Annotated in this window: 59 protein-coding genes (2 of these 59 cut by a window edge); 18 read left to right on the top strand and 41 right to left on the bottom strand. The window is 66.6% G+C overall.

Annotated elements, in window-relative coordinates; all coding sequences use genetic code 11:
* A protein-coding gene (locus ACT6UX_RS19140; RefSeq protein WP_444776747.1) for a GMC family oxidoreductase crosses the window boundary here: on the top strand, positions 1–591 show its 3' portion. The gene continues 1,005 nt to the left of window position 1, outside the view; 591 of the gene's 1,596 nt are visible here — the last part of the coding sequence; its start codon lies beyond the left edge, outside the window; its stop codon occupies positions 589–591.
* Between the two features lie 6 nt (positions 592–597).
* Here ACT6UX_RS19140 and ACT6UX_RS19135 read toward each other — a convergent pair whose 3' ends face one another.
* From ACT6UX_RS19135 to ACT6UX_RS19120, 4 genes are read right to left on the bottom strand one after another with little or no spacing between them, the layout of a single operon-like run.
* Entirely contained in the window at positions 598–999 is a 402-nt protein-coding gene (locus ACT6UX_RS19135; RefSeq protein WP_444776746.1) for a PaaI family thioesterase, read from the bottom strand.
* Entirely contained in the window at positions 996–2,501 is a 1,506-nt protein-coding gene (locus ACT6UX_RS19130; RefSeq protein WP_444776745.1) for an indolepyruvate oxidoreductase subunit beta family protein, read from the bottom strand. The genes ACT6UX_RS19135 and ACT6UX_RS19130 overlap by 4 nt, the downstream gene beginning before the upstream one ends.
* On the bottom strand, positions 2,494–4,650 hold the full coding sequence (locus tag ACT6UX_RS19125) for a thiamine pyrophosphate-dependent enzyme (RefSeq protein WP_444776744.1): 2,157 nt from the start codon (positions 4,648–4,650) through the stop codon (positions 2,494–2,496). Before ACT6UX_RS19125 ends, ACT6UX_RS19130 begins: the two co-directional genes overlap by 8 nt.
* A 16-nt stretch (positions 4,651–4,666) precedes the next feature.
* Positions 4,667–5,266, bottom strand: coding sequence for a tRNA-uridine aminocarboxypropyltransferase (locus ACT6UX_RS19120; protein WP_444776743.1), 600 nt, complete (start codon positions 5,264–5,266; stop codon positions 4,667–4,669).
* Positions 5,267–5,330: 64 nt separating this feature from the next.
* Here ACT6UX_RS19120 and ACT6UX_RS19115 point away from each other — a divergent pair, with 64 nt between their 5' ends.
* Genes ACT6UX_RS19115 through ACT6UX_RS19105 form a run of 3 tightly spaced genes read left to right on the top strand, consistent with a single transcriptional unit; the run spans position 5,331 to position 7,383 of the window.
* Entirely contained in the window at positions 5,331–6,092 is a 762-nt protein-coding gene (locus ACT6UX_RS19115; protein WP_444776742.1) for a hypothetical protein, read from the top strand.
* An 18-nt stretch (positions 6,093–6,110) separates the two neighbouring features.
* A complete protein-coding gene (locus ACT6UX_RS19110; protein ID WP_444776741.1) occupies positions 6,111–6,332 on the top strand; it encodes a biotin/lipoyl-binding carrier protein in 222 nt (73 codons plus the stop codon).
* Positions 6,325–7,383 (top strand): YeiH family protein, encoded by a 1,059-nt coding sequence (locus ACT6UX_RS19105; RefSeq protein WP_444776740.1) that lies wholly within the window; start codon positions 6,325–6,327, stop codon positions 7,381–7,383. Before ACT6UX_RS19110 ends, ACT6UX_RS19105 begins: the two co-directional genes overlap by 8 nt.
* Here the strand turns inward: ACT6UX_RS19105 and ACT6UX_RS19100 are convergent.
* Positions 7,380–8,363: a Bug family tripartite tricarboxylate transporter substrate binding protein gene (locus tag ACT6UX_RS19100; RefSeq protein WP_444776739.1), complete on the bottom strand. Its 984-nt coding sequence runs from the start codon at positions 8,361–8,363 to the stop codon at positions 7,380–7,382. The genes ACT6UX_RS19105 and ACT6UX_RS19100 overlap by 4 nt on opposite strands.
* 61 nt (positions 8,364–8,424) lie before the next feature.
* Here ACT6UX_RS19100 and ACT6UX_RS19095 point away from each other — a divergent pair, with 61 nt between their 5' ends.
* Positions 8,425–8,919 carry a GNAT family N-acetyltransferase gene (locus ACT6UX_RS19095; protein WP_444776738.1) on the top strand — a complete coding sequence of 165 codons (495 nt, stop codon included), beginning with the start codon at positions 8,425–8,427 and terminating at the stop codon, positions 8,917–8,919.
* Complete coding sequence (locus tag ACT6UX_RS19090; protein ID WP_444776737.1) at positions 8,916–9,368, top strand: MaoC family dehydratase; 453 nt, start codon at positions 8,916–8,918, stop codon at positions 9,366–9,368. The genes ACT6UX_RS19095 and ACT6UX_RS19090 overlap by 4 nt, the downstream gene beginning before the upstream one ends.
* Here the strand turns inward: ACT6UX_RS19090 and ACT6UX_RS19085 are convergent.
* From ACT6UX_RS19085 to ACT6UX_RS19075, 3 genes are read right to left on the bottom strand one after another with little or no spacing between them, the layout of a single operon-like run.
* Positions 9,365–9,994, bottom strand: a complete 630-nt coding sequence (locus ACT6UX_RS19085) for an NUDIX hydrolase (protein ID WP_444776736.1) — start codon at positions 9,992–9,994, stop codon at positions 9,365–9,367. The genes ACT6UX_RS19090 and ACT6UX_RS19085 overlap by 4 nt on opposite strands.
* Positions 9,991–10,611 carry a class I SAM-dependent methyltransferase gene (locus ACT6UX_RS19080; RefSeq protein ID WP_444776735.1) on the bottom strand — a complete coding sequence of 207 codons (621 nt, stop codon included), beginning with the start codon at positions 10,609–10,611 and terminating at the stop codon, positions 9,991–9,993. The genes ACT6UX_RS19085 and ACT6UX_RS19080 overlap by 4 nt, the downstream gene beginning before the upstream one ends.
* A gap of 53 nt (positions 10,612–10,664) precedes the next feature.
* The gene (locus tag ACT6UX_RS19075) at positions 10,665–13,442 is read right to left on the bottom strand and encodes a glycosyltransferase (RefSeq protein WP_444776734.1); all 2,778 of its coding nucleotides are present in this window, start codon (positions 13,440–13,442) and stop codon (positions 10,665–10,667) included.
* A 278-nt stretch (positions 13,443–13,720) separates the two neighbouring features.
* On the opposite strand from ACT6UX_RS19075, the gene ACT6UX_RS19070 reads away from it, so the two are divergent.
* Genes ACT6UX_RS19070 through ACT6UX_RS19060 form a run of 3 tightly spaced genes read left to right on the top strand, consistent with a single transcriptional unit; the run spans position 13,721 to position 16,056 of the window.
* On the top strand, positions 13,721–14,755 hold the full coding sequence (locus ACT6UX_RS19070; protein ID WP_444776733.1) for an alpha/beta fold hydrolase: 1,035 nt from the start codon (positions 13,721–13,723) through the stop codon (positions 14,753–14,755).
* Positions 14,755–15,492, top strand: a complete 738-nt coding sequence (locus ACT6UX_RS19065; protein WP_444776732.1) for a sulfite exporter TauE/SafE family protein — start codon at positions 14,755–14,757, stop codon at positions 15,490–15,492. The genes ACT6UX_RS19070 and ACT6UX_RS19065 overlap by 1 nt, the downstream gene beginning before the upstream one ends.
* Before the next feature lie 9 nt (positions 15,493–15,501).
* Entirely contained in the window at positions 15,502–16,056 is a 555-nt protein-coding gene (locus ACT6UX_RS19060) for a tyrosine phosphatase family protein (protein WP_444776731.1), read from the top strand.
* A gap of 48 nt (positions 16,057–16,104) precedes the next feature.
* On the opposite strand, the gene ACT6UX_RS19055 is transcribed toward ACT6UX_RS19060, so the two are convergent.
* Complete coding sequence (locus tag ACT6UX_RS19055) at positions 16,105–16,905, bottom strand: SDR family NAD(P)-dependent oxidoreductase (protein WP_425066510.1); 801 nt, start codon at positions 16,903–16,905, stop codon at positions 16,105–16,107.
* 82 nt (positions 16,906–16,987) lie between these two features.
* On the opposite strand from ACT6UX_RS19055, the gene ACT6UX_RS19050 reads away from it, so the two are divergent.
* From ACT6UX_RS19050 to ACT6UX_RS19040, 3 genes are read left to right on the top strand one after another with little or no spacing between them, the layout of a single operon-like run.
* Positions 16,988–17,752: an SDR family NAD(P)-dependent oxidoreductase gene (locus ACT6UX_RS19050; protein WP_444776730.1), complete on the top strand. Its 765-nt coding sequence runs from the start codon at positions 16,988–16,990 to the stop codon at positions 17,750–17,752.
* Between the two features lie 17 nt (positions 17,753–17,769).
* Entirely contained in the window at positions 17,770–18,258 is a 489-nt protein-coding gene (locus ACT6UX_RS19045) for a hypothetical protein (protein ID WP_444776729.1), read from the top strand.
* Between the two features lie 28 nt (positions 18,259–18,286).
* A complete protein-coding gene (locus tag ACT6UX_RS19040) occupies positions 18,287–19,636 on the top strand; it encodes an MmgE/PrpD family protein (protein ID WP_444776728.1) in 1,350 nt (449 codons plus the stop codon).
* Here ACT6UX_RS19040 and ACT6UX_RS19035 read toward each other — a convergent pair.
* Complete coding sequence (locus ACT6UX_RS19035; protein WP_444776727.1) at positions 19,623–20,594, bottom strand: Bug family tripartite tricarboxylate transporter substrate binding protein; 972 nt, start codon at positions 20,592–20,594, stop codon at positions 19,623–19,625. The genes ACT6UX_RS19040 and ACT6UX_RS19035 overlap by 14 nt on opposite strands.
* 99 nt (positions 20,595–20,693) lie before the next feature.
* The gene (locus ACT6UX_RS19030; protein WP_444776726.1) at positions 20,694–20,993 is read right to left on the bottom strand and encodes a hypothetical protein; all 300 of its coding nucleotides are present in this window, start codon (positions 20,991–20,993) and stop codon (positions 20,694–20,696) included.
* An 89-nt stretch (positions 20,994–21,082) separates the two neighbouring features.
* Between ACT6UX_RS19030 and ACT6UX_RS19025 the strand changes: the two genes are divergently transcribed.
* Positions 21,083–22,777 (top strand): hypothetical protein, encoded by a 1,695-nt coding sequence (locus ACT6UX_RS19025; protein ID WP_444776725.1) that lies wholly within the window; start codon positions 21,083–21,085, stop codon positions 22,775–22,777.
* Positions 22,778–22,781: 4 nt separating this feature from the next.
* On the opposite strand, the gene ACT6UX_RS19020 is transcribed toward ACT6UX_RS19025, so the two are convergent.
* The 11 genes from ACT6UX_RS19020 to ACT6UX_RS18970 form a co-directional block, all read right to left on the bottom strand.
* Positions 22,782–23,876, bottom strand: coding sequence for a malate/lactate/ureidoglycolate dehydrogenase (locus ACT6UX_RS19020; RefSeq protein WP_444776724.1), 1,095 nt, complete (start codon positions 23,874–23,876; stop codon positions 22,782–22,784).
* 1 nt (position 23,877) lies between these two features.
* Positions 23,878–24,642 carry an SDR family oxidoreductase gene (locus ACT6UX_RS19015; protein WP_444776723.1) on the bottom strand — a complete coding sequence of 255 codons (765 nt, stop codon included), beginning with the start codon at positions 24,640–24,642 and terminating at the stop codon, positions 23,878–23,880.
* 114 nt (positions 24,643–24,756) lie between these two features.
* Entirely contained in the window at positions 24,757–25,362 is a 606-nt protein-coding gene (locus tag ACT6UX_RS19010; RefSeq protein WP_444776722.1) for a hypothetical protein, read from the bottom strand.
* Positions 25,363–25,452: 90 nt separating this feature from the next.
* On the bottom strand, positions 25,453–26,424 hold the full coding sequence (locus tag ACT6UX_RS19005; protein ID WP_444776721.1) for a Bug family tripartite tricarboxylate transporter substrate binding protein: 972 nt from the start codon (positions 26,422–26,424) through the stop codon (positions 25,453–25,455).
* A gap of 65 nt (positions 26,425–26,489) precedes the next feature.
* Positions 26,490–27,164, bottom strand: a complete 675-nt coding sequence (locus ACT6UX_RS19000; RefSeq protein WP_444776720.1) for a GntR family transcriptional regulator — start codon at positions 27,162–27,164, stop codon at positions 26,490–26,492.
* Complete coding sequence (locus ACT6UX_RS18995) at positions 27,161–28,156, bottom strand: tripartite tricarboxylate transporter substrate binding protein (protein WP_444776719.1); 996 nt, start codon at positions 28,154–28,156, stop codon at positions 27,161–27,163. Before ACT6UX_RS18995 ends, ACT6UX_RS19000 begins: the two co-directional genes overlap by 4 nt.
* Before the next feature lie 21 nt (positions 28,157–28,177).
* A complete protein-coding gene (locus tag ACT6UX_RS18990; protein ID WP_444776718.1) occupies positions 28,178–29,230 on the bottom strand; it encodes a cyclase family protein in 1,053 nt (350 codons plus the stop codon).
* Complete coding sequence (gstA, locus tag ACT6UX_RS18985; RefSeq protein WP_444776717.1) at positions 29,227–29,865, bottom strand: glutathione transferase GstA; 639 nt, start codon at positions 29,863–29,865, stop codon at positions 29,227–29,229. Before gstA (ACT6UX_RS18985) ends, ACT6UX_RS18990 begins: the two co-directional genes overlap by 4 nt.
* Positions 29,866–29,905: 40 nt before the next feature.
* A complete protein-coding gene (gstA, locus tag ACT6UX_RS18980) occupies positions 29,906–30,544 on the bottom strand; it encodes a glutathione transferase GstA (protein ID WP_444776716.1) in 639 nt (212 codons plus the stop codon).
* A gap of 17 nt (positions 30,545–30,561) precedes the next feature.
* On the bottom strand, positions 30,562–31,176 hold the full coding sequence (gene gstA, locus ACT6UX_RS18975; RefSeq protein ID WP_444776715.1) for a glutathione transferase GstA: 615 nt from the start codon (positions 31,174–31,176) through the stop codon (positions 30,562–30,564).
* A 38-nt stretch (positions 31,177–31,214) separates the two neighbouring features.
* A complete protein-coding gene (locus ACT6UX_RS18970) occupies positions 31,215–32,186 on the bottom strand; it encodes a Bug family tripartite tricarboxylate transporter substrate binding protein (RefSeq protein ID WP_444776714.1) in 972 nt (323 codons plus the stop codon).
* 176 nt (positions 32,187–32,362) lie between these two features.
* On the opposite strand from ACT6UX_RS18970, the gene ACT6UX_RS18965 reads away from it, so the two are divergent.
* Genes ACT6UX_RS18965 through ACT6UX_RS18955 form a run of 3 tightly spaced genes read left to right on the top strand, consistent with a single transcriptional unit; the run spans position 32,363 to position 34,907 of the window.
* The gene (locus tag ACT6UX_RS18965) at positions 32,363–33,394 is read left to right on the top strand and encodes a hypothetical protein (RefSeq protein ID WP_444776713.1); all 1,032 of its coding nucleotides are present in this window, start codon (positions 32,363–32,365) and stop codon (positions 33,392–33,394) included.
* A gap of 47 nt (positions 33,395–33,441) precedes the next feature.
* Positions 33,442–34,032, top strand: coding sequence for an amino acid synthesis family protein (locus tag ACT6UX_RS18960; protein ID WP_444776712.1), 591 nt, complete (start codon positions 33,442–33,444; stop codon positions 34,030–34,032).
* Positions 34,033–34,049: 17 nt separating this feature from the next.
* Positions 34,050–34,907, top strand: coding sequence for an alpha/beta fold hydrolase (locus ACT6UX_RS18955; protein ID WP_444776711.1), 858 nt, complete (start codon positions 34,050–34,052; stop codon positions 34,905–34,907).
* A gap of 24 nt (positions 34,908–34,931) precedes the next feature.
* Here ACT6UX_RS18955 and ACT6UX_RS18950 read toward each other — a convergent pair whose 3' ends face one another.
* From ACT6UX_RS18950 to ACT6UX_RS18935, 4 genes are all read right to left on the bottom strand, one after another.
* Positions 34,932–36,032: an ABC transporter ATP-binding protein gene (locus ACT6UX_RS18950; RefSeq protein WP_444776710.1), complete on the bottom strand. Its 1,101-nt coding sequence runs from the start codon at positions 36,030–36,032 to the stop codon at positions 34,932–34,934.
* 7 nt (positions 36,033–36,039) lie between these two features.
* Complete coding sequence (locus tag ACT6UX_RS18945) at positions 36,040–36,948, bottom strand: carbohydrate ABC transporter permease (RefSeq protein WP_444776709.1); 909 nt, start codon at positions 36,946–36,948, stop codon at positions 36,040–36,042.
* The gene (locus tag ACT6UX_RS18940) at positions 36,948–37,877 is read right to left on the bottom strand and encodes a carbohydrate ABC transporter permease (RefSeq protein WP_444776708.1); all 930 of its coding nucleotides are present in this window, start codon (positions 37,875–37,877) and stop codon (positions 36,948–36,950) included. Before ACT6UX_RS18940 ends, ACT6UX_RS18945 begins: the two co-directional genes overlap by 1 nt.
* 206 nt (positions 37,878–38,083) lie before the next feature.
* A complete protein-coding gene (locus tag ACT6UX_RS18935) occupies positions 38,084–39,424 on the bottom strand; it encodes an ABC transporter substrate-binding protein (RefSeq protein ID WP_444776707.1) in 1,341 nt (446 codons plus the stop codon).
* 304 nt (positions 39,425–39,728) lie between these two features.
* On the opposite strand from ACT6UX_RS18935, the gene ACT6UX_RS18930 reads away from it, so the two are divergent.
* Positions 39,729–40,907, top strand: coding sequence for an aminotransferase (locus ACT6UX_RS18930; protein ID WP_444776706.1), 1,179 nt, complete (start codon positions 39,729–39,731; stop codon positions 40,905–40,907).
* A gap of 15 nt (positions 40,908–40,922) precedes the next feature.
* Here the strand turns inward: ACT6UX_RS18930 and ACT6UX_RS18925 are convergent, their stop codons facing one another.
* Entirely contained in the window at positions 40,923–41,276 is a 354-nt protein-coding gene (locus ACT6UX_RS18925) for a DUF2200 domain-containing protein (protein WP_444776705.1), read from the bottom strand.
* A 56-nt stretch (positions 41,277–41,332) separates the two neighbouring features.
* Here ACT6UX_RS18925 and ACT6UX_RS18920 point away from each other — a divergent pair, with 56 nt between their 5' ends.
* Positions 41,333–42,205 (top strand): alpha/beta fold hydrolase, encoded by an 873-nt coding sequence (locus ACT6UX_RS18920; protein ID WP_444776704.1) that lies wholly within the window; start codon positions 41,333–41,335, stop codon positions 42,203–42,205.
* Here ACT6UX_RS18920 and thiD read toward each other — a convergent pair.
* From thiD to ruvA, 14 genes are all read right to left on the bottom strand, one after another.
* Positions 42,198–42,989 (bottom strand): bifunctional hydroxymethylpyrimidine kinase/phosphomethylpyrimidine kinase, encoded by a 792-nt coding sequence (thiD, locus tag ACT6UX_RS18915; RefSeq protein ID WP_444776703.1) that lies wholly within the window; start codon positions 42,987–42,989, stop codon positions 42,198–42,200. The two genes, ACT6UX_RS18920 and thiD, sit on opposite strands and share 8 nt — an antisense overlap.
* A complete protein-coding gene (gene glmM / locus ACT6UX_RS18910) occupies positions 42,986–44,335 on the bottom strand; it encodes a phosphoglucosamine mutase (protein WP_444776702.1) in 1,350 nt (449 codons plus the stop codon). The genes thiD and glmM overlap by 4 nt, the downstream gene beginning before the upstream one ends.
* A 10-nt stretch (positions 44,336–44,345) precedes the next feature.
* Positions 44,346–45,119 (bottom strand): dihydropteroate synthase, encoded by a 774-nt coding sequence (folP, locus tag ACT6UX_RS18905; RefSeq protein ID WP_444776701.1) that lies wholly within the window; start codon positions 45,117–45,119, stop codon positions 44,346–44,348.
* Between the two features lie 41 nt (positions 45,120–45,160).
* Positions 45,161–47,098, bottom strand: coding sequence for an ATP-dependent zinc metalloprotease FtsH (ftsH, locus tag ACT6UX_RS18900; protein WP_444776700.1), 1,938 nt, complete (start codon positions 47,096–47,098; stop codon positions 45,161–45,163).
* A gap of 11 nt (positions 47,099–47,109) precedes the next feature.
* The gene (gene tilS, locus ACT6UX_RS18895; RefSeq protein ID WP_444776699.1) at positions 47,110–48,198 is read right to left on the bottom strand and encodes a tRNA lysidine(34) synthetase TilS; all 1,089 of its coding nucleotides are present in this window, start codon (positions 48,196–48,198) and stop codon (positions 47,110–47,112) included.
* Positions 48,195–48,905, bottom strand: a complete 711-nt coding sequence (gene ybgF / locus ACT6UX_RS18890) for a tol-pal system protein YbgF (protein WP_444776698.1) — start codon at positions 48,903–48,905, stop codon at positions 48,195–48,197. The genes tilS and ybgF overlap by 4 nt, the downstream gene beginning before the upstream one ends.
* Positions 48,906–49,025: 120 nt before the next feature.
* Positions 49,026–49,490, bottom strand: coding sequence for a peptidoglycan-associated lipoprotein Pal (gene pal / locus ACT6UX_RS18885; protein ID WP_444776697.1), 465 nt, complete (start codon positions 49,488–49,490; stop codon positions 49,026–49,028).
* Between the two features lie 76 nt (positions 49,491–49,566).
* Positions 49,567–50,889: a Tol-Pal system beta propeller repeat protein TolB gene (gene tolB / locus ACT6UX_RS18880; protein WP_444776696.1), complete on the bottom strand. Its 1,323-nt coding sequence runs from the start codon at positions 50,887–50,889 to the stop codon at positions 49,567–49,569.
* Between the two features lie 42 nt (positions 50,890–50,931).
* The gene (locus ACT6UX_RS18875; RefSeq protein ID WP_444776695.1) at positions 50,932–51,885 is read right to left on the bottom strand and encodes a hypothetical protein; all 954 of its coding nucleotides are present in this window, start codon (positions 51,883–51,885) and stop codon (positions 50,932–50,934) included.
* Between the two features lie 22 nt (positions 51,886–51,907).
* Positions 51,908–52,447, bottom strand: coding sequence for a protein TolR (gene tolR / locus ACT6UX_RS18870; protein WP_444776694.1), 540 nt, complete (start codon positions 52,445–52,447; stop codon positions 51,908–51,910).
* Positions 52,447–53,121 carry a protein TolQ gene (gene tolQ, locus ACT6UX_RS18865; protein WP_444776693.1) on the bottom strand — a complete coding sequence of 225 codons (675 nt, stop codon included), beginning with the start codon at positions 53,119–53,121 and terminating at the stop codon, positions 52,447–52,449. The genes tolR and tolQ overlap by 1 nt, the downstream gene beginning before the upstream one ends.
* 77 nt (positions 53,122–53,198) lie before the next feature.
* On the bottom strand, positions 53,199–53,678 hold the full coding sequence (ybgC, locus tag ACT6UX_RS18860; RefSeq protein ID WP_444776692.1) for a tol-pal system-associated acyl-CoA thioesterase: 480 nt from the start codon (positions 53,676–53,678) through the stop codon (positions 53,199–53,201).
* Complete coding sequence (gene ruvB, locus ACT6UX_RS18855; protein WP_444776691.1) at positions 53,675–54,733, bottom strand: Holliday junction branch migration DNA helicase RuvB; 1,059 nt, start codon at positions 54,731–54,733, stop codon at positions 53,675–53,677. The genes ybgC and ruvB overlap by 4 nt, the downstream gene beginning before the upstream one ends.
* Positions 54,730–54,758, bottom strand: partial view of a Holliday junction branch migration protein RuvA gene (gene ruvA, locus ACT6UX_RS18850; RefSeq protein ID WP_444776690.1) — the 3' end only. Its footprint extends 586 nt past the window's final position; only the last 29 of its 615 coding nucleotides appear in the window; its start codon lies off the right edge, out of view; its stop codon occupies positions 54,730–54,732. Before ruvA ends, ruvB begins: the two co-directional genes overlap by 4 nt.

Here is a 54,758-nt window from a genome sequence, read left to right as displayed (position 1 = left end):
TCGGCGCCGCTGCTGGGCTTCCTGAAGACGCGGCCGGAGCTCGAGACGCCCGACGTGCAGATGCATCTCGTGCCCTATTCGATCAAGGACCCGAAGACCCGCAAGCTGCAGGACTTCCCGTCAATGACGATCGCCTGCTACCAGCTCCGTCCCGAGAGCCTCGGCTCGATCCACATCCGCTCGGCCGATCCCAAGGCCCATCCGGCGATCCGCTTCAACTTCCTCGCCGACAGGATCGATCAGGATGCGATGACTGCGGGCTTCCGCATGATGCGCAAGATCGTCGATGCGAAGCCCATGGATCCCTACCGCGACGAGGAGTTCTCGCCCGGCCCGTCGGTGAAGTCCGACGAGGAAATCCTGACCTGGATCCGCAACAACTCGCAGACCGCCTATCATCCGATCGGTACCTGCCGCATGGGCCCCGAAGGCCCGAACACGGTGGTCGACGACAAGCTGCGGGTGCACGGCATCCAGGGCCTGCGCGTCGCCGACGCCTCGATCTTCCCGACCATGCCCTCGGGCAACACCAACGCCCCGTCGATCATGGTCGGCGAGAAGATGGCGGATATCCTGAAGGGCGCGGCCTGAGCCGACTTAAACCACGACCGGCTTGCCGCTGATGAGGGCGGTGCCGGTCATCGCGGCGACCAGCTTGCCGTCGCCGCGCACGACGTCGATGCGGTAGTTCGAGGCCTTGCTGGAGCGCGAGATCTCGACCGCCGTGGCGGTCAGCACGTCGCCCAGCCGCACCGCCACGCTGTAGACGATGTGCGCATCGATGCTGCCCGAGACGACGCCCTGCGAGTTGCACGCATAGCCAAACGCGGCGTCGGCCAGCGTGAAGGTCAGGCCGCCATGGCCGACGCCGTTGAAATTGAGATGGCGCTCCTCGAGCGCGACCCGGGTCACGGCGCGGCCGAGCGAGGCCTCGACGAATTCGATGCCGAGGGTGCGGGTGAAGGCATCCCGCCGCGCCAGTGCCGAGACGTCGATCATTCCGCGGCCTGCCGCATCCGTGGCGTCGCAGCCGCGATGGCGGCCAGCGTCTTCGCCAGCGATTCGCCCTCGGGATCGGCCAGTGCTGCGACGCGGGCATTGGCAACCGCGTCGGCCGCCGCGCGCGGGGAAAGCCGTCCAGCCAGGGCTGGCGCGATCACCTCGTCGGCGATGCGGCGGTAGTTGCCGAGACCGCGTTTATAGGTGTCGCCATAGCCCTTGATGAGACGCGCCGATTCGGCGATCTCACGCGCGAGATCGACGCCCAACGGCGAGGCGGTGCGGATCTGTCCCAGCCAGCGCTCGATCTCTGCCTGCTCCTCGACATAGCGAGACGTGCGTGGCCGCCACCAGCGCAGCCCCGCGACGAGCCGCAGCCGTGCAAATCCGAGGATGGTCGTCGTGCGCACGTGCATCGAAAAGTAGGTCTTGCCGAGGCGGCCGGTGCGCTGTCCCCAATCCATGACACGGCGCGCCAGCGACGGCGGCAGGAGGGCCGCGATCTCCTCGATCCCCGGCTTGAAATGCTCGGTTATCTGCAGCGGCTCGTGATCCTTCGCCCGAACCTCGACGCGCACGCGGGTCAGTCGCTCGGCCGAGGTCTTGGCCTGAGCAACCCGGATCACGTCCTCGAAAGACATGCGCACAGCGAGATGACGCGCGACCTCGCGCAACAGATCGGCGGCGCCCAGCGCGTGCATCGGGTCGAGCCGGTCAAGGTAGAGCGTCGCGTAGTGTCGGTCCTGATAGGCGGTGAGGCGGCGGATCCCCTCCTCCACCACATCGAGACTGGACGCCGGATAGGTGCGTCGCGCCCGCTCGATCAGATCCTCGACGCCCTGCGCCACCGTCTGACGCTTGCGATGCTCGCGCACCGCCTGCTCCAGCTCGCCGCGCGCATGGCCGCGCCCGAAGGCGAAGGCCGCGAGGTTGGTGTCGACAGATTTGCCGGCATGGCGGATCGCCGCCTCGAAAGCGCTGTCGGGAATCGGCAGCTTGCCCGAACCAGCCAGCGCGCCCAGCAGCACCGCGTTGATCACGCCGCCGGATTCCTCGGCGGCCTGGTCCATGTCGAACAGGATCTGCTCGCGGCTGCGCTCTTTCACCGCGCGCAGCAGCCGCCCGACGTCAAAGCTGCCGTCGCCCATGGCCATGCGCTCGCCGATCGCCAGCACGCGATGCGTCGAGGCGATCAGGGTCGTGCGGTCGGGCGTCACGAAGCCGTTGAAGATCATGCGGCCGGCTTCCAGCAGCTCGGTCGCAAGTGCGACGTCGACCTCGCCGATCGCCGGATTGAGCGCCAGCACGGACGACGGTGCGGCACCTGGCGGCATCAACTCGACATAGTAGGTCGTGGCGCCGGTGCGCTGCGCGACGCCCGGGATCTGCGTCGCCTGAACGCCAAGCCCGCGGCTCTGCGCCGCTGACACGATCCAGTCGCACAGCACGCCGCCGCCGTCGCCGCCCAGCGCGCCAATCAGGATCGTGACGGGCTTAGGCACTTGCCATGGCTCCGATCACCTTCGAGCGAACCTTCCACTTCAGGCGATCCCACCAGGTCGCGTTCTGGACGATGTCCGCCCTGTAGAAGGACGGGCAGAGCACGGCGGCGTCCGCCACTTCGCCGCACAGGCCACAGCCGACGCAGCCATTGTTGACGCTCGCCACCGGATCGCTGCGCAGCGGGTCCGGACTGGGCTTCACCACCAGCGACGGGCAGCCCGAGAGCCGGATGCAGGAATGGTCGCCGGTGCAGACCTCGTCGTCGACACCGTAGCGCGTGCGCACCACGCGCTCGCCGCGCTTGAGCTGGGCGGCGATCTGCGGGCGGATGCGACGCTGACGGGCAAGCTGGCACTCGCCATCGGCAACGATGACCTTCAGCCCCTTGTCGTCCGTGCTCATCGCCTCGCGCAGGGTCTTGAGCATCGTGCCGACATTGTAGGTACGGATGGTGCGCAGCCAGCCGACTCCCATCGCCTTCAGGGTGGCGGCGATGTCCGACGTCGTCTCGCCGTCGCGGCGGTTGCCCGATGTGTTGGGAATGAACTGCGCCCCGGTCGCCGAGGTGTAGCCGTTCTGCATGATGACCAGCACGCGGTCGCCGCGATTGAACATCGACGAGGCGACGCCGCTCAGCAGTCCGTTGTGCCAGAAGCCGCCGTCGCCCATCACCGAGATCGTGCGCTTCTGCATCACCGGGGCGACCGCGCCGGCGGCGGCCAGCGACATGCCAAAACCCAGGATCGAATTGCCGAGATTGAACGGCGCCAAGGTCGCGAACGAGTGGCAGCCGATGTCGCTCGATATGTGGACTTTGCCGACCTCGCGCTCCAGCAGCTTGATCGCCGAAAAGACCGGCCTTTCGGGACAGCCGGTGCAGAATCCGGGCGGACGCAGCGGCAACGGCCCGCCCAGCAGGCGTTGCGCCTCGGCGCGCCCCGCACGTGCCGCCTCGAAGCGCTCGCGCGGTTTGCTCAAGTCGATGTCGTTGGCCGACTGAGCGAAGAATTTCAGCAGGCCCTCGGTCACCACCTCCGCCGTGTACTCGCCGGCCATCGGCAGCACGTCCTTGCCGTAGACCTTCGTGTCGATGTCGCGTTTGCGCAGCAGGACATGGATCGCCTGCTCGATGTAATCCGGCGCCCCCTCCTCGACCACCAGCACGGCGCGCTTGCCCCGGCAGAAATCGGCGATCTGGTCGGATGCGAGCGGATGCGTGACGTTCAACACCAGGGTCGGAATCTTGCCCTCGACCTCGAGCCGGTCGAGGCCACGCACCAGCACGTTGGTGATACCGCCCTGCACGATGATGCCTAGGTCGGAGCGCTCGCCCGGGAGGTGTTCGTTCAGCCCGTGCTCGACGATGAAGCGCTCGGCCGCGGGCTGACGGACCTCGACCTTGATCTTTTCGTGCGCATAGGTCGATGGCGGATGGGAGATGCGGTCATAGTTGTGCGCCGCGGGCTCGGCGAGCCGATGGTTGCGCGAGATGGCAGGCGGCACGTTGTCCCTGGCCACGAACTCACCGGTGACGTGGCAGGCGCGGATGCGCAATTCCATCATCACCGGCGTGTTGGTCGCCTCGGAAAGTTCGAACGCCTTCTCGGTGCAGCGCACGATGGTCGGCAGCGACGGCCGCGGGTCCATCAGCCAGAGCGAGGATTTCAACGCATAAGCCTGGGTGCGTTCCTGGATGACGGAGGCGCCCTCGCCGTAATCCTCGCCGACCACGATCAGCGCGCCGCCGATGACGCCGGGCGAGGCAAGGTTGGAGAGCGCATCGGCTGCCACGTTGGTGCCGACGATCGACTTCCAGGTGACGCAGCCGCGCATCGGGTAGTTGATCGAGGCACCGAGCAGCGCCGCGGCGGACGATTCGTTCGTGCAGGTCTCGAGATGGACGCCGAGCTCGTCCAGCAGGTCCTGCGATTCGACCAGCACGTCGACCAGATGCGAGACCGGCGCGCCCTGATAGCCGCCGACATAGGCGACGCCGGATTGCAGGATCGCCTTGGTGACCGCGAGAATGCCTTCGCCGCGGAAGATTTCGCCGTCGCCCAAGCGCAGCGCACGGACTTCCTCGGTGAAGGAACGCTCGGGATTGGTCCGCTGGGAAACGGGAAGTCGGGCTGCCGGCTGGTCGAGCATGGCGGAAGTATAGGGGCTAACGCCGGACGCGACGATCCCGTTTGGAATCCCGCACGCCCTCGCGCCGCGCCTTTGCCAGCAGGGCGCGAAACGGCACGAGGAGTTTCTCCCGTACTGCAGCATCACCTTCGAGGACCTGCAGCGCGAGCGCCACGGCCTCCAGCGTCGACACGGCATCGGGCCGCGCCTCGCGGCGCAGGTCGCCGTAGAGCGACGGCGCATCGGGCACCACGACGAAGCGGCGCAACTTTGTCAGCCAGGCGTTGCGCCACCACAGCGCCTTGGCCTGCGCCCAGTTGCCGTCGAGCGCGATCAGCCCCTTGAGACTGGCGCGCGCGGCTTTCTGGTCAGGCAGCGGCTGGCCCTTGCCATCGATCGCGACCAGCGGTGTCGTTTGGCCTGTGGTCTGCGTCGAGCCGAGATAGAGCACACCCCAGTCGCGCGGCTCGGCCGGCTCGCCCAGCGCATGGGCGAGATTTCGCCACGACAGGCCGACGACGACTTTGGCGTTGGCAAGCGCCCCGGCCAGCAGGCCGGCCGTGCCCAGCACGCGGTCCTGCTCCTGCGGGTGCTGCAGCACCAGGATCGAAACCTTGTTGTCCACCGTCTCCGACATGGCCGAGGTATAGCCTCCCGGCTAGGGTCGCGCGATGCCCGTTACCACTCTCGTATTCGATAGCGTGACCAAGCTGCCGCCGGAAGCCGATGGCGCGGTCGTGATCGGTGCCAGCCATGCTGCCGTGTATGCCGCCTACATGTCCGCAAGGTTCGGCTGCCGTGCCGCGATCCACCATGATGCGGGCATCGGCAAGGACGAAGCCGGCGTCAGCGGCCTCGCCTATGCCGACGGGCTGGGCATGGCGATGGCCGCCGTGGCCACGGACAGCGCCCGCATTGGCGACGGCTTGGACCTGCAGGCCCGTGGGATCATCAGCCGCGCGAACGGGCTCGCCGCGGCGTGCGGGGTGGCGCCGGGTATGTCGGCCCGCGAGGCGGCCGAACTGCTGAAGCAGGCGCCGTGGCCGCACACGATGCCGCCCGCCAAGGGAGAAAGCCGCCATGAGGTCGAAGGCGCGGTCTGCGCCGACTCGGCGACGCTGTTGCTGCCGGAGGATCGCGGTCGCATCGTCGCGACGGGCAGTCACGGCGCACTCAACTCCTACAGGGCGACGGCGCCCTTCCGGCCGTTGCTCCTGATGTTCAACGATGCGGGCTTCGGGGCCGACCGCGGCGGGGTGCTGGCGCTGCCCGAACTGGACAAGGAGGGCATCGCCGCCATCGCAGTCGCTGCGCACTCGGCCCGCATCGGCGACGGCCGCTCCACATTGCAGGACGGAACGATTTCGGACGCCAACACGGCCGCATACCGGCTCGGCGCGCGGGTGGGAGGCTCTGCGCTTGCACTCGCGCGCACGCTGGCCGAAAAGTCAGGACAAAGCTGAACGGGAGACGCTTGGGGCATGGCCGTCGTCAATGTGAAGTCGGAAATCGCCGGCAATGTCTGGAAGATCCAGGTCAAGGCGGGGGATCGGATCGAGGCCGAGGGCGAGATTATGATCCTCGAATCGATGAAGATGGAAATTCCCGTCCTGTCGCCCAAGGCGGGCGTCATCAAGGAACTCAAGGTCAGCGAAGGCGAGGCAATCGGCGAAGGCCAGCTCGTGGCCGTCCTCGATGCGTAACAGCGCCGTCGCCACCGACCTCGCCAAGCTCTGGGCTCCCGACAATCTCCGCCGCTCTGCACCGGGCATCGCCCTGTGCGCGGCCATCGCGGCCGTCGCTTACTATGCCGACACCAGGAGCCTGCTGCGCTTCGGCGCCGTGTGGGTCCCGCCGCTGATCCTCACCTTGATCATCGGTATGGCATTGCAGCCGCTGTCGGCCAGGCCCGCACTGAAGCCCGGCCTCGAATTCGCCGGCCGCACCCTGCTCCGCATCGGCGTCGCCCTGCTGGGCGCACGCCTGACCCTCGGCAATCTCGTCGAGGGTGGCGCGCTACCGATCGTCGTGGCCGTCGCGGCGGTCGGCTGCACCATCGTGTTCGGCGCCTGGGCGGCGCGCCTGTTCGGCCTCGGCCAGAATTTCGGTCTGCTCACCGGTTGCGCCACCGGAGTCTGCGGCGCGGCCGCGGCGATGGCGGCGTCGGCCGTGCTGCCCAAGCACGAGAACTCGGACCGAGACCTCGCTTTCACCGTGATGGGCGTCAACTTCCTCAGCACGGTGGTGATGGTGATCTACCCGACGCTGCGCGAGGTGCTGGGCTTCTCGCTGTTCGAGATGGGTGTGTTCCTGGGCGGCGCGATCCACGACGTGGCACAAGTCGCGGGCGCCGGCCAGACCATGGGCCCGCAGGTGCTGAGCGACGCGATCATCACCAAGCTGTTGCGGGTGGCGGCCCTGCTGCCGGCCATCGCCGGTATCGCCTGGTGGGTCGCCAAGAGCGGCGGCCCACAGACCTCGGCCCGCCCCACCCCGCCGGTCTTCCTGTTCGGCTTCCTGGCGCTCGCCGCGCTGAACTCGCTGGGCGTCATTCCCGCCGCCGTGCGCGACGCGGTCGGGCAAGTCTCCGCCTTCCTGATCATCACCGCAATTGCGGCGCTGGGCATGAAGACGTCGCTGCTGGCGCTCGTTCGCATCGGCATGGCTCCGGTGATGCTGCTGATCACCGAGACGATCTTCGTCGGCCTGCTGGTCGTCGGCCTGATCTACGGCCTGAGTGCCGCGGGACTTTAAGTCCCGGGCTTGGTGCCGGTCGCCTTCACGACCGCGCCCCAGGTGTCGATTTCATTCTTGATGAACTCGGCGAACTGGATGGGCGTGCCTGGCGCCGGCAGGGCCGCGCGCTGCTCGATCTGCTTGATCACCGCGTCGTCGTTCAGGAGCGTCTGCATGTCCCGGCTGACCTTCGCCACGATCTCGAGCGGCGTCCGCGCCGGCGCAGCGAGGCCCGACCAGCCGGCGGCATTGAAGCCCGGGATGGTGGCCGCAATCAGCGGGATCTTGTCGAGCGGCGGCGGCGCGGGGCGCGACGTCGTCACGGCGATCGCCTTGATGCGTCCGTCCTTGATGGCATTGAGCGCCGACGCAGTGCTGTCCATCATCAGCTTCACATGCCCGCCGAGCAGGTCGGCCATCGCCGGTCCGCTGCCCTTGTAGGGAATATGCACGATGTCGACCCCGGCCTTGAGCTTGAACAGCTCCATGGCGAGATGCTGCGAGGTACCGGGGCCTGCCGAAGCGTAGGACAGCTGCCCTGGCTCCTTCTTGGCGAGCTCGATCAGCTCGGGCAGTGTGTTCACCGGCAGGCTGGGATGCGCCACGATCACCAGCGGCACGAGGAAGATGTTCGAGATCGGCAGGAAGTCGGTCAGCGGCTTGTAGGGCAGGTCCGGATAGAGGCTGGGATTGACGCCGAAAGTCCCGCTCGACACGACCATCAGCGTATAGCCGTCGGGCGCCGCCATCTTGCCGTACTCGGTGGCCGGGATGCCACTGCCTCCCGCCTTGTTCTCGACGATGACCTGCTGCTTCCACTTTTCCGACAGCTTTTCCGCCATCAGGCGCGCGAATATGTCCGCGGCCTGCCCCGGCGGAAACGGCACGACGAAGCGCACGGGCTTATTGGGCCATGCGGATTGCGCGATGGCCGGAGCGGCAAGCGCTGCGCCCGCCGCTCCTGCGAACGCCATGACATGGCGACGCGTCGGATTCATCTCTGGAGCCTCCCACTTCGTTTCGAGTGACAGGGTAGCACAGGCCCCCGAAAATGACCGCATGACAGGCAGGATTCACATCGCTCCGCCCCGCGATACGGAAGATTTCGACGCCATCGCCGAACTGGTCCGCGAATATTCGCGGTCGCTGGCGTTCTCCCTCGACTATCAGGGTTTCGAAGCAGAACTTGCAGACCTGCGGGCAAAGTATGGCCCGCCTGGCGGCGCCCTCCTTCTGGCTCGGGTCGACGGTGACCCGGCCGGAACTGTGGCGCTGCGCCAGCTGGAGCCGGGCATCGGCGAGATGAAGCGGCTGTATGTCAGACCAGGCTTCCGCCGGGAGCGCACCGAAGCCGGAAACTCGATCGGTCGCGAGCTCGCGGTTCTCATCGTCGAGGCAGCACGCGCCTGCGGTCACCGACGTCTCAGGCTGGACACAATCGGCCCTCAAATGGAGCCGGCGATCAGGCTCTATCGGACGATGGGCTTCACCGAGATCGCGCCCTATTACGCCAGTCCGGTGCCCGGCACCGTTTACATGGAGCTGGTCCTTTGACCGATCGCTTCTTCGAGGATTTCAAGGTCGGCGACCGCTTCATGAGCGGCGGCATGACGATCACCGAGGCTGCCATCATCGACTTCGCCCGACAGTGGGATCCGCAGCCCTTTCATACCGACCCCGAGTTCGCATCGAAGTGGACGTTTGGCGGCCTGATCGCATCCGGTCTCCACACGATGGCGGCAACGCTGCGCCTATGGCTCGATCTCGGCGTCTTCCGTGCCTGCAGCCTGGGCTCTCCCGGCATCGGCGAGGTTCAGTTTCCCCGGCCCGTCCGTCCAGGCGACACGTTGCGGGTCGTATCAGACATCGTCCAGCTCCGGCCTTCGGCCTCGAGACCGGATCGCGGGATTGCCAAGCTGCGCCAGGTCACGATCAACCAGCGCGGCGAGCAGGTCATGGAACAGGAGACAACGGTCTTCCTGAAGCGCCGCCCGGGCCCCTAACGCCAGGCGAAGACCGGCTGCTCGTAGTGGTCGACCCGCGTATCGCGGCCCGCCAGCGCCACTTCCCGGAACTGGAACAGCAGCGCCGCCGTCGGAGCATTTACCGTCGCCACGGGCAGAGGCAGGCGGATGATCGGGCGGTCTGACTCCTCGATCGCCACGATCTCGGGCGAGCCCTCGCGGAACAACTCCCCGCAGCCAATCCGGTAGGCGCCCGCCACTTCCGAAGGATTGGGCGTCAGCGTAACGCCGGACGCCCATACCACCACCGGCGCGATCAGGTAGCCCGACCGGGTCGGATAATCGTCGAGCGTCCCCAGTATGTCGTCGGTGGAGGCCAGCACGCCCAGCTCCTCGTGCAGCTCGCGCAAGGCGGTCTGCTCGATCGTCTCGCCGGGATCGACCCGGCCGCCCGGCAGGGCCCACTGGCCGCCGTGGGCCCGAAGCTTCGGCGTACGCCTCGTCAGCAGGAACGCCGCCTCGCCGGGTTCGTCGGCTTCAGCGATGACGATGGCGACGGCCGCGCGCTTCAGGCCGCCGGCATCGACGCGACGTCGCAGGTCGAAGCGCTCCAGATGCTCCGTGACCTTCGCGCGCAAGGCCTGATCGAAGGGAATCGGGCTCACGGGCCGGAGGGTCTCCGGAACGTCCAGACCACGGCGGGCGGCATGTTGCGCCATATGCGCGATCCGCGCGTGCCGACGAGCCGCAGCGCCTGCGACAGGCTACGCGGCACCGGCTGTGCCGGGCCGTAGGTAAACTGCACCAGGGCGCCGCCGCGCGGCAGGGCGTCGAACACGCCCTCCACGATACCGCGCACCACGTCTGCAGGGAGCGACAGAAGCGGCAGGCTCGACACGACGGCAGATACCGAACCGATCCCCTGTTCAGACAGGATCTTCGGCAGCCGGGCGGCATCGCCCTCGACGATCCGGGGCCCGTTGAAATGGCGACGCAGGAAGGATGCGAGTTCGGGATCGCGCTCGACCAGGGCAAGCCGTTCGGCAGGGATACCCGCCGCCAGCAGCGCCTTGGTGACCTCGCCGGTGCCTGCGCCCAACTCGATCACGTGGCCGTCGCGGCCCTTCATCTCGGCGAAAGTCGTCCGCGCCATGGCTTCGGCCAGCAGCCGACCGCTCGGCACGACCGCACCCACTGCAAACGGCCGGCGTAGCCAGCGTTTCAGGAACAGGGCAGTGCCGGCGCGAGAGCCGAGGTTGTCACGAGTCTCGATCGGGGGCATGGCGGAACGCTAACAGACGCCTTTCCAAGTCGACAGGGAAAAGCAGCCGCTCCCTATTGCGCGGGTTGGAGGGTCGGGTCCGCCACAGGAGCCGGTGCCGGTGCCTCGAACACGGGCTCGGCGTGCCGCATCTGCTCCACCGCGTTGACCATGGAGACGTATACGGCAGCCACGTAGGGCAGCGACTGCACGATCATGAACAGAGACCACAGGCGGGCCTCCGGGTCGACGACGCCGTTGCCGAACCACAGAACCGCCGCCGCGATCCACAGGAGCGCGGCCAGGATCGCCTCGCCGCGCGCCATGCCCAGCGCCATGCCGAGAGTCGCGCGCTCGTCCATCTTGGGCGTGCGCATGAACGGCAGGCGGCTGGTCGCCAGGCCATAGATCACCGCCCGTCCCACCGTGTAGGTGAGCGCCAGGCCCGCCAGCGAGGCGCCGACGCTCTGGCGGAAGGTGCAGCGCACGCGGTCGAAGTACAGACCGAACGAATAGAGAAGCTTGAAGACGAAGATGCCGATGGTCGGTGCGATGAACTCGGCTGGCGGCAGGCCGACCGGCTTCATGCCGAACAGCGGCGGCAGGACGACCGCCAGAACCCAGGCCAGCCCCGCCCAGGTGAAGATGAGGTTCAGCGCATCGGCGAACCAGGGCAGCCAACCGGCGACGAAATGGTACTTCTGCCAGAAGGTCAGCTTTGTATCGCCGAAGAACATCTTGCCGGCATGCGCCTTCATGATCTGCATGGCGCCATAGGCCCAGCGGAAGCGCTGCTTCTTGTAGCCGGAGAAATGATCGGGGGTCAGGCCGTGGCCGAAGCGCTCGCGGCTATACATGGCGCCGTAGCCCTTCTCCATCAGGCGCAGGCCGAGCTCGGTGTCCTCGGTGATGCACCAGGTCGCCCAGCCGCCCATCTCCTCCATGCAGGAGCGGCGGACCAGGGTCATCGTGCCATGCTGGATGATGGCGTCGTACTCGTTGCGCAGGCACATGCCGATATCGAAGAAGCCCGCATATTCCCAGTTCAGCATTTCCTTGAACCGGTCGCCGCGCCAGTCGCGGTGGTCCTGCGGTGCCTGCACATAGCTAATCTTGGTATCGTCAAAATATGGCACCAGCGCCTTCAACCAGTCCGGCCGCACCATATAGTCACTGTCAATGACACCGATCACCTTGGCGTCGGGCGCTGTCTGGCTGAGCACGTAATTGAGTGCGCCGGCCTTGAAGCCCTTCATGACGTCGAAATGGAAGAACTTGAAGCGCTCCCCGAGCTGGGCGCAGTAGTCCTGCACCGGGCGCCAAACCGCCGGATCCTTGGTATTGTTGTCGATCACGATGACTTCGAAGTCCGGATAGTCGAGCCCGGCCAGCGAATCGAGCGTCTGCATCACCATCGAGGGCGGCTCGTTGCAGATCGCGAGATGCAGCGAGACTTTCGGCCACTCGCGCTCCGCCGGCTGGCGCGCGATCATCTCGGCGGCCGGCAGCGCCTCGCGCGTCCAGCGGCCGCGCCAGATCGTCTCGGCCATCTCCAGCGCCTGCACGAGCGCCATGCCCAAGCTGGACACCAGGAAGAAGGCGAGCACGCCCCACCCGACCATCTCCGAGGCGACCATGTAGGTACCGGCGGCGACTGAGGCGCCGTAGGCCACGGCGCTGGCCGACAGCGCCACGAGGGCGCAGAAGCCCACCTGCCCTGCCATGCCGAGACGCGGCCACCGCCACAGGAAGAGCAGCATCAGCGGCAGCGACGCCGCCAGCGACCAGGCGGCACAGGACAGCCACTGCGGGAAGGTCTCGATCGAGCCGGTCCAGGCGAATTTCGCCTCTCGGTCAGCGTTCCAGAGTCCCCAATAGCCACCCGCCTTGCCTTCCAGGTCGTAGGACTTCCACGGCTGGTCGACGGCCTCGACGACGAACGTGTCGATGTTCTGCGAGCGTAGCCACGCCACCATGTCGCGCACGTTCCTGGCCTGCTCGGCCGGCGTCGCATACTTCACGACACCTGAGCCCGGGCTGCGGCGCGCGGCGCCGTTCGACGGCCAGCCGACCTCGGTGACGATGATGTTCTTGTTCGGGTAGAGCTTGCGCAGCAGCCCGATCTTTTCCTTCACATACTCGAGCGGCGTCGAACTCGACTGCTCGTCCCAGTAGGGCAGGATGTGGACGGCAAGATAGTCGACCTCGCGTGCGAGCTCGGGATAGCGCTCCCAGATGTGCCACGGCTCGGCAGTGCTGACGGGCACCTTGACGTTGCGCTTGACGTTGCGGATCTCGCGGATGAGCTGGGCGGGGCTGGTGGCGTTGGGATCGCGCAGATCCTTCTCGCCGTCGAAGCGCAGGATGTTCTCATTGCCGACCAGGACGCGCTCGATGCTGGGGTTCTGGTTGGCCATGCGGATCAGCGCGCCGGTTTCCTCCGCATTGACCTCGCTCGCCTCGCGCCCGAACTGCAGCTTGGCTTCGTTCGGACTGTAGATCCAGGCGCCAGGCACCAGCTTCAGGCCGTACTTGGCGGCCAGGGCCGGCATCGAGTCGCCGCCATCGGTGGTGCGATAGGTGCGGACGTAATTGACCTTGCCACCGAGCATCGCGAAATCGCGCTCGATCTGTTCCTTGCGCGGCTTGATCTGCGGCGACGGCGTGTCGTTTACCGCGGTGCGCAGGAAGCTCCAAAGTCCGGTCGCCTTCCCGGCCAGCGGATCCTGGTCCTTCGCCCAAGGGGCGTAGGTGACGCCATGAAGGGGCCCTTCCACGTCGGCCGCCGTCACACGACTGTCCAGCAGACGCCATCCAACCAGCGTGGCCGCGACGACGATGAGTAGAACCAAGCCCCGACGCATCATATAGGGACGATCGCTCCGGCAAATCCGCCGATGGTCGAGGCTCGCTTCGGGATCGCGGTCGCATGTCGCCTGCGGACGACTACCGTCAACGCAAGGACCGTGCCCGGATCGACTCTCGCAGCGAGCCGACTACCACGCAGTGCGGCGGACCTCTTCGAGGTTTCCTTGCGCCCGATTTCCTCGGCTGCGACCCTTCGCAGTCGGTAAGGCGACGTTGCAATCTATAGCCTGCGCCTCCGGGTACGGTAAAGAGACCCAAGGCGATGAAGGCCAAAATGCCCAATTGTCGCTGGCCTTGTCGCCCATCCTTCGTCAAAACGCCACAAACCATGACCGATCAGGCCTCTGCTGCTGCACCCGCTGCGGCCCCCCCTTCGCTTCGCGCAACCTATCGCGCGGCCGATCGTTACGGCTTTCTTGAGCGGGCAGGCGCAAACCTTCGTTATGCGTGGTGGAATGCCGTCGGCGCCCCGCGCGGCACGGCGGTCATCTTGCCCGGGCGCGGCGAGTTCATCGAGAAGTACGCCACCGAGGTGGTGGGCGAACTGCTGGAGCGAGGCTTTGCCGTGGCGGCTCTCGACTGGCGCGGCCAAGGGCTTTCGGACAGGCCGCTGCCGGATCGCGGCAAGGGACATGTCGACACCTTCACGACCTACATGGCCGACCTCCGGTTGTTTCTGGAAACGGTCGTTTCGCCAGATGCGCCCCGCCCCGTGCTGGCCCTCTGCCATTCGATGGGCAGCCACATCATGATGCGCGAGATGGCCGAGAACGGGACCGGCCCTTTCTCGGCCGCCCTGTTGGTGGCACCGATGACGGCTCTCCGTCGCGAGGCGATGCTCCGCTCGGTCCTGATGATCATGCCCGAAGTGCCTGCCGTCGAGGAACGCTACCTGTTCGGAACCGGTCCTTTCGTCCTTCTGGCCCGGGAATTCGCGTCGAACTTCGTCACCCATGACGAGCGCCGGTACCGTTTCACCGAGGACTGGTTCACCGCCGATCCGCGTCTCGCACTGGGCGGTCCAACGCTCGGCTGGTCCCGGCAGGCCGTCCGTTCGATGGCCGCCGTCCAGGCACCCGGCTATCTCGAACGCATCGATATCCCGCTCCTCGTCATCAGCGCCGGCGAGGATCGGCTGATCGACTCCCGGTCCCATGCCCCGCTGGTGGCGCGCCTGAAGCAGGGCGAGCACTTCACGATCGGCCATGCCCGCCACGAGATCATGATGGAAACCGACGAGATCCGCGCCCTGTTCTGGGAGGCGTTCGACCGGCTGGTGAAAGGCGTGCTGACCTGATGACCGAAGTCCAGATTCTGGTGATCTTCGTCGCCTTCATCGTCGCCGGCATCGCCAAGGGCGCCGTCGGCATCGGCCTGCCACCGATTGCCGTGGGCCTGATGACCCTGGCCGTGCCGCTCGAGGACGCGCTGGCGATCATGACCATTCCGACGCTGGTCACCAACATCTGGCAGGCGGCCTACGGCTCCGGCCTGCTGCGCCTGTTCCGCCGTTTCTGGACCCTCGCCCTCGCCGCCACCATCACGCTGATCCTCGTGGCCGCCACCTTGGACAAGCTCGGCTCGGCGCAGGCCTCCGCCTGGCTCGGCGTGATGCTGGCCGCCTATTCGACCATCGTGCTCCTGGCCTGGCGGCCGCGCGTATCGCGCCAGGCGGAACGCTGGATGAACCCGCTGATGGGCATCGCCAGCGGCGCCGTCGCCGGCTTCACCGGCATCGCGGCGGTGCCGTTCCTGCCCTACATGCAGTCGCTGGACATCGACAAGGACGACCTCGTCCAGGCGCTGGGCATCCTCTTCATCTTCCTGATCGGTTCGCTCACCTTCGCGCTGTTCCGCCAGGGTGCCTTCGACGCCACGAACGTCATCGGCGGGATTGCCGCCATCGTGCCGACCTCACTCGGCGTCTGGCTCGGCCAGAAGTCGCGCAATGCCCTGTCGCCTGAGATGTTCCGCCGGGTCTTCCTGGTCGGTCTGCTGGCCCTCGGGCTGCACATGGCGCGGGGCTTGTTGTAGGGTCGGGCCATGTCACTCCCCCCCTTCAAGGTCACGATCTGCGGCATTCCCGAGTTGCCGCAGCACTGCGCCGTCGGCGTCAGCCACGTCCTGTCGATCATCGACACGCACGAGCCGCGCCCGCCCGCGCTCGACACCTATTCGAGCATCGAACACGAGCTGATCCGCTTCGACGACGTCGTGGCGGAATATCCCGGCTTCGAGGCCTGCACGCAGGCCCATATCGAGAAGGTGCTGGCCTTCGGCGAGCGCGTCCATGCGCGGCCCGATGGCCATGTGCTTGTCCATTGCCACGCCGGCATCTCGCGCTCGACGGCGGCGGCCGCCATCCTGATGACGCAGTTCGCGCCGGGAACCGAGGAAGAAGCCTTCCTGAAGTTGCTGGACCTGCGCAAGCACGGCTGGCCCAACACCCGCATGATCGAGTTCGCCGACACGCTGCTGAAGCGCGACGGCGCCATGCTGCGCGGCCTGGTCGCCTATCGAAAGGCTCTCCTCGAGGTGAAGCCGCACCTCAAGGAAGTGGTCCGCAACATCGGCCGCGGCCACGAGATCCCGGTCTGACCATTCGGGCGTGGCTTACAGCCACGCCCGGATTCTGTCTTTGAGGTGCTACCGCGCCTTCATCGGCAGGCTGGCGAGATGCGTGCCGGCGTCGACGATCAGGAACTCGCCGGTGATGTTGCTGGCGCTGGTCAGGAAGAACATCACCGCTTCCGCCATCTGCTCGGGCGTGCCGGCCTGACGCAGCGGCGTGTTCTGCTCCTGGCCCATCTTCATCTTGTTGTAGTTCTCCTCGCCCATGCCGCCCAGCAGCCAGCGCGTCTGGATGAAGCCCGGGCACACCGTGTTGACCCGCACCGCCGGCGACAGCCAGCGCGCCAGCGTCAGGGTCAGGGTGTTGAGCGCGCCCTTGGAACAGGCATAGGGGATCGAGCTGCCGACGCCCATCACGCCCGCGATCGAGGAGATGTTCACGATCGAACCGCGGTCCTGCTGGGTCTCCCACTGCTTCTTCATCATCGGGTAGACGGCGCGGCTCATCATGTAGGGGCCGGTGACGTTCACCCGCAGGATGCGATCGAAATCCTCCGGCGTGACGCCGTCTAGGTCGCCCTGGTTCTGGAACTTGGTCGTGCCGGCATTGTTGACGAGGCCGTCGATGCGACCCCACTGCTTCATCGTCTCGTCGGCAAGCTTCCGGCAGTCGGCGTCCTGGCCCATGTCGGCCTGCACGAGGATCGCCTCGACGCCCTTGGCCTTCACCGCCTCGTAGGTCTCGTCCGCCTCTTTCTTGCTCTTGGTGTAGTTGATCGCGACGTTCCAGCCGCGCTCCGCCAGGTCGAGCGCGCAGGAGGCGCCCAGTCCGGTCGCCGAGCCCGTCACGATCGCCACCTTGTTCGATTTCGCCATGTCACTTCTCCCGATATCTCGCGGCACCTTTCATAGGCTAGGATCGGGGCCCAAGGCAAAGAAACGCACCTCAGGCGGAATCATGGCGGATCTGTTTTCGATGAAGAATCGCGTGGCGCTGGTGACTGGCGCGTCGCGCGGGTTGGGACGCGACATGGCGCTGGCCCTGGCGGAGGCCGGCGCCACCGTGCTCTGCGCCGGCCGCACGGTGAAGGAACTCGACGCGACGGTCCGCGCCATCGACCGCAAGGGCGGCCGAGCCCACGTCGTCACGATGGACGTGACCGACGAGGCCGATGTCGTGGCCAAGGTCGCGGCCATCGTGGCCAAGCATCGCCGCATCGACGTGCTGGTGAACAATGCCGGGATCGTGCACCGCCAGGACATCGTCGACACGGCGACGACCGATTTCCGCAAGGTGATCGAGACCGACCTGGTGTCGCAGTTCATCGTGGCCCGCGAGGTCGGCCGTCACATGCTGGCGCGCAAGTATGGTCGCATCGTCAACATCTCCTCGGTCATGGCGGTCCTCGGCCGCGCCTCGGTCGCGGGCTACGTGTCGGCTAAGCATGGGCTGGTCGGCCTCACCAAGAACCTGGCGGCCGAGTTCGGGCCGCACGTCACCGCCAACGCAATCGCACCCGGCTACATCCGGACCGAGCTCAACGTACCCCTGCAGCAGAACAAGGAGTTCAGCGACATGCTGGAGCGCCGCACCGCGGCCGCGCGCTGGGGCAAGCCCGAGGATCTGCGCGGCGCCCTGCTGCTGCTGGCGTCCGATGCGGGCAGCTATATCACCGGCCACACGCTGGTGGTCGATGGCGGCCTGACCACGATCCTCGCCTGACCGGGACGCGCCCGATCATGACCGGCATTCCCCGCTGGGCGATGCTCCTGCTGGCCGCGGCGTTTGCACTCTACGCTATTGCGGCCTCGCAGGGCTGGCTGCGCGATCCGTCGCTGGCGAAGGCCGACTATGTCGGCACCATCGACGTCTCGGCCGACGATGCGAAGCTCTACCGCGCCGTCCCCTTCGAATGGCGGGTGAACAGCGCCGCCGGCAGCTTCAAGGGCAACGACACGGCCCACATCCGCATCGACCCGTCGGGCGAGCGCACGGTGCTCTGCGGCTGGGTCCCGCTCGACAAGGGCGGCGCCTCGATCCGCGCCACGCGCTGGCTGAGCGAGGCCCGCCTCGCCGTGGGCGACATCAAGGTCACCGCCCTGTTCATCGCGCCGGTCGATAAGAAGCCGGGAGACGGGCTCAACGCCGGCTGCCTGCGGCTCGACGAAGGCATCAAGCCCACTGCCGATGCGCCGCTCAGGCTCGAAGGCTCCGCGGTCCGCGAATAGACACGTTCCCTCATTCGAAAGAGTAACCATGCTCCCCAGACAAGGCGTTACCCCGGAACTCGCTCGTTTCATCGTCGACACCAAGTGGGACGATCTGCCCGAGCAGGCCCGCCACGAGGCCAAGCGCGCCTTGCTGAATTTCTTTGCCGTGGCGATCGCGGGTTGCCGCACCCAGCCGATCGAGCTGGCGTTGCGGACCCTGGGCGAATTCTCGGGCGGCCGGCAGGCCACCATCGTCGGACGGTCCGAGCGCATCGATCCGCTGACCGCCGCCTTCCTGAACGCGGCGGGAGCCAACGTCTTCGACTATTGCGACACCCATCTGCCGACCGTCGTTCATCCGACCTCGCCGCTGGCGCCGGCGCTGCTGGCCCTTTCCGAAGTCCGCCGGGTCACCGGGCCGGACCTCCTCCTGGCCTTCGCCCTGGGCTTCGAGATCGAGTGCCGGGTCGGCGGCGCGATCTCGCCGGGCCACTACCCCAAGGGCTGGCACATCACCTCGACCTGCGGCGTGTTCGGCTCGGCAGCGGGCGCGGCGAAGCTGCTGGGGCTCGATGTCGAACGTACCGTGTGGGCGCTGGGCAGCGCCGCGACCCAGTCCGGCGGCCTGTGCGAATGCCTGGGATGGCCGGCCAAGAGCGTGAGCGTCGGCAACGCCGCCCGCAACGGACTGTTCTCGGCCCTGCTGGCGGAGAAGGGCTTCGCCGGCCCGCCCGAGCCGATCGCCGGCGCGCAGGGCTTCCTTGCGGCCATGGGCGAGCCGCCAAACTGGACAGCCCTGCTCGAGGGTCTGGGCATGGACTGGCAGGTCAACCACAACTCCATCAAGCCCTACGCCGCGGGCTTCGTGATCCACCCCCTGCTCGACCTCGCACTCGACTGGCGCCGCGCCCATCCGGACATGACGGTCGAGCGGATCGCCGTGCGCGGCAATCCCCTCCTCCTGCAGCGCACCAACCGGGCCGACATCGCAACCGGCCGCGAGGCCCAGGTCAGCCTGCAGCATTGCGTGGCGGCAGCCCTCGTTCTCGGCAAGGCCGGCCTCGATCAGCTGACCGACGCCTGTGTCGCCGATCCTGCCATCAAGGCGCTACGGGCCCGCTTCGAGTGCACGAGCGAGGAGCGCCTCTCGACGATCTCCGCCGAGATGGACATCTGGACCACCGATGGAGCGAAGCACGCGCTTTCCACCCAGGCGGCGCGCGGCAGTTCCTCGAACCCGCTGAAGGATGCCGAGATCGAGGCCAAGCTGCGCGACGAGGCGAGGCGCTGGGAGCCCGACCACGACATCCAGCCGCTGATCGATGCCGTCTGGGCGCTCGACCGCAGCGAGGATGTTTCCTCGCTGCTGGTTCTGGCGGTGCCTACTCGACGGTGACGTTGGCGGCCGCCGCGACCGCCTTCCAGGTCGCGATGTCCTTCTGGATGAAGGCCGCGAACGCTTCCGGCGAATTGCCGACGACCTGCATGGCCTGCTTCTCCAGCAGTTCCTTGGTGGCGGGATCAGCCAGCGCCTTCACGATCTCGGCGTTCAGCTTCTTGACCACGGCGGGTGGCGTCTTGGCCGGCGCCAGGATGCCGTGCCAAGCCAGCGCCTCGAAGCCGGGATAACCGCTTTCGGCGACGGTGGGCACCTGTGGCGCCACCGACGACCTCTCGAGGCTGGTGACGGCGAGAGCGCGCAGCTTGCCGGACTTGATATGGGGCAGGACGCTGATCGGATCGCCGAACACGACGTTCAACTGGCCGCTGACGAGGTCGCCGACCGCCAGCGCGGTGCCGCGATAGGGCACGTGCGTCATCTTGAGGCCGGCCTTGCTGCTGAACAGCTCGGCGACGAGATGGTTGGCCGCGCCGACGCCGGTCGAGCCGTAGTTCAGCGCACCGGGCTTGCTCTTCGCCAAGGCCACGAACTCCTGCAGCGTCTTGGCCGGCGATTCGGAATTCACGACCAGAATGTAGGGATAGGCCGTTGTCATGGTGATCGGCGCGAAGTCCTTCACCGGATCGTAGGGCAGCGTCTTGTAGACGGCGGGATTGATCGAGATCGGGCCGGACTGGCCGAGCAGCAGCGTGTAGCCGTCGGGTTCGGCCTTGGCCACGAGATCGGTGCCGACGATCGAGCCGGCTCCACCCTTGTTCTCGATCACGATCGGCTGGCCGATATTCTCGCTGACTTTCTTGGCGACGATGCGCGCCACGGAATCGGCGCCGCCACCGGGCGCATAGGGCACCACGAGTTTCAGGGACTTGGACGGAAATTCCTGCGCCCAGGCCGGGGTCGCGACCAGCGCCAGCGCCAGCGCGCCGGTGGCGCGCCTCGTCATCTTCTTCATCTTTCCTCCTGGGACTTCATTGGCGGTATCGTTGAGAATACCGCGGACAACGGCTACTGGAACAACGGCATGGGGCACTCCCGAGTCTCTCGCACGGCGTCAGGCCGCTTCCCCTCTCAACTGGGCCAGTCCGCGCTTCATCAGGGCTTTGGTGTAGCGTTCCCGGCCGACATCCGGCGCAACGGCCTTCTTGTCCGGCGGCGACGCGAAGATGCCGGTCAATTCCTTGAGTTCCGCCTCGGCGAGCTTGAAGTTGCCGCGCTTCATGTAACCAAGGGCGCGGAACAGGCACTCCTCCTCCTTCCAGTTGGGCTCGCGGTTCCAGTCGTCGAGCTGATGCAGCGCCGCCGCAAAGCGCGCCAGGATCGTCGCCTTGAATTGGGAAGTTACTCGATACATGCCATTCGCCCGCTCTTGTTGCCTGACCGGATGGTGCGCGCGCCGCGCTCCCGCTGCAAGCGTCGTGGCCCAAGCCACTGGCCAGCCCGATGACCTTGCTCGCCCTCTCCGATCCGTTGCGGCCTGACCATTCGCGGGGCGGCACGCTCGTCGACCTCGCGTTGCTCGTCGTTGGCAGCGGTGCCGTACTGATTGCCCTGATCCTCTGGTTCGACAATGCGCAGGGCGGCCTGACCGGAAACGGCGTCTTCAAGAGCCTCGAGCTGAAGCCGTGGGTGGTGGATCCGGCGAGCGCGCCGCTCTACCCCTCGAACTATCTCTTCTATCCCGCCTATGGCGCGCTCTGCCGGTTGCTTGACCTGCTGGGCATCTTCGCCGGCGATCCGCGGCGGCAGCTCACGATCCTCAATGCCGTGAGCGCGAGCCTGTGTACCGGCGTGGCCTATCTGCTCGCCCGGACCATGACGGGCGACCGGATGATCGGCCTGCTGACGGGTGCGTTCCATCTCGCGACCAGCCACGTGATGTTCCTCGCCATCGTCAACGAGGACATCATGCCGAGCTATACGGTGATGTTCGCCGCCATGGCGCTGGGCGCGATCTGGTTCGCGCGGCCGTCTATGGCGAGGGTCGCGACGGTCGCGGTGCTGTTCTCGATCGGCTGGTTGTTCGAGTGGCGGCTGATGTTCCCGACCCTGCCGGCCATGCTGGCCGCGCTCTGGTTCTGCGAGCCGCGCCTCGGGCGCCGCCTCGCCTGGATCGCGTTGTTCCTCGCCTGCATGCTCGCCACCGCGTCGGTCGTGGCGGTGGCCTGGCACGGTCACGCGGGGGCCGTCGGTCCCTTCGACCTCGTCTGGACCGGCAAGGCAGTGCGTTCGGTGTGGGCGGGCTTCACCTGGGCAAAGGTCGGCTATCTGTGGGACGGCATCGTGGCCTACCTGCTGGGAACCGGCGTCACGACGTTCGAGGGGCTGCCCGGCTGGGACATCTGGCGCGTCGCCACGACCTTCTGGCTCTTGGCCATCGCCGCCGTTGCGTCCTCGGTTCTGCAACGCGCTGAGGACCACCCGGCGCGCGCCGTGATGGCGGTATTCGGCATTACCTTTCTCGCCGGCGAAATCTTCAACCTCTATTCCCAGCCGCAGGATCCGCAGATGCAGATCAACGTCATGGCCTGGGTAACCCCGGCCTGGGCGCTGGTGCTGCTGGCCGCGCGCCAGCGCTGGGCCAAGCGCGGCCTCGCCGCAATGGCCGCCGTCACGGTGGCGCTATTCGCCTACAATGTCTGGAGCATTGCGCCGCTGCGCGGTCTCGACAGCAAATGGCGCGGCGTGATCGAGCGCCTGGACCAGCAGGGCGATCCGGCGCGCACCGTCTTCCTGCTGCACGATTTCGACTGGACGATGGTCTATGCCTCGCTGCACTGGGGCACGGCCGAGCCCGGTGTCGCGGGCCTTGGACCTGCCCCGCAGGCAACGCCGAGGTTCAAGTGGATCGGCTTCACCGGCGACGTCCTGCGCCATCCCGACTGGAGCACCGAGCGGCACGTCGAGTCCCTGCGGCGGCAGATCGAGCGCGCGCTGGAACTCGGCTACGAGGTGATGGTCGTGCGCCTGTGGGACATTCCCGAGGCCCAGTTGTTGACCGAAACCGGCATGGTCGCCGACGCCGCCCGGCTCGGTGCGCTGCAACGCATGCTGCGCACCGACTTCATCGCCGCGCCGGTCTCTGTGGACCCAGTCGCGGGGTCGGTCTACCGGCTGCAGCGAACAGCCGGCCCCTGACGAGTTACATCGTCGCCTGCTGGATGCGGCGCTCGTCGAGGCCGACCGAACGGGCAGTCTCCACGATGGCGGCCCAGGTATCGTCCGGCAGGGGCACGCCGTCGGCGAGTCGCTGGGCGCGGGTGCGCGATTCCTGCTCGCCCGGCACCAGGATCTCGACGCCGGGAATCGCCGGCTTCGAGCCCTTCACGAACGAGACGTACTTCGCGATGTCCGTCGGGAAGAAGCCCTCGGCATCGAATACCTTGGGATCGACGTAGAAGGAGAGCATGCCGTTGGCGAAGCGGCCACGCTTGGGATCGGTCGCGCCCGTGCCCGAGAGTGAGCCGCCCAGGATCTCGCACATGAACGCGAGGCCCGAGCCCTTGTGGTCGCCGAAGGCGCGGATGGCGCCGGTACCCTTGCTGTGGTCGCGCGGGCCCGTCGGCGTGTAGTCGCCGTAAAGCAGATGCGGATCGGCGCTCGGCTTGCCGTCCGGGCCGATCAGCGCCCCGTCCGGCAACTTCTTGCCGCCCTGGCTCGTCACCAGGACTTTGCCCTCGGCCACGATCGAGGTGGCGAAGTCGAGGACCAGCGGATCCTCGCCGGGCCGCGGGACACCGACGCAATAGGGCGCCGTCGAGAAACGCCGCTCGACACCGCCATAGGGCGCCACCAGCACGCTGCCCGAGGCATTGACGAAATGCACAGAGACGAGGCCCGCCTCGGCCGCCATCTCCGCCCAGTCGCCGACCCGACCGACATGGCCGGCGTTGCGCAGGGTCACCGCCGACAGACCGTTCTTCAGGCACTTGTCGATGCCGATCCGCACGGCCTGGGGCGTCACGGTCTGGCCGAAGCCGTACTTGCCGTCGACCACGGCGATCACCGGCGTGTCGACCAGCACGTCGACGGTCACGTCGGCAATGACGGTGCCGCTTTTCTTCTGCGAGGCGTAGCGCGGCACGCGCACGACGCCGTGGCTGTCGTGGCCCGACAGGTTGGCGCTCACGAGGTAGCGGCCGATGCGACCGCCCTCCTCCTTTGAGCATCCCGCGGCGGCAAAGATGTCCGCGACGAAGGATTCGAGCTCCTTCGCCTTGATCGTCACGCTGCTCATCTCAGGACTTGCCGCGCTGCAGGCTGGCGACATAGCCGCGGTTCCAGGTCGGGTTGATCATCACCTCGTTGATGACGATGTGCGGCGGCAGACAGGCGATGTAGCGGATCAGGTCGCCGACATCTTCCGACTGCGCCATGCGCTTGCGCTCGGCCGGGGTGATCGGCACGGGGCGCTTGTCGAGGATCGGCGTCGCGACTTCACCCGGGCAGACCACGCAGGAGCGGATGCCGTTGACGCATTCCTCCATGTTGATCGTGTGGCTCATCGCCACCACGCCGTGCTTTGCCGCCGAATAGGCCGGGCCCGACAGCAGGCTCGGCACCTTGCCTGCGACCGAGGAAGTGTGAATCAGCACGCCGCCCTTGTTCTTGCGCATAAGCGGCAGGACCGCCGAGGTGCAATAGAAGGCGCTCGACAGGTTGCCGTGCACGACCTCGTCGACGCCCTTGGGCGTCAGCTGCTTCCAGCTCCGTTTCTGGATATTGAGGCCGGCATTGTTGACCAGGATGTCGATGCGGCGGTGCTTCTTGGCGATCGCCGCAACGGTCTTTTCGACCGCGGAGGCCTTCATGAGATCTGCGGGCTTCACCTCGGCCTTGCCGCCCGCCTTGGCGATCATCTCGGCCGTCTCTTCGAGCGCCTCGCGGCGGCGCCCGGTCAGCACCACGGTCGCACCGTCCTTGGCCAGCGCCACCGCCGCCGCCTGCCCGATGCCCGACCCCGCACCCGTCACCCATGCGACCTTGCCCGTCAGAATACCCATCCCGCTCTCTCCTCGTTCTTTCCTCGGGTCCATTGTTACCAGTCTCGTGCGGCCCCGGCCGCCCGGTCGCAAGCCTACGCCTTCACGGCGATCTCGTCGCGCGGAGATGCGCTTTCAGCTCTCCGCACAGTTCGGCTTGAGTTCGGACTGCACCCAGTCGAGCCGGCGTCTTCCGACTGGATCTCCCAGCGCGGCTCCCGCCTGCCAGAGCTTGTACGCGCGGCAGAGGTCACGCCCGTCCCGACCATTCCGAAAGCGGATCAGGTAAAGATCGCCGAGCGATATATTAGCGGCGGGTACCTGCCCGGCGGCGGCCATCTCCAGGAACTGAATTGCCTCAGCCTCCGACCCTACTTGCTCATTGCGCATCAAGTGGGCTGCCGCCGAGCAGGCCCTGGCATACGCCTGATCGCGGCATAGAGCGGTGAGGCCTCCCACGACGACGGCCTTGTCCCCATCCCAGCGGGCAAGGTGCAATTCGAGGTATTTGCCTTCGGGTGTCTGTACCGAAAGCGCCTTCAGTTCGGCCCGAAGCGCTTTAACGCACTTCACGTTGAGTGTGTACGACGTCTCACTCCAGTAAGCAGGATCGTTCTGCAGGAGGTATTGGAGGCTGCACGGCACGGCTTCTTGTGCTGCGGAAGGAGCGACGCCAAAACCATGCGCGCCCCAGAAGATCGCCCATGCCAATCCAATCAGGCCCAAAACACGCGGCATCATCGATCCAGCTTAAGAAAAGGCTGGTCGAAAAAGAAGAGGGGCCTGCCCTGTGGCAAGCCCCTTCTCGCGATTCCCGCCGGCGACGCGGCGCTATTCGATCTTCACGCCGGCGTCCTTGACGACCTGTGTCCACTCGACGACCTCGGACTGGATGAACTTGCCGAAGCCTTCGGGCGTGGAGGTCACGACGGTGACGCCCCGATCGTTAAACGACTGGATGATGGCGGGCATCGCCAACACCTTGTTGATCGCCTTGCTGAGGCGCTCGACGACCGGCGCCGGCATGCCGCGCGGCCCCACCATGCCGACCCAGCCGACGACCGACAGGTCAACGCCACTCTCCGCCAGGGTCGGAACACCGGGCGCCGCGTCGGAGCGCTGCGGGGACAGGAGGCCGAGCGCCTTGAGCTTGCCGCTCTGCACCAGCGGCATCGCCACGGTGGTGGTGTCGAAAGAGAGCTTCACCTCGCCGGCAACAAGGTCGGTGGCCGCAGCGGCGCTACCCTTGTAGGGCACATGCAGGAGGTCGGTGCCCGACCTCTTCATGAAGAACTCGCCGAGGAGATGGTTGGTCGAGCCCATGCCGAACGAAGAAAAGGAGAGCTTGCCGGGATTGGCGCGCGCCTGCGCGATCAGCTCCTGGACGCTGTTGGCGGCGACCGACGGATGCGCCACGAGCACGAAGGTGACGGTGCCGATCTCGGCGATGGGCGTGAAGTCCTTCAGCGTATCGTAGGGCGGCACGATCTTCACGGCCGGCAGGACGACCATCTCGGACCCCGTCCCCAGCAGCAGCGTGTAACCGTCGGGCGCGGCCCGTACGACTGAAGCGGCACCGATGGCGCCGCCGGCGCCGACGCGATTGTCGACGACGACCGGCTGTCCCAGCTCGATCGAGAGTTCCTTGGCGATGATGCGGGCCGCCGTATCGGTGGCGCCGCCCGGCGCGAAGGCTGCAACGAGCGTGATCGCTTTCGACGGATAGGCCGGTTGCGCCTCGGCACGCCCCGGTATGTAGGCCGCCAAAAGAAGCACGGCAGACAGGATTCTGATCGACAGCATGGAGCCTTCCCCCTTGTGAACCGGCAAGTCGCCGGCGAACTGAAGCCTGCCGATCGTGCCGTTCCCTATTGCCGCTGACGCATGATGCGCAGGGCGGCGCGGGAGGCCTGGCGGACATGGTGCTGCGAGGCCTTGCTGGCGGCGGATTCATCGCGCGCGCAGAGGGCCTCGTATATCCGGGTCAGTTCGTCGAGCGTCTCTGGCAGGCGGTCGGGCTCGGACAAGGACGTCCGGCGCAGCAGCACGATGCGGTTGTGCAGGAGCTTGAGCATCGAGCTCAGGACCTTATTGCCACTGCCTTCCAGGATGGTGTCGTAGAAGTCGCTGCTGAGTTCCAGCGTGCGCACCACGTCGCCGGCCTGGGCGGCGCGCTTCAGGTCGACGAAAACCTCCTGCAGCTTGCGGACATGGGCGCTGGAGGCCCGCAGCGCGAAGCCCATGCAAGCCTGCGCCTCCAGTATCCCGCGGACTTCGTAGATTTCTTCGGCATCCTCGTAGGAGAGCACCGACACGACCGGACCACGGTTGGGCACCAGGGTTACCAGCCCTTCCGCCTCGATCTGCCGCAGCGCTTCACGCAGCAGCGTACGGCTGACGCCCAGCGTCTCCATGAGCTGGCGCTCCTTCAGACGTTCGCCTGCGTCGTACCTGCCCGACAGGATCGCCTTGCGGAGATCTTCTTCCGCCTGCTTGCGCAGGGGCGTTGCGCTCTCGGCGCCGTTCACGGCGTTGTCGCTCATCGCGAGAGCTCCCCGGCCGGCGTGGTGGCGACGATGCGGGTGTAGATCTCCGTCGTGCGCGCCAGTTCGCGCGCGAGCGCGTCCGGGGTGGAGCCAACCCAGTCGTAGCCCTGGGCGACGAGACGGCTGCGGAAGGACTGGTTCTCGCCCAATGTCTTAGCCACACCGGCCAACCGATCGAGGAGCGGCGCCGGCGTGCCCTTGGGCCCGAAGAGACCGAACCAGCCGTTGAATTCGAGCTGGGGCACGCCCTGCTCCTTGAACGTCGGTACATCGGGCAAAAGCTGCGTCCGCCTCTCGCCGCTCACCGCGAGCAGCCGGATCCTGCCGAGCTTCGTCATCGCGTCGAGCGCGCTGGTCGTGAGGAACACCGAATCGACGTGTCCGGCCAGCAGGTCGGTGATGGCCTGGGCCGACCCCTTGTAAGGAACGTGCTCCAGCTTCGCCCCGGTCGCGCCCGCCAGCACCAGCCCATAAAGGTGGGCAGAGGAGCCTGCACCGAACGTGCCGTAGGTGACCGGCTTCTGCCGTGCCGCCGCGATCGCCTCCTGCAGCGTCTTCCAGGGCGAGGTCGCCAACACCGCCCACGCCGTCGCGGTCTCGGCCAGCAGCGTGGCCGGCGCAAAGTCGGCCACCGGGTCGACGTCGCCGCGATGGATCAGCGGGCCGAGCGCATGGGTGCTCGACGTGCCCAGCAGGAAGGTGGCGCCGTCCGGCTTCTGCCGCGCGACATGGCGGTTGGCTATGACGCCGTTGGCGCCGGGCTTATTGTCGACGACGAACGTCGTGCCCGGCAGGAGCGGTGCCGCGGCGTTGGCGAATTCGCGCGCGAGCTGGTCGGCGCCGCCGCCCGGGGCGAAGGGCACGACCAGCGACACGAGCGGCGGAAAGGCAGCGCCCTGTGCCCGAGGCGCTGTGGGACGCCCGAGGCCGGCCGCCGCGGCGGCGGTCGCAGCCGCCAGGGCCGACATGTTGAACAACCTGCGCTTCATCGTGAACCTCCGGAGTTCGCCTCAGACAGTGGCGATGGGCGTCACGGGAGAGCCCACCGCGCCCGGGAGATTGAGGGGCGGCGCCGTCAGCAGGAAGCGATTCCTTCCGTTCTTCCGCAGCCAGGCGGCGAGGTCGCGCAGGAACCACAGCTCGCCGAGGTGGATGCCGTTCCTGAACAGACAGTGTTCGTGCAGCGGCAGCAGCGCGTGGGAGGTCTGCGGCGCGTCCTTCGCCATCAGCTCGACGGCGAAATTGTCGGAAATCAGCGCCGCGATGCCGGTATCGGTGATCCAGGAGAGGAGCCGCCTGTCGCGGCCGTCGAGACCGGCACAGGAACGCTGCAGGACCGCCGCGTCGGGCTTGCCGGCCATGCCGAGGATCAGCTCGTCGAGACCGGCGTAGAAGCACACCATGTCGCCCTTCTCGATCTCGACGCCGTCCTTCTCGAGGATGCGCTGCAGATCGTCATAGCCGACCGCGTGGTTCTCCCGGCCGTAATGGTGTGCGAGGTCGACCAGCACGGCCCGCCCCTGTACGCCATGGCGCGCCATGTTCTCGATGCCGAGCACATCGGCGCGCGGGTTCTCGTAGGTCGCCCAGGCCTCGCTGCGCTCGCAGCGCTCCGCCACCGTCAGGCCATGCCGTGGACGATAGCCGTTGTAGAAGGTGATCTCCGGCTTTCCGCTGCCGTCGGAGTCGAACAGGCTGCCCATGTGGGCGAGCCCGTCCCACTGCGTCGAATACTGCGTGTGCAACAGCACAACGTCGTCGGACACGACGTCGGTGAGCAGCGGATTGTCGCGCTGCAGGGCAAAGCAGAAACACTGCTCGCCCGCGCTCTTGCCGGCCCGTAGCGTGGCGAAGCGGCGCGGCGGATGGCGGCTCGGATGCAGAGCATTGCCGCCCGGCAGGTCGAGCGGCAGCGACAGGCTGAAGGTCTGCCCCGTCCGCGCCTCGGCCAGGCCTTTCAGCACTTGCTCGCGGCCGACCAGGTTCATCGCGCCGAGCTGGTCGTCGGAACCGAACTCACCCCAGTTCGACCCGTCCGGCCGGCGGCTCCAGCGCGCGGTCATACCTTGCCCTCGTAACCCTGGCGTTTCGCTTCCACGCGTTCCGCCGCCTTGGCCGCCTGCACGCTGGCACGCTGGCCGATTCGTTCCAGGTAGGCCGAGAGGTTGGGCCACGGCGCGAGATCGATGTCGTGATAGTGCGTCCACATGGCGATCGCGTAGCAATGGGCATCGGCGATGGTGAAGACCGGTCCCGTCAGGTAGTCGCGATCCGCCAGATGCTCATCGAGCAGCTTCATGCGCGACACCACGAGCTGGCGGGCCAGCGGACGGTAGTCGTCCGGCGTCGTCTTCTTGAAGAGCGGCATGAATCCGCCCTTGTGCAGGTCGGACGCGATGAAGCTCATCCACTCCATGATGCGATAGCGCCGCAGGCTACCCGGCGCGGCGCAGAGGTCGCTCTCCGGTCGCTGGTCGGCAAGGTACTGCATGATGATGGCGCCCTCGGTGAGATACTCGCCATTGGGCAGTTCGAGCGCCGGCACCTGGCCCTTCGGGTTGACCTTGTAGTAGTCGGACCCGTCGGGCAGCAGCTTGCGCGGCACGTCAACCCAGATCAGCTCGAGCGGCACGCCCAGTTCGCGGGCAACGATGTCGACCGCCAGGGAGCAGCCGCGGACTTCATGGAAGAACTTCATGGGATCTCTCTGTCGCGAAGGCGGAGGGGAATTCGCCGGATCAGGCTGCACGCGCCTTGGCCTCCAGCGCTTCCTGGACGAGCTGCGCCTCGACGGCAGCGCGCACCGAGGGACGGGCGGCAATGCGCGCCATGTAGGCTTCGAGCCTCGGCCAGGGCGAGACGTTGATCGCATGCCGCTTCGTCCAGATGACGATCGCGTAGCAATGGGCGTCGGCGATGGTGAACCGGTCGCCGACGAGATAGTCGTGATCGGCCAGATGGCGGTTCAGCCATTCCAGACGACCGGCAATGTGCTGCAGGGCGATCGGCCGGTAGTCAGGCGGCGTCGTCTTCTTGAAGAGCGGCATGAACCCGCCCTTGTGCAGGTCCGATCCGATGAAGCTCATCCACTCCAGCACGCGGTACTTCTCTGCGCCGCGCGCGGTCGAGGCGAGGTCGCTGTCCGGCCGCTGGTCGACCAGATACTGCATGATCGCCAGCCCCTCGCTGAGGAACTGGCCGTCCGGCAGCTGCAGCGACGGCACCTGTCCTTTCGGATTGATCGCGTACAGGTCGGTCCCGTCGGGCAGCAGCTTGCGCTGCATGTCGACCCAGACGATCTCGAGCGGGATGCCGATCTCGCGCGCGACGATGTCGACCGCGAGCGAACATCCATGGGATTCGTGGAAGAACTTCATGATCGTCCCTCTCACCCTCAGGCCGCCTTGGCCTGGCGCTCTGCCTCCTCGGCAGCCTTGACGGACGGGCGTGCGGCGACGCGGGCGACGTATGCCGCGAGGTTCGGCCACGGCGCGAGGTCGATGTCGTGCAGCTTCGACCACATCAGGATCGTGTAGCAGTAGGCATCCGCGACGCTGAAAGTGGCGCCGGTCAGGAACGGCTGGCTGGCCAGCACGTCGTCGAGCCACTTGAAGCGGGTGGCGAGGTTCTGCCGCGCGATCTCGCGATATTCCTGCGGCGTAGTCGGGCGGAAAAGCGGCGTGAAGCCCTTGTGCAGCTCGGTGCCCACGAAATTCAACCATTCGAGGACGCGGTAGCGCGCCATCGCACCCGGCGCCGGCAGCAGCGCGTTGCCGGGCTTGCCGTCGGCGAGGTACTGCACGATGACCGGCCCCTCGGTCAGGAACGCACCGTCGTCGAGCTGCAGCGTCGGCACTTGCCCCTTCGGGTTGACCTTGTAGTAGTCGGAACCGTCGCGCAGCTTCTTGGCGCGGACATCGACCCATTCGAGGGCGAGCGGGATGTCGAGCTCGCGCGCCACGATGTCGACGGCCAGAGAGCAGGCGTGTGGTGTGAGGTACAGTTTCATTCTCTGTCTCGCTGTGAGGGCCTGGTTCGGGATGGCGTTCAGTTCACGGTGATCTTGCGTTCGGACACGATGCGGCCGTAGCGCTCGCGGCCACGCGCGATCAGCACCGCCAGCTCCTCGGTCGAGCCGCTGCCGACATCGAAGCTCATGGCCTCGAAGGATTTGCGCAGCTCGGGCGAGGCCAGCGCCTTCTTCATCGCCGCATTGAGCGTGGCCACGATCTCGGGTGACGTCTTCGGCGGCGCCATCAGGCCGAAGAAGCCGGTGATGGACAGGTCGGGCAGACCCGCCTCCTTCGCCGTCGGCACGTCGGGCAGCGCCGGATCGCGCGTCTCGCTGGTCACCATCAGCGGCACGAGCTGCCCCGATTTGATCTGCGCGAGCAGCGGCGCCAGCACCTCGTCCATCAGCTGGGCGTCGCCGTTGATCACCGCGTCGCGCGCCGAGATCGACCCCTTGTAGGGAACGTGGACGAATTTCGTGCCCGTCGCCGCCATCAGGATCTCGCCCAGCAGGTGGTTGCTGGAGCCGATGCCCGCCGAGGCGAAGTTCAGGACGTCGGGCTTGGCGCGAGCCTGGTCGAGCAGTTCGGCCAGGGTTCGCGCGCCGGTCGCCCGCGACGTGACGAACACGAAGGGCTGCAGTGCGCCCAGACTCACCGGCACCAAAGTCGTCAGGTAGGTCTGGTCGGGGTACAGCACCGGCGCGACCGCCAGGGTGCTGCCGCTGCCCCACAGCAGCGTGTAACCGTCGGGCTCCGAGGTGGCGACGCGGCGCGTGCCGATGCGCCCACCCGCCCCCGGCTGGTTCAACACGACCACCGGCTGGCGAAGGATATCCGACAGGGCCTTGGCGACGACGCGCGCCGACACATCGGTCGATCCGCCCGCCTCGAACGGCACGACGATGGTCACAGCACGCTCGGGATAAGTCCCGGCCATTGCCGGTCCCGAGAGAAGAAGCGCCATCGCGGCGCAGGTACGCACGACCCTCCGAAGCAACCCTGTCATAGCCACCCCCTTCGCTGTCGAAGGCAAAGGTACGACGATTTTGTTTCAATACACAAGTCTAGTACTACAATTTTGTTGAAAGAGCCTGTTTGGGCAGGCAAAGATGCTCTGGATGGCCCGCAGAATGGGGCGAATCCCGGATCAACCCGGGATCGGACGACGATGGAGGAGCGGAAATGAAGGGTACGATTCTCGTTGGAACGGCGAGTCAGGGCTTCCTGCGCAGCGTCGACGATGGCGCGACCTGGCACCGTCTGGGCCTCAAGGAGGCCATCGAGTTCGACGGCGTCGTGCGCAGCGTCGTGGTCGATCCCCACGATCCCAAGGTGGTCCTGGCCGGCACCGATTCAGGCCTGTGCATCAGCACCGATGGCGGCGCGCACTTCTCGCTCGTCGACTCGCCGATGAACGGTCAGGCCGTATGGTCGATCGCGATCGATCCCGCCAACCCGTCCTACATTTATGCCGGAACGGGCGCGCCCTCGCGCGCGGCCATTTTCCGCTCGACCGATGCCGGTAAGAGCTGGCAGCGCCTCTCGCCCGAGATTCCGGAGTTCTGCCAGGGTGTGAACCGGCCGCGAATCCTCACGATCTACATCGACCCGTCCGATACCGCACAGGTCTGGTTCGGCGTCGAGGAAGGCGGCCTGTGGCGCAGTGGCGATCACGGCGCCACGTGGCAGCGTCTCGATCCCGAGTGCGGCATCACCAATTCCGACATCCACTGCATCTCGATGCTTCCAGCGAGCGGCCAGCAGCCGCACCGGATCTTCGTCGCGACCGTCAACTCGGTCTTCACCAGCACCGACGGCGGCAAGGCTTGGACCGGCGCGGCCTCGAAGGATCGTTTCGAAGGACTTTACTACACGCGAGCCGTCCAGCCGCTGGCCGGAGACGACGCGTTGATGCTGGCGGTCGGCGACGGCACGCCCGGCACGAAGAGCCGCCTGTACCGCTCGACCGACCGTGGCGACAGCTGGGTCCCCGCCCTGCTCCATGCCGAGCCGAACTCGACCTTCTGGGCTTTCGGCCTGCATTCCGCGGACCCGGCCCTGGTGTTCGCCGGCACCAAGTACGGCGACCTCTTCCGCTCGCTCGACGGCGGCCGAAGCTGGTTCAAGGAATGGCGTGCCTTCCCGGAAATCACGGCGGTCGCCTGGACGCCCTTCGAGGCACCCGTCCGCGCCCATCCCCGCTCGATCACCTGACCGCCACGCGCCGGCGACGCCCCCTTCCACCTGAAGACAAACGGAACATGCGCACCAATAATCTCGGCGAATTCCATATCCGCAAATGGTACCTGCAAATTGAGGATACCCTGGCCAACGAGACCGGGGCGCTGGCCGACGGCGATCCGGTCCGCAAGATCGTCATCGGGGCCGCCCTGCACAATCCGCACGCCGGCCGGTTCGTCGGTGATCTCGGCGACTCGGTGCGGGCCTCCGAGGCGCTCGGCCGGGAGTTCGGGAGGCGCATCCGCGAGACGCTGGGCAACGAGCAGGTCGCGAGCTACGGCAAGGCCTGCCTGGTGGGCTCGGCCGGCGAATACGAGCACGGCAATGCCTTGCTGACGACGGTCTTCGCCGATCCCGTGCGCGATGCGATCGGCGGAGCAAAGTCCTGGATTCCGTCGACCGGAAAGCGTGGCGCGCCCGGTGCGTCGATCGACATTCCTCTCGCCCACAAGGACGAGCTTTATGTACGCTCGCACTACGACACGATCAGCGCCATGTTCGCGGACGCCCCGAACGCGGACGAGATCGTCATCGCCTTCGCGTGCGCCACGCGCGGGCGACTGCATGCACGCCTCGGCGGTCTCGCCGCCGACGCGCCACGTGCCGCCTGACCGACGAGGAGGATCGCATGGCCAAGACTGAACAGGAATCGCGGGGATACAGGGTCCGCACCCGCGACGGCCTGTCCCTGCGCGTACTGGAATGGGGGGCTCCCGACGCGGCGCCCATCGTCATGCTGCATGGGATTCGGGGCTACGCCCGGACCTTCGCCGGGTTGGCGCAGGCGCTCCAGCCCGGCTTCCGCACCATCGCCTGGGACCAGCGCGGCCGCGGCGCCAGCGACTGGGATCCGGCGGGCAACTATTACAACGATACCTATGTCCGCGACATCGAGGATGTGGTCGAGCATCTCGGCCTCGGCCGCTTCGACCTACTTGGCCATTCGATGGGGGGCATCGCCGCCTATGTCTATGCCGCGTCTCATCCCGACAAGATCCGGCGGCTGATCATCGAGGATGCCGGCCCGGGCGCCTCGGAGGACAGCTCGGGCTCCGCTCGCATTCGCCAGGAACTGCTTTCGGCCCCCCGTTCCTTCGAAAGCTGGGATGCTGCCGTCACCTTCATGCGCAACCTGCGCCCGAGCGTCACCGAAGAGGCGCGCCTCGACCGGTTGCGCAACATGCTGAAGCAGCATCCCGACGGAACGTGGGGCTGGCAGTACGACCATGATGGAATCGCCCGCGCCCGGCTCGATCCGGACCCGTCGCGCCGGGTCGACCTGTGGCCGCATGTCGAGGCGCTGCGCGCTCCCACGCTGGCGCTGCGCGGCGGCCGCTCGGATTATTTCAAGCGCGAGACCGCCGAGGCGATGACCGCACGCAATCCGCTGGTGCGCTGGAACGAAGTGGCCGATGCCGGCCACTATATCCACGACGACCAGCCCGAGGTCGTAAAGGCCCTCGTCTCCGGCTTCCTCGCCGAATAGGCCCCTGACGAGGTGCTCTGACGCTCAGAGCACCTTGCCGGTGCTGTCGTCGATCAGGTGCATGTTGCTGAGGTCCGCCCGGAGCTTCATGGACTGTGCCGCCGCCGCGCCCGCATTCGGATTGACGCGGCCGCAGATTTCCCGGCCGTTGACGGTAAAGTAGACCAGCGTCTCCATACCCATCGGCTCGACGACGTCGATCAGCATGTCGAAATCGTGCTGGTTGGGCTCGGTGTGGGGCCTCGTCTCCATGATGTGCTCGGGCCGCAGCCCCAGCATCAGGTTCGGCTGGCCGACGTGGGGCGTATAGCGCGCCGTGCGGTCGGCCGGCACCGGGAAAGACAGTGTGTCGTTCAGGCGAACACGTAGCGCGCCTGCCGCCTGCTCGAGCTGGCAGGTGATGAAGTTCATGGCGGGCGAGCCGATGAAGCCCGCGACGAACTTGGTCGCCGGCGAGTGGTAGAGATCGTTCGGCGAGCCGACCTGCTCGATCAGGCCGCCGTTCATCACCACCACGCGGTCCGCCAGGGTCATCGCCTCGACCTGGTCATGGGTCACGTAGACCGTCGTGGTGCGGACCTTCTGGTGGACCTTCTTGATCTCGGTGCGCATCTGCACGCGCAGCTTGGCGTCGAGATTGGACAGCGGCTCGTCGAACAGGAACACCTTGGGATCGCGTACGATCGCGCGGCCCATGGCGACACGCTGACGCTGGCCGCCGGAGAGCTGCTTGGGCTTGCGATCCAGCAGCTCGGTGATGTCGAGGATCTGCGCGGCCTGCTTCACCCGCTGGTCGATCACATCCTTCGGAGTCTTCTTGAGCTTCAGGCCGAACGACATGTTCTCGTAGACGTTCATGTGCGGATAGAGGGCGTAGTTCTGGAACACCATGGCGATGTCACGATCCTTCGGCGGGACGTCGTTGACGACGTGGCCGCCGATCGCGATGTCGCCGCCGCTGATCTCCTCGAGCCCCGCGATCATGCGGAGCGTGGTGCTCTTGCCGCAGCCCGACGGGCCGACCAGGACGATGAACTCCTTGTCGCTGATGTCGAGGTCGATGCCCCGGACGGCGAGGACTTCGTCGTACTTCTTGACGACTTTACGCAACGTTACCTGAGCCATGTGTCGACTATCCCTTTGTCGCGCCCGCGGTCAGACCCGCAATGTAGTAATCCATGAGGAAGGCGTAGATGATGAGCGGTGGCGCCGCGCCGAGCAGCGCGCCCGTCATGATCTGCCCCCAGTTGAAGACGTCGCCCTTGATCAGCGTCGTGATGATGCCTACTGGCAGCACCAGCTCGCTGGTCGAGGTGGTGAAGGCCAGCGGGTAGAGAAACTGCGCCCAGGCGACGGTGAAGGTGAAGATCGTCGCCGCGATGATCCCGGGCAACGCCACCGGGATGAATATCTTCGTCAGGGTCTGCATCCAGGTGGCGCCGTCGATCAGCGCTGCCTCGTCCAGCTCCTTCGGAATCGAGGCGAAATAACCGATCATGATCCAGGTCGCGAACGGCACCGTCAGCGTCGGATAGAGGATGATCATCGTCCACCAGTGATTCATCAGCTGGATGCCCAACACCTCATTGACCCAGGCAAACATCTTGAACAGCGGGATGAACAGCAGGGTTTCCGGGATGAGGTAGGTCAGGAAGACGCCGGTCGCCAGGGTGGCCGATCCCCAGAATTTCATGCGGGCGAGCGCAAAGGCGGCGACCACGCTGATCAACATGGTCATGATGACGACGCAAATCGACACGATCGCCGAGTTCCGGAAGAACACCAGGAAGTGGTTCTGCGAAAGCAGGTCGATGTAATTCTGCAGCGTCGGATTGCTGATCCACCAGGGGTTGGTCGCCGCCGAGATCTCTGCGCTGGTCTTCAGCGAGGTGATTAGCATGTAGATCGGCGGCATCAGGAAGAAGATGGCGAACAGCACGAGGAAGAAATAGGACCAGCGCAGCGCCCAGGTCCGGTCGCGGCTCATGCTGCCGTACTTGGGACGGGTCGGCTCCCCGGTGGCGATTGCGGCGTTTGCCATCAGACTTCACTCCCCCGCTTGGTGATGTCGCGCAGGATGAACGTCGCGGCGACGGCCAGGATGGGCACCATGAACAGCGACACGGCGGCGCCGAGCGGAATGTCTCCGCCCTCGATGCCGACACGAAACGCCCAGGTGCCGAAGATGTGCGTGCTGTTGAGCGGACCGCCCGCCGTCAGCACGCGTACGATGTCGAAATTGGCAAAGGTTACGATCAGCGAGAACAGCGCGGTGATCGCGATGATGTTGCGCATCATCGGCAGGGTCACGTACCAGATGCGCTGCCACCAGGTGGCGCCGTCGATCGAGGCCGCCTCATAGAGCTGCTCGGGCACCGACTTCAGCGCCGCGAGGTACATGATCATGAAGAACGGCGAGCCGATCCAGACATTGACCAGAATAACCGAAAAGCGGGCCCAGCCGGCCTCGCCGGTCCATGGAATGGCCTCGAAGCCGAAAATCGCCAGGAGCCAGTTGAGGGCGCTGTAGGACGGATCGAACAGCCACAGCCAGGCGAGCGTGCTCATGGCCGGCGGGATCACCCACGGCACGAGCAGCATGCCGCGCCACTTGCGCTGGCCCTTCGAGGGGATGTTATGGACGAAGTGGGCGACCACGAAGCCAATGATCGCCTTGAAGATCACCGCAGTGATGGCGAACAGGCAGGACTGGTAGACGACCAGCCAGAACGTATCGCGGCCGAAGAGGAACTCGAAGTTCCCGAAGCCGACGAAGCGAGTCATGCCCTTGTTGAGAGTCGCAAGGTAGACCGCGTAGCCCGCCGGATAGGCCACCAGGATGGAGATCAGGAGGATCAGCGGCAGCGCCATAAGAAAGGCGATGGTCGACTTGCGCTGCATGAGCTTGTGCAGGCCACTGCGTTGCTGTGACGGGTGCTCGGCCGGGTTGCGGGCGGCGATGTCTGCCATCGGGTACTCCAGGCCCACCGGGCCGTGCGGGAAACGCCAAGTAGAAACGAGCCGACAAGCCGAACCGGGCCGCCGCGATGGAAGCGGAGCAACCTGCCAATTTCAGGTTGCGCCGCTATCCTCTCGAACCGGCGTTGAAGACCGATTCCGGGCCGATCGGCGACCGCCCGCCGATCCTCTCGGGGACCGGCGGGCGACGCGTCGCATCAGTTGCGGGTGAAGCCCTCGAGCTCCCTGGCCGCCCAATCGATGGTCTTGTCCATCGCTTCGCCCTTGGCGTAGCGCACGACCATCTGTGTCTGGATGGCCTGGGTGTAGATCTGCTCGGCGATCTTGTGCGGCGCGGGCGCGGCTGCGATCGAGAGCGTCTGGTGGTTGTGCGGGTTAGGGTAGTGGTAGAGCGTGCCCTTGGGAGGCGACTCTTCGGCCCAGACCTTGAAGGTGGTGAGCTTCTCGAACGCCGGCAGGTCATAACCCTGCGAGGCGTTGGTCATCTTCTCCGCGGAGCTTGCCTGCGAGAGGAAGGTGATCAGGCTCTTTGCCGAAGCCTGGTTCTTGCTGAAGTTCCAGATGCCCCAGAAGTAGGGCAGGAACGGCGCATAGCGGCCCTTCGGCCCGGCCGGGAAGCCGTGCGTCCAGAGCTGCTCGGCGATCTGCGGTGCGTCGCGTTTGGCGACGGCCCAGGCGCTGGGCGGGTTCATGATCAGCGAGCCTTGGCCCGACACAAGGAACTTGTTGTTCGAGGCGTCGTCCCACGACGGCACGTCGGGCGGCAGGAACTGCATCAGCTTCTTGTAATAGTCGAGCACCTGGCGGACCTGGTCGTTCTTCACGACGATGTCGCCCTTGGCGTTGACGAGCTGCGCACCGAAGGCGTGGAACAGCGCGCCGGCGCTGTCGACACTGTCCGAGGTCGCGCCGAGGCCGATGCCGAACGGGTTGCCACCTTTGTGGCAGGCTTCCGCCGCCTTGAGGAAGTTGTCGAGGTTCCAGGCGTCGGCCTTGGGGGCCGCTCCGGCTGGGTACATCGCCTGGATGTCGATGCCGGCATGCTTCTTCAGCAGGTCGATACGCGAGCACGGGCCCTTGATCTGGCTACCGGAGGTCGCCGGCACGGCAAGCCACTTGCCGTTCAGCTTGCCGAGATACTCCACGGTGCCGTTGACCGCGCCGTTCTCCTTGATGAGCGGCTCCATGACGTCGTTCATCGGGACCAACTGCTCGGCGTAGCGCGACGGCAGCCAGGTCGAGAAGGCGAGCACATCGTGACCCGATTTGGCCTGCGATTCAGCGGCCGTGGTCAGCAGCAGCTTGTTGCCCTGAGACGTGATGAAGTCCATCGAGACTTCGACCTTGTTCTTCTCGGCCCACTCGTTCACGAGAGCCTCGACCGCCTTGTTGGCGCCCGGCACCCAGTGATCCCAGAACCCGACAGAAAGCTTGCCAGCGGCATAGGCGCTGCGGACAAACGGCGCAGCCACCATGGCTGCGGATGCCGCAGCCGTACCGGCGACGAATCGACGTCGATTGACCTTCATCGAGACCATGTTTCCTCCTCTGAGCCGATTTTGACCGGCAAATTAATCCCAGCCCGCGCTGACGCTCGGGCACTGGCTCTCATTCGGAGCCTTGAGGCGATGCTATGCACAAGACGCCGGGCAAGCAACGCATTTTGACATGGGATTTGGAATCGAGCGGCATTTGACAGGTTGCAGCGAGACCCGGATGCTCCGCGACCCGACCCGTCGCGAGACCTGCAATTCCTGCGAGAATTTTCTGTGAATTGCGTCCCGATCGAACTCCATCGCCGGACTTCCCGGCACCAGAATTGAAAGAAGCGTTTGCCTCCTCATGAATACCGCTCCGATCACTAATCCCTGGCTCGCCGCCGTCGCTCCCTCGCCCATCGGCGAAACCAAGCGCTGGGTGCTGGGGCGCACTTTCCCCGCCGACCGGCCGCTGATCGACCTCAGCCAGGCGGTACCGGGCTATCCGCCCGCGCTGGAACTGCGCCAGCATCTGGGCGAACTGCTGCTCGACCCTTCGATGCACGGATACACGCCGATCCTCGGCCTGCCCGTTCTGCGCGAGGCCTATGCCGGACATCTTTCCGAATTCTACGGTGCGCCGATCACGCCCGCGGAAGTCGGTATCACGTCGGGTTGCAACCAGGCCTTCTGCCTCGCCCTGATGAGCATCGCCAAGGCGGGCGATCAGGTGATCGTGCCGCGGCCGCACTACTTCAATCACGATATGTGGATGCGCATGCAGGGGATCGAGCCGGTGCCGCTCGACTTCCGGCCGGGCTCCGGCGCCGTGCCCAGCGCGGAGGATGCCGAGAAGCTGATCGGGCCGCGCACCCGCGCGATCATCCTGATCTCGCCCAACAATCCGACGGGTGCGGTCTATCCGCCCGAGACGATCCACGCCTTCTTCGAGCTTGCGAAAAAGCATGGCATCGCCCTCCTGCTCGACGAGACCTACAAGGACTTCCTTCCCGCCGGCGAGCGCCCGCACGATCTCTTCAGCCGGCCGGACTGGCGCGGCACCTTGGTGCACCTCTACAGCTTCTCCAAAGTGTTCGCGCTGACCGGCTATCGCGTCGGCGCCGTCACCGCGGGCGCGGGTCTGATGGTGGAGATCGAGAAGGCGATGGACTGCGTTTCGATCTGCCCGCCGCGGCTTGCGCAGGAGGCCGCGCTGTACGGCCTGCGCAACCTGCTGCCGTGGGCGCGGAACAACACCGCCGGCCTCAAGGCGCGAGCCGACCTGCTGGGCCAGGGTCTCGAACGCTCCAACCGCTGGCGCCTCGTCAGCATCGGCGCCTATTTCGCCTACGTCGAACACCCTTTCGCCGGGACACCCTCGACCGAGGTCTCGAAGCGCATGGCCGACGAGGAGAACCTGCTCACCATCCCCGGCGACATGTTCGGCGCCGGGCAGGAACGCTTCATCCGTATCGCCTTCGCCAACGTCACGGACGACAAGATTCCGACGGTCCTGGAGCGGCTGGAGCGTTTCGGCGTCTAGGGAGGACGCGACGCGTCACGCCGTGCGGAGAATCTTCTCCATCGGCTTTCCCTTCGCCAATTCGTCGACGAGTTTGTCGAGGCAGCGGATCTCGCGCATGATCGGCTCCTCGATCTCCTCGACGCGGACGCCGCAGACCACGCCCTTGATGAGGGCGCGTGAGGGGTTGGGCTTGGGTGCCTTGGCGAAGAAGGTTTCAACATCGACCTCCTTGCTCAACTGGGCTTCCAACGCCTTCGCACCGTAGCCGGTGAGCCAGGAGAGGATGCGGTCGACCTCTGCCCTGGTGCGCCCTTTTCGCTCCGCCTTCGCGACCAGGGCAGCGTAAACCTTCGCGAAGACCATCGTGTAGATGCGATGCTTTGCCATGATCGCGATGCTAGCCTATCCGCCGCCGCCATCAACGATGCGAAGAGGTACGCGCCATGCCCCACGCCACCACGCCCGACGGGGTGAAGCTGTATTACGAGGAAGCCGGCAGCGGCACGCCGATCCTCTTTGTCCACGAATATTGCGGCGACTGGCGCGCCTGGGAGCCGCAGATGCGCTTTTTCGCACGCCGCCACCGCTGCATCACCTATTCCTTCCGCGGCTATCCCGGATCCGACGTGCCGCCGAACGGCGACATGTACGGCCAGCAGCCGGCGGTCGATGACGCCAGGCACATGCTCGATCATCTCGGGATCTCGAAGGCTCATATCGTCGGCCTCTCGCAGGGTGCGTTCGCGACGGTCCACTTCGGCCGATGCTATGCCGACCGCGTCCTCTCGCTGACCCTCGCGGGCGTGGGGTCCGGCGCCGGCCGCGACGGGCACGAGCAATTCAAGAAGGATGCCGTGACGACGGCCGGCCTCATCCGCAAGGACGGCATGGCGAAGTATGCCGAGAGCCTGACGACCAATCCGACACGCTCGCGCTTCAGGCTAAAGGATCCGCGCGGCTTCGACGAGTTCACGAAGCATCTCTCCGAACACCCTGCCGTCGGCGCCGCCAACACCATGGAGAACTACCAGGGCAAGCGGCCCTCGCTCTACGACTTCGAGGAGGAGTGGAAGGCGCTCGACCTGCCGACGCTGATCGTCTGCGGCGACGAGGACGATCCCTGCCTGCAGCCCAGCCTTTACCTGAAGCAGGTCCTGCCGAACGCCGGCCTCGCGATGTTCGCCAAGACCGGCCATGCGGTGAACCTCGAGGAGCCGGACGCCTTCAACCGTGAGCTCTGGAACTTCATCGTGCTTGTCGAATCCGGCAAATGGACGCCGCGGCAGCCTGCAGCGAAGGACGCCGGCCTTATCTGACCGTCACGGCGTGATTGAGCGGCCCGTGACCGCGCCCGAAACCGGGCGCGGTTTCGATGGCCTTGCGGACATAGTCGCGCGCCCGCGCGACGGAATCGTGCAACGTCATGTTCTGGGCAAGGCCCGCCGCGATCGCGGATGCGAGCGTGCAGCCCGTGCCATGGGTGCTGCGGCTCACGATCCGCGCATCCTCGAAGCGGTCGAACCTGCCGTCGTGGAACAGCAGGTCGACAACGCGATCGCCCTCCAGATGACCGCCCTTCATCAGCACCGCACCGGCGCCCAGGTCGACCAGCCGTTCGGCGGCACGCTTCATGTCGGCCTCACCCCTCACCGGGAAGCCCACCAGCACTTCCGCTTCAGGAAGGTTGGGCGTGATCAGGGCCGCCATCGGCAGCAGCGTGTCGCGCAGCGCGGCTTCGGCTTCGGTCAGAAGCAGCCGGTGTCCGCCCTTGGCCACCATCACCGGATCGACGACCAGCGGCACGCCGGGCGCATGCCTGGCGATGCCGGCTGCGACCACGGCGATCACTTCAGCGCTGTGCAGCATGCCGGTCTTGAGCGCGTCGGCACCGATGTCGCTCAGCACGACCTCGATCTGCTGCGCGATGAAGGCCGGCTCGATCCCGACCACGCCATGCACGCCTTCGGTATTCTGGGCCGTAAGGGCCGTGATGGCCGTCGCCGCGAAGCCGTCCATCGCCGTGACCGCCTTGATGTCGGCCTGGATACCCGCCCCGCCGCCGGAATCGGAGCCGGCAACGATCAGCACCCGGCCCTTCATGCCGCCTGCCGGGGGATTGCGTCGATGATCTGGTCGACCACGCTGCGCACGAGTTCGGAATCGTCGCCCTCGGCCATCACGCGGATCAACGGCTCGGTGCCGGACTTGCGCACCAGGATGCGCCCGCCCTTGCCGAGGCGTTCTTCCCCCGAGGCAATGGCTTTGGCGACGGAGGCGGCATCCAGCGCGGCCGTCGCGTCGGCGACACGGATGTTCTTGAGCAACTGCGGCACCGGCTCGAAGGCGCGGAAGAACTCGCTGGCGGGACGGTCGCAGCGGATCAGCGCGCAGAGCGCCTGGAGGGCGGCCATCAATCCGTCGCCGGTCGTGGCGTGATCCGTCATGATGATGTGCCCCGACTGCTCGCCGCCCAGGTTAAAACCGTCGGCGCGCATGCGCTCCAGCACGTAACGGTCGCCGACCTGCGTGCGCACGAGCTTCAGTCCCCGCACCTCGAGGTAGCGCTCCAGCCCTAGGTTGGACATGACGGTCGCGACGACACCGCCGCCCGAGAGCAGGTCGCTCTGCTTCCATTGATCGGCGATCGTGGCCATGAGTTGGTCGCCGTCGATCACGCGGCCGGTCTCGTCGACCAAAATGACGCGATCGGCATCGCCGTCGAGGCCGATGCCGATATGGGCATGATGCGCGACGACTTGCTCCTGCAGCACGCCGGGATGCGTCGAGCCGCAATTGCCGTTGATGTTGAAACCATCCGGCGCGACACCGACGCGAACGACCTCGGCGCCGAGTTCGGTGAGCACGGTGGGCGCGACCTTGTAGGCGGCACCATTGGCACAGTCGACGACGACCTTGAGCCCACTGAGGTCGAGACCTCGCGGGGCCGATGCCTTGACCGACTCGATGTAGCGGCCCTGGACGTCGTCGAGCCGCTTGGCCCGGCCGATCGCGGCGGCGTCGGCAAGGGCGAGGTCGGAGGGTCTCATCACCAGCGCCTGGATCTCGCTCTCGACCGCGTCGGACAGTTTGAAGCCGTCCGGCCCGAACAGCTTGATGCCGTTGTCCTCGTAGGGATTGTGCGACGCGGAGATCATCACGCCGACATCGGCCCGCATCGACCGGGTCAGGAAGCCGACGGCGGGCGTGGGAATAGGCCCCAGCAGGAAGACGTCCACCCCCACCGAGAGGAAGCCGGCCGTCAGGGCCTGCTCCAGCATGTATCCCGACAGGCGCGTATCCTTGCCGATCACGGCACGGTTGCGGTGGGCGCCGCGGTGGAAGACCTGGCCGGCGGCCATGCCGATGCGCATCGCCATCTCGGCGGTCATCGGGGCGGTATTGGCACGACCGCGAACGCCGTCGGTGCCGAAGAGTGAACGAGCCATTAGTGTAGTTTTACCGCATCGCCTCGAACACGGCGAGGGTCTGCCGGGTCGCCACGACGTTGTGAACGCGGACAATCGAGGCGCCGCGACGCACGGCTTCCACCCCCAGCCAGGCCGATGCAGGATCGCGATCAGCAGGCTTTTCGAGGCCCGTCAGCCGGCCGATGAAACTCTTGCGGGAGCAGCCGATCAACACCGGATAGCCCTCCTCCATCAGGCGCTTCGTGCCGACAATCAGCGCGAGTTCCTCCTCGACCTTCTTGCCGAAACCGAGGCCGGGATCGAGGGCGATGCGCTCCCGCTCCACGCCTGCCGCCTCACAGGCTGCGGCGCGATCGAGCAGGAACCGGCGAACATCCTCGACGACGTTGTCGTAGGCCGGCCCGGCATAGCGCTCCTCCGGTCGGCCGCGACGGTGCATCAACACGACGGATGCCTTGCTTCGGACGACCAGCGGCAGCATCGCTTCGTCATCGCGCAGTGCCGATACGTCGTTCACGATGCGCGCACCGGCTGCCAATCCCGCTTCGGCAACGAAGGCGCGACGCGTATCGAGGGAAACGACTGCGCCGTGGCGAACCAGGCCTTCGACGACGGGCAGAACCCGCCGGCATTCCTCCTCGGGAGAGACGGCGGCCGAGCCGGGGCGTGTGGACTCCCCGCCGACATCCAGGATGTCGGCTCCCTCCGCCACAAAGCGCAGGCCATCGTCGAGGGCCCGCGCCGGGTCGAGGCGTTCACCGCCGTCGGAGAAGGAGTCGGGCGTCACATTCACGATCGCCATCACGAGAGGGCGATCGAGGGCGAGGCCCGCGAAGCGTCGGATCAAACGCCCGGCTGAGGCTCGGGGTTAGCGCCTGGCGCCGGGCCGGTGGTGGTCGGGACCGAGGCGCGGCGGCGGCGATCCGACGTTCCGGCGCCGCCGGTATCGTCGCGCACGACCTTCTCGCCGCGCAGGATGGTGCCGATCTCGTCGTTGCTCAGCGTCTCGTACTCAAGCAGCGCCTTGGAAATCGTATGCAGATCCTCGAGGCGCTCGGTCAGGATCGTCCTGGCACGGCCCTCGGCCTCCTCGATCAGGCGGCGAACCTCCTGGTCGATGAGCTGGGATGTCGCCTCGGAGACGTTTTGCGTCTGGGTCACGGCATGGCCCAGGAAGACCTCCTGCTCGTTGGCCTGATAGCGCACACGGCCGAGCTTCTCGGACATGCCGTAGGCGGTGATCATGCCGCGGGCCGTCTGGGTCGCGACCTGGATGTCGCTGGCGGCGCCCGTCGTCACGTTCTCGGGGCCGAACACCAGCTCCTCGGCGAGGCGGCCGCCGAACATGATGGCCAGGCGCGACTCGAGATACTGCTTGGTGTGGCTGAGATGATCGCGTTCCGGCAGCTGCATGGTCACGCCCAAGGCGCGGCCGCGCGGGATGATCGTCACCTTGTGCAGGGGATCGCTCTTGGGAACATGCATGGCGACCAGCGCGTGGCCGGCCTCATGATAGGCCGTGAGCGTCTTTTCCTCGTCGGTCATGGCCATCGAGCGGCGCTCGGTGCCCATCAGCACCTTGTCCTTGGCGTATTCGAAATCGCCCATCGTCACGAGGCGCTTGCCGACGCGCGCGGCACGCAGGGCGGCCTCGTTCACGAGATTGGCCAGATCGGCGCCGGAGAAGCCCGGCGTACCGCGAGCCAGCACGCGCGGATCGACGTCAGGCGCCAGCGGCACCTTGCGCATGTGGACCTTGAGAATCTTCTCGCGGCCGCCGACATCGGGATTCGGCACCACGACTTGGCGGTCGAAGCGACCCGGACGCAGCAGCGCCGGATCGAGCACGTCGGGACGGTTGGTGGCGGCGATCAGGATGACGCCCTCGTTCGCCTCGAAACCGTCCATCTCGACCAGCAGCTGGTTGAGGGTCTGCTCGCGCTCGTCATTGCCGCCGCCCAAGCCGGCGCCGCGATGGCGGCCGACGGCGTCGATTTCGTCGATGAACACGATGCACGGGGCGTTCTTCTTGGCCTGCTCGAACATGTCGCGCACGCGGCTGGCGCCGACGCCCACGAACATCTCGACGAAATCGGAGCCCGAGATGGTGAAGAACGGCACGTTGGCCTCGCCGGCGATGGCGCGCGCCAGCAGCGTCTTACCGGTACCCGGAGGGCCGACCAGCAAGCAGCCCTTGGGAATCTTGCCGCCCAGCCGCTGGAACTTCTGTGGGTCCTTCAGGAAGTCGACGATCTCCTCGAGTTCGCCCTTGGCCTCGTCGATACCGGCGACGTCGTCGAACGTGACGCGGCCATGCTTCTCGGTCAGCAGGCGCGCCTTCGACTTGCCGAAGCCCATGGCGCGGCCGGTGCCGCTCTGCATCTGGCGCAGGAAGAAGATGTAGACGCCGACCAGGACGAGTACGGGCAGCCAGCTCACAAAGATGCTGCCGAGGTTCATGCCCTCTTCCGCCGGTCCCGCATCGACACGGTCGACGTTCTTGATGAGCATCGGCATCAACTGGTCGTCCGGCGGCGTGCTCGGCACATAGGTCGAGAACTTCTGCACGCCATTGCGCGGCTCGCGGAAGGTGCCGTTGATCGTGTTGCCCTGGATGCGGACATCCTGGACCTGCCGCTGCTCGACCGACCGAACGAACTCGGAATAGGAGATCGTGTTGCCCGGGGTCCGGGAAGCCCCGCCCTGGAAGACGCTGTAAAGCAGCGCGAGCAACAGGACGATGACGATCCAGAGGGCGGCGTTACGATTGAACGGGTTCACTGTGGCTTCCGTTATGAGGGGCTACGACCAAGATGGGTTGCGGCCGCAGGGTCGCAAGCGAAAAATGCAGCGGGAATCAAGGGCTGCCTTCCATTCCTGCCATTTTCGGGCCGGACAATCCACTCAAGCTGCCGCGAGCCGGCCGCCTGGCGCAAGGCGAATTGGCACCCCGCCAGGGTGAAATCCTGCCCCCGCCCCGATCTGCCGCGATCGACGGTCCCGGACAGCCGGGCCAGCGCACGGTCGAGGCGTTCCCGCCGTGGAGGGTGGTCGCTGCCGCCCAAGGCCTGCACGACGCGGCTGGCCAGCCTGCGCCGAAGGTCGAGCGGCAGCCGCTCGATGGCAGCCCGGTCGAGGGCCACGCCGCCATCGTCCCGGGCCTCGAACATCGCCACCCCCGCCCGGGCGGCCAGCAGTTCGTGGCCAGACCTCAGACGATCTGCATCCGGCAGTCCCGCGATCGGAACGCCTTGCTGGCGCAAGCGCGCCCGCTCAAACCGTGGATCGGTGTTGGACGGGTCGTCGATCCATGCGATGCCGCGCGAAACCAGCGTGGCGGCAAGGCGCGCGCGCGCGACCGGCAGCAAGGGACGCAGGAGACGGACCTCCGGCCATTCGATTAGCGCTGCCATGCCAGCGAGCCCGTCCGGCCCGCTGGCCCGCGCCGTACGCATTGCGATCGTCTCGGCCTGGTCGTCGGCCTGATGCGCCACCAGGAGGTGCAGAATTCCGCGCTCGCGGCAGGCTTCGCGCAACAGCCCGTATCGGGCGCCGCGCGCCGCTTCCTGAAGGCCGGTGGACGGCTTTGCGCCCGTCCACCGCAGGATGAGACTCTCGACACCGCGGCTTTCCAGCAGCCTGCCTGTGGCCAGCGCCTCCCCCGCCGCCTCGGGGCGCAGCCCGTGATCGACGATCAGCGCGATGATCCGGCCACCGAGTGGAGCCGCCCATTCCTGAGCCAGCAGGGTTAGGGCGAGCGAGTCGCGGCCACCGGAAACGGCGACGGCCAGTTCGGGACGGGTCTCGAAGGGTCCGAAGGGCGCCATGAGGCGCGCGAAGGTCGCCCCATCGACGGGGCTCGGGTCGCCGGTGTCGCTCACCCGCACCCGTTCTTCTGGCGCTCCTGCTCGATCCGCCGCTTCTGCAGGTCGGTCGCGCGCGGATAGTCCTGGCTGAAGCGCGCGAACACCGCGCAGGCGTCCGTCTTGCGGCCCAGCACGGCCATGGTAATGCCGAGCTTCAGGAGATTGTCCGGACCCTTCTGGCTGGTCTTGTAGACCTTGTAGCCTTCGGCGAAAGCCGTCAGGGCGCTGTTGTAGTCGCGACGCGCGTAGTAGGTCTCGCCGAGCCAGTACTGGGCGTTGCCGGCCAGCTTGTTCTGCGGGTTGCGCTGAACGAAGGTCCTGAAGCCGCGCTCGGCGGCGGCATAGTCCCCTTCCTGAAGCTTCTTCACGGCATCGTCGTAGAGCTGCTCGGCCGTGGCGCCGGCGGGTGCCGGCGAACTTGTCGGAGCGGCTGCCGGCGCCCCCGGGCGCGTCGTTGCGGCCGCCCCGGAGCGGCCACCGCCGCCCTTCTCGAGCTGCTCGATCCGGTACTCGTAGTCCGCCTGCATCTTCTCCATCTGCTGCTGCAGCTTCGCATTGCGATTCTGCAGCTGCTCGAGCTGGCCGGTCAGATTGGTCAGCGACTGCTGGAGCTGATTGAATCGGTCCTCGATGTAGACCGCATCTCCCCCACGCTGCGCCGCGGCCGCCGTGGGCAAGGCAAGGGCAATGAGGAGGGCGAACCGGGCGGGAAGGATCTTCATGGCAAACGCTTTGTTCACATCAAACGCGGCCATTTTCAGGCATGGCCGTCCCGCCTCCAAACGAAAACGCCGGTCGCATCACGACCGGCGTTTCGTGCATTTGCCTCGTGCGAGGCGATTCTACTCCAGGGCCGTCACGGCGCGACGGTTGCGCGCCCAGGCCGCCTCGTCGGAGCCGACCGGATCCGGACGTTCCTTGCCATAGCTGACGGTCTTGATGCGCGACGCGGGGATACCCTGCGCGATCAGGTACTGGCGCGCGGCGTTGGCGCGGCGCTCTCCGAGGGCCAGGTTGTACTCGCGCGTGCCGCGCTCGTCGCAATGGCCTTCGACGGTGATCTGATAATTGCCGTACTTCTTCAGCCACTCGGCCTGACGGTTCAGGGTCTGCCGGCCGTCCTCGCGCACGGTCGAGGAATCGGTGTCGAAGAAGACGCGGTCGCCGACATTCTGCCGGAAGTCGCCGACCGATCCCGGTGTCACGGACGTGGTTGCAGCGGATGCCGTCTGCGTGTCGTTGTTATTGCTGCAGGCGGCGATGAGGAACACCGCTGCGAGGGCCGACAAAGCCTTGATAATGCTCATCTCTGGATCCACTCCCTGACGGAATCGACCCGGGCGAGGGCTACGCGCGGGTCGACAAAAAAGATCATATATTTCGCTACTGCGGAATCAAGGGCGACCAGGCCGGGTCCGAAGCATCGGTCGGCGTCGGGACCTGCCGCTCGAAGCGTCCGGTGATGTCGATCTGGTGCAGCGAGGCTGCCCCCGCGCGCCCACCCGAACTGGGTTGCTGGCGGAAGAACATCAGCACGCGGCCATTGGGGGCCCAGGTGGGCCCCTCGACGAGGAAGCCGCTGGCCAGCATGCGCTCCCCACTGCCGTCCGAACGCATCACGCCGATGCCGAAGCCGCCTGAACCGATCTTGGTGAAGGCGATGAAGTCGCCGCGCGGCGACCAGACGGGGGTGGCATAGCGACCGTCGCCGAAACTGATGCGCCGCTCGCCGCCGCCGCCCGCGCTCATGATGTAAAGCTGCTGGGCGCCGCCGCGGTCCGAGTTGAACACGATCTGCGAACCGTCGGCCGAGAAGCACGGCGAGGTGTCAATGGCCGGTGAGTTGGTCAGCCGGCGGAGCTGCCGGCCGCGCACGTCCATTTCGTAGAGATTGGTGCGACCGTTCTCGGCGATGCTCATGACGACCTTTGTGCCGTCCGGCGAGAAGCGGGGCGCGAAACTCATGCCCGGGAAGTTGCCCAAGAGCTCGCGGCGACCGCTGTCGACGTTCTGCAGGTAGACGCGCGGCGGGCCGTTGTTCTCGCCGTAGGCCATGTAGACGATTTCCTGCAACGTCGGCGAGAAGCGCGGCGTCAGCGCGATGGTCTTGCCGTCGGTCAGGTAGCGATTGTTGGCGCCGTCCTGGTCCATGACGGCGATGCGCTTGGTCCGGTTGTTGCCCGGACCGGTCTCCGACACATAGGCGACGCGGGTGTCGAAGTAGCCCTCCTCGCCGGTCACGCGCTTGTAGATCGCGTCGGAGATGATGTGCGAAAGGCGGCGCCAGTTGTTGGGCTGGCTGGTGAAGGACAGGCCCGTGGCCTGCTGACTCGTGACCACGTCCCACAGCCGGAAGTCGACCTTGATGCTGCCGCCGACCGAGGTGACCTGGCCGACGACGAGACCCGCGGCGCCGACGCTGCGCCAGTCGGGAAAGCGCGGCGGCGTGGTCGCATCCACATCCTTCTGGATGTAGGCGCTGGACGGGATCACCCGGAACAGCCCGGAATTCTGCAGGTTGTTGCGGATCACCCCGGCCATCTGGGCGCCGACCGCGTCGCCGCGGAAGTCGACGATGGCGATCGGCACCGGCTCGAAGCTCGGCCTCGTCATGTCGATCGTGAGCTGCGCGCGCGCGGTGCCCGCAATGCCGGCGGTGGCAAGTGCCACACCGCCCAGCAGGGTCGTCCGTCGAGGAAGAATCATGTCGGACCTCTTCATTTGAAGGTTCTATTAAGGCGTCAGTCTCTAGTAGTCGCGTGGGTCGAAGTTGAACGTAATCGTTTTCCAACTCGTGAATTTTTCTGGTGACAGCGGCCACGGCTGACACCGCGGATTCATGATGGCGCGATGCGCGGCATCGGCAGCGGCGCGGAAGACAGGGTCGCTATTGTAGCGGCCCGTATCGCGCAGCTCCGCCTTTACCGGCGTGCCGTTCTGGCTCATCTCCACGGTCAGCGTAATGATCATGGCTTGGTCACGCGATCCGCCCTGGGTATTCCAGCAGGGCCGAATCTTCTGGCGCACGCCCTCGATCTCGCTGGCCGTGACGACAGCCGCAAGGTTCGGCGCCGCGGGTGCCTGTCGCGTGACCTGCTGCACAGGCTTCGGGCTCTGCTCCGGCGTATGGATCTTCTGCGTCGACTGCTTGTTCTTCAGGATGTCGTCGATCATCGAATCGACGCTCTGCTTGGGCGGCGCAGGCTTCGGTGGCGGCGGCTTCGGAGGGTCGGGCTTCTTGGCCTCGGGCGCGGGCTTTGGCGGCTCCGGTGGCTTCTCGACCTTCGGCTTTTCCGGCTCCTTGGGCTTCATGGCCACCAGATCCTCGACGGGCTTGGCGGCTTCCGTCTTCGGCTTTTCCTGCGGCTTCGGAGGCGGCGGCTTGGGTGGCTCGGCGACCTCGGGCGGCTTCGGAGTCGGCGGCGACGGCGGCGGCTCGGCCGACTGCACGGGCGGCGCCTTGGTCGTCTCCTGGGCAATCGGCGCGTCCTTGGGCTGCGGCGGCAGAGTGGCCACGGTCGGCGCCCCCGCCTTCTTGTCGATCGCCTCGAACTCGACCATCACCGGCTCGGGTTCCATCGGCGGCGTGCGACCGAAGAAGTCGAGATTGAGCACCGCCGCCGCCAGCACGAAGACGTGCACCATCGCCGACACGATGGCCGGTGTGCGCATCTCGATGCTGGCGGGATGGCGACGCACCATCGTCCTCTTCGTTTCCGTTCTCTCAGCGCCGCGGGGTCGGCGCCTGGGCCGGAGCCTGCGGCGCGCGCGGCGCGGTCTGGCCGGGCGCGGCCGGGGTCACCGTTCCGCGACCCAGTGCCTGGGCCTGCTCGCCGAGCAGGCCGAGCTGCCTGAAGCCGCTGTCGATCACGACGCCCATGACTTCCATCATCTTCCCGTAGTCGACGCTCTTGTCGCCGCGCATGAAGACGCGCTGGTCGGGCTTCTCCTCGTGCACGGCCTTCAGCTTCGCGCCGAGTTCGGCGATGTCGTACTTGGTCTCCCCGAGGAACACCTCGCCCTGGGAGTTCACCGACACCACCATCGGCTCATCCTTGCCGCCGACTTGGCTGGCGCTGGTCTTCGGCAGGTCGACCGGGACGCCGACCTGGAGCAGCGGCGCCGTGACCATGAAGATGATCAGCAGCACCAGCATGACGTCGACCAGCGGCGTCACGTTGATGTCGGCGATCGGCGTGTAGCTCCGTCGCTTGAACTTGCTGCCCGATGAGTTGGCGCCAGGTGCCGGTATGACGCCCGACATCAGACCTGTTCCTCGAGCTGACGCGACAGGATGGTGATGAACTCACCAGCGAACGCCTCGAGCTGCTGGGCGTAGCGCGAGACCTGGCCCGACAGGATGTTGTAGGCGGCCGCCGCGGGAATGGCGGCGACCAGGCCGATCGCCGTGGCGAACAGCGCCTCGGAGATGCCAGGCGCGACGACCGCCAGCGACGTGTTCTTCGACTGCGCGATGTGGCTGAAGCTGTTCATGATGCCCCACACCGTGCCGAACAGTCCCACGAAGGTCGCATTCGCGCCGACGGTGGCGAGGAATCCCAACCGCTTCTCGATGGCCTCCATCTCGCGCTGGATCGTGACGCCCATCACCTGCTCGATGCGCTGGCGCAGGGCCGCACGGGCCGTGGCGCTGGAAGCCAGCCCCTTGGAAACCGACCGGCGCCACTCGCGCATGGCGGCGGAGAAGATGCTCGACATCGGATCTTCGGGCTTGGCGCCGACGCGGTCGTAGAGGTCCTCGAGCGAGACGCCGGACCAAAACGTGTCCTCGAACGTCTGGGCGCTGCGCTTCAGCGACCGCAGGCGGAGCACCTTCTCGAAGATGATCGCCCACGACCAGAACGATGCCAGCATGAGCAGGATCATGATGGCCTTCACGACCCAGTCGGCCTGCATGAACAGGCCGTATACGGACATGTCAATCGTCCCCGTGCCGCCGCCGAGGGGGGCTCCGGCGACCTGCGCTAGCGCGTCCATTTATGTTCTCCGTTGGTTCAAGAGGGTTGTATCCGAATATGGCGTGAGCGGGGCGATCCGCTCGCAGCTACCTGGGCCAGGGCAGTCCGCACGAGCGGCGGCAATCGGACAGGCCGGCCGCCTTCGCCCATGCAGGCGACGACGAGCTCGGCTCGAACCAGGATCTCTTCATTGCGGCGCGCATGCTGAATCATGTCGAGCGACGCGCCGCGCATCTCGCCGCAGCCGGTCACGATCTCGATCGTGTCGTCCAGCCGCGCCGGCTTGAGGTAGTCGATGGCGCAGCGGCGCACCACCCAGTGGATGCCGCGCTCCTCGCGCAACGACGTGTGCTGCTGTCCCAGCAACCGGAGCAGTTCCGTGCGGCCGCGCTCGAGGAAGCGCAGCCAGTTGGCGTAATAGACGATGCCGGCAGCGTCGGTGTCCTCGTAATAGACGCGCAGCGGCAACACGTGGCTGCCGTCGTGCAGGCGGCCGGAGGTCGGCACGGTGCTCACGCATCCTCCGACGGGTCGGCTGCCGCCAGCAGGTCGAGCTGCTGCTTCTGCCCGTTGGGCATCGCCAGACCGAGATGGCGATAGCCGCCCTCCGACAAGAGACGGCCGCGCGGCGTGCGCATCAGCAGGCCGAGCTGCATCAGGTAGGGCTCGATCACGTCCTCGATGACGTCGCGCTGTTCTGCCAGCGCGGCCGCCAGAGTCTCGGCGCCCACCGGGCCGCCGCCGTAGTTCTCGGCGATGCACGCGAGATAGCGGCGGTCCATGCCGTCAAGGCCGCGTCCATCGACCTCCAGCCGGGTCAGTGCCGCGTCCGCCACCTGGGCGGTGACCCTGACATCCCCGGCGACCGCCGCGAAGTCGCGCACCCGGCGCAGCAGACGGTTGGCAACACGCGGCGTGCCGCGTGACCTTTTGGCGATCTCGGCACTGCCATCGGGTGCGAGGGTCATCTTGAGGACGCGGGCGGCGCGCTGCACGATCGTCTCCAGCTCGGCCGGTGTGTAGAACACCATGCGCAGCGGAATGCCGAAGCGCTCGCGCAGCGGCCGGGTCATGAGGCCTGACCGCGTCGTGGCCCCGACCAGGGTGAAGGGCGGCAGCTCGATGCGGACCGAGCGCGCGGCCGGCCCCTCGCCGATCATCAGGTCGAGCTGGAAATCCTCCATCGCGGGATAGAGAACCTCCTCGATTGCAGGATTGAGACGGTGGATTTCGTCGATGAACAACACATCGTGCGCCTGTAGATTTGTCAGCTGCGCGGCGAGGTCGCCCGCCTTCTGGATGACCGGGCCAGAGGTCGCGCGGAAACCGACGCCCATCTCGCGCGCCACGATCTGCGCCATCGTCGTCTTGCCGAGGCCGGGTGGCCCGTGCAGCAGGACGTGATCCAGGGCTTCGCCACGCCCCTTGGCGGCGGCAATGAAGATCTTCAGGTTCTCGCGGACCTGCTTCTGTCCGATGAAATCGTCGAGCGTCTGCGGGCGCAGCGCCAGTTCGGCGGCGTCTTCCTCGGAGCGCTTCGGCGTCACCAAGCGTTCGGGAGCGGCATTCATCTTGCGAGATCCTGGAGGCCGGCTC

Origin of the sequence: Reyranella sp. (genome assembly GCF_052439685.1) — a bacterium.
Classification (GTDB): Bacteria; Pseudomonadota; Alphaproteobacteria; order Reyranellales; family Reyranellaceae; genus Reyranella.
This window is presented reverse-complemented; position numbering and strand designations above follow the sequence as displayed.

Coding starts and splice junctions, on each gene's coding strand:
- ACT6UX_RS18925 (WP_444776705.1), bottom strand. CDS start 41,276: ATGGCAAAGCATCGCATCTACACGATGGTCTTCGCGAAGGTTTACGCT.
- ACT6UX_RS19015 (WP_444776723.1), bottom strand. CDS start 24,642: ATGGGTATTCTGACGGGCAAGGTCGCATGGGTGACGGGTGCGGGGTCG.
- ACT6UX_RS18940 (WP_444776708.1), bottom strand. CDS start 37,877: ATGGCAGACATCGCCGCCCGCAACCCGGCCGAGCACCCGTCACAGCAA.
- ybgF (WP_444776698.1), bottom strand. CDS start 48,905: ATGAAGATCCTTCCCGCCCGGTTCGCCCTCCTCATTGCCCTTGCCTTG.
- ACT6UX_RS19105 (WP_444776740.1), top strand. CDS start 6,325: ATGCGTAACAGCGCCGTCGCCACCGACCTCGCCAAGCTCTGGGCTCCC.
- ACT6UX_RS19080 (WP_444776735.1), bottom strand. CDS start 10,611: ATGCCCCCGATCGAGACTCGTGACAACCTCGGCTCTCGCGCCGGCACT.
- ACT6UX_RS19135 (WP_444776746.1), bottom strand. CDS start 999: ATGATCGACGTCTCGGCACTGGCGCGGCGGGATGCCTTCACCCGCACC.
- ACT6UX_RS18950 (WP_444776710.1), bottom strand. CDS start 36,032: ATGGCTCAGGTAACGTTGCGTAAAGTCGTCAAGAAGTACGACGAAGTC.
- ACT6UX_RS18960 (WP_444776712.1), top strand. CDS start 33,442: ATGCGCACCAATAATCTCGGCGAATTCCATATCCGCAAATGGTACCTG.
- ACT6UX_RS19055 (WP_425066510.1), bottom strand. CDS start 16,905: ATGGCGAAATCGAACAAGGTGGCGATCGTGACGGGCTCGGCGACCGGA.
- tolR (WP_444776694.1), bottom strand. CDS start 52,447: ATGTCGGGCGTCATACCGGCACCTGGCGCCAACTCATCGGGCAGCAAG.
- ACT6UX_RS18990 (WP_444776718.1), bottom strand. CDS start 29,230: ATGACCGCGCGCTGGAGCCGCCGGCCGGACGGGTCGAACTGGGGTGAG.
- ACT6UX_RS19030 (WP_444776726.1), bottom strand. CDS start 20,993: ATGTATCGAGTAACTTCCCAATTCAAGGCGACGATCCTGGCGCGCTTT.
- ACT6UX_RS19065 (WP_444776732.1), top strand. CDS start 14,755: ATGACCGAAGTCCAGATTCTGGTGATCTTCGTCGCCTTCATCGTCGCC.
- ruvB (WP_444776691.1), bottom strand. CDS start 54,733: ATGAATGCCGCTCCCGAACGCTTGGTGACGCCGAAGCGCTCCGAGGAA.
- ACT6UX_RS19005 (WP_444776721.1), bottom strand. CDS start 26,424: ATGCTGTCGATCAGAATCCTGTCTGCCGTGCTTCTTTTGGCGGCCTAC.
- ACT6UX_RS19060 (WP_444776731.1), top strand. CDS start 15,502: ATGTCACTCCCCCCCTTCAAGGTCACGATCTGCGGCATTCCCGAGTTG.
- ACT6UX_RS18970 (WP_444776714.1), bottom strand. CDS start 32,186: ATGACAGGGTTGCTTCGGAGGGTCGTGCGTACCTGCGCCGCGATGGCG.
- ACT6UX_RS19050 (WP_444776730.1), top strand. CDS start 16,988: ATGGCGGATCTGTTTTCGATGAAGAATCGCGTGGCGCTGGTGACTGGC.
- ACT6UX_RS18995 (WP_444776719.1), bottom strand. CDS start 28,156: ATGAAGCGCAGGTTGTTCAACATGTCGGCCCTGGCGGCTGCGACCGCC.
- ACT6UX_RS18965 (WP_444776713.1), top strand. CDS start 32,363: ATGAAGGGTACGATTCTCGTTGGAACGGCGAGTCAGGGCTTCCTGCGC.
- ACT6UX_RS18945 (WP_444776709.1), bottom strand. CDS start 36,948: ATGGCAAACGCCGCAATCGCCACCGGGGAGCCGACCCGTCCCAAGTAC.
- tolB (WP_444776696.1), bottom strand. CDS start 50,889: ATGATTCTTCCTCGACGGACGACCCTGCTGGGCGGTGTGGCACTTGCC.
- thiD (WP_444776703.1), bottom strand. CDS start 42,989: ATGAAGGGCCGGGTGCTGATCGTTGCCGGCTCCGATTCCGGCGGCGGG.
- ACT6UX_RS19100 (WP_444776739.1), bottom strand. CDS start 8,363: ATGAATCCGACGCGTCGCCATGTCATGGCGTTCGCAGGAGCGGCGGGC.
- ACT6UX_RS19000 (WP_444776720.1), bottom strand. CDS start 27,164: ATGAGCGACAACGCCGTGAACGGCGCCGAGAGCGCAACGCCCCTGCGC.
- ACT6UX_RS18920 (WP_444776704.1), top strand. CDS start 41,333: ATGCCCCACGCCACCACGCCCGACGGGGTGAAGCTGTATTACGAGGAA.
- pal (WP_444776697.1), bottom strand. CDS start 49,490: ATGAGCATTATCAAGGCTTTGTCGGCCCTCGCAGCGGTGTTCCTCATC.
- ACT6UX_RS19020 (WP_444776724.1), bottom strand. CDS start 23,876: ATGAGCAGCGTGACGATCAAGGCGAAGGAGCTCGAATCCTTCGTCGCG.
- ACT6UX_RS19095 (WP_444776738.1), top strand. CDS start 8,425: ATGACAGGCAGGATTCACATCGCTCCGCCCCGCGATACGGAAGATTTC.
- folP (WP_444776701.1), bottom strand. CDS start 45,119: ATGGCGATCGTGAATGTGACGCCCGACTCCTTCTCCGACGGCGGTGAA.
- ACT6UX_RS19025 (WP_444776725.1), top strand. CDS start 21,083: ATGACCTTGCTCGCCCTCTCCGATCCGTTGCGGCCTGACCATTCGCGG.
- ACT6UX_RS19040 (WP_444776728.1), top strand. CDS start 18,287: ATGCTCCCCAGACAAGGCGTTACCCCGGAACTCGCTCGTTTCATCGTC.
- ACT6UX_RS19125 (WP_444776744.1), bottom strand. CDS start 4,650: ATGCTCGACCAGCCGGCAGCCCGACTTCCCGTTTCCCAGCGGACCAAT.
- ACT6UX_RS18955 (WP_444776711.1), top strand. CDS start 34,050: ATGGCCAAGACTGAACAGGAATCGCGGGGATACAGGGTCCGCACCCGC.
- glmM (WP_444776702.1), bottom strand. CDS start 44,335: ATGGCTCGTTCACTCTTCGGCACCGACGGCGTTCGCGGTCGTGCCAAT.
- ACT6UX_RS19035 (WP_444776727.1), bottom strand. CDS start 20,594: ATGAAGAAGATGACGAGGCGCGCCACCGGCGCGCTGGCGCTGGCGCTG.
- ACT6UX_RS19120 (WP_444776743.1), bottom strand. CDS start 5,266: ATGTCGGAGACGGTGGACAACAAGGTTTCGATCCTGGTGCTGCAGCAC.
- ACT6UX_RS19110 (WP_444776741.1), top strand. CDS start 6,111: ATGGCCGTCGTCAATGTGAAGTCGGAAATCGCCGGCAATGTCTGGAAG.
- gstA (WP_444776717.1), bottom strand. CDS start 29,865: ATGAAGTTCTTCCATGAAGTCCGCGGCTGCTCCCTGGCGGTCGACATC.
- ACT6UX_RS19010 (WP_444776722.1), bottom strand. CDS start 25,362: ATGATGCCGCGTGTTTTGGGCCTGATTGGATTGGCATGGGCGATCTTC.
- ACT6UX_RS18875 (WP_444776695.1), bottom strand. CDS start 51,885: ATGGTGCGTCGCCATCCCGCCAGCATCGAGATGCGCACACCGGCCATC.
- ACT6UX_RS19045 (WP_444776729.1), top strand. CDS start 17,770: ATGACCGGCATTCCCCGCTGGGCGATGCTCCTGCTGGCCGCGGCGTTT.
- ACT6UX_RS18930 (WP_444776706.1), top strand. CDS start 39,729: ATGAATACCGCTCCGATCACTAATCCCTGGCTCGCCGCCGTCGCTCCC.
- tolQ (WP_444776693.1), bottom strand. CDS start 53,121: ATGTCCGTATACGGCCTGTTCATGCAGGCCGACTGGGTCGTGAAGGCC.
- gstA (WP_444776715.1), bottom strand. CDS start 31,176: ATGAAACTGTACCTCACACCACACGCCTGCTCTCTGGCCGTCGACATC.
- gstA (WP_444776716.1), bottom strand. CDS start 30,544: ATGAAGTTCTTCCACGAATCCCATGGATGTTCGCTCGCGGTCGACATC.
- ACT6UX_RS18935 (WP_444776707.1), bottom strand. CDS start 39,424: ATGGTCTCGATGAAGGTCAATCGACGTCGATTCGTCGCCGGTACGGCT.
- ACT6UX_RS19070 (WP_444776733.1), top strand. CDS start 13,721: ATGAAGGCCAAAATGCCCAATTGTCGCTGGCCTTGTCGCCCATCCTTC.